Below are 57,671 nucleotides of genomic sequence, written 5' to 3'. Positions count from 1 at the left end.
AATAACTGGGCTGTCGGCGGCTATACGACACAGCAAATTCTGGATTCGATCACGGCTACGTCCGAGACTGTCCTGCCGCCCAACAGCCCGATATTCCCCGGTGCGGTTCTACGTGACAAACCCGGTTACCTGGCCAATGGCCTGCGCGCCGATCCCAACGCCCTCTACTACCTCACCGGGGGTGGCAACGACTTCCTCCAGGGCCTGGTCAACAGCCCGGCCGACGCCGCAGCCGCAGGTGCCCGCCTCGCCGCCAGCGCCCAGGCCCTGCAGCAAGGCGGTGCGCGCTACATCATGGTCTGGCTGCTGCCGGACCTGGGGCAGACACCGAACTTTACCGGTACGCCACAGCAAAATGCGCTTTCGCAACTCTCCAGCGTGTTCAACCAGTCGCTGGTCAGCCAGCTCGGGCAGATCGACGCTGAAATCATCCCATTGAACATCCCGGTATTGCTAGGCGAGGCCCTGGCCAGCCCGACCCAGTTCGGCCTGGCCGCCGGGCAGAACCTGGTCGGCACCTGCTACAGCGGCGACAGCTGCGTGGAAAACCCGGTTTACGGTATCAACGGCACCAGCCCCGACCCGAGCAAACTGCTGTTCAACGACTCGGTGCACCCCACCATCGCCGGGCAGCAGCTGATCGCCGACTACGCCTACTCGATCATTGCCGCCCCCTGGGAACTGACCTTGTTGCCGGAAATGGCCCACGCCAGCCTGCGCGCGCATCAGGACGAACTGCGCAACCAGTGGCAGACGCCCTGGCAGGCAGTCGGCCAATGGCAGGCCTTCGTCAGCACGGGTGCCCAGGATCTGGATTTCGATGACCAGCACAGCGCTACCAGTGCGGATGGCCATGGCTACAACCTGACCCTGGGTGGCAGTTACCGGCTTGACGATGCCTGGCGCCTCGGCCTGGCCGGCGGTGTGTACCGGCAGAAACTGGAAGCCGGTGAACAGGACTCGGACTACAAGCTGGACAGCTACCTCGCCAGTGCCTTCGCCCAGTTCCGCCAGGACCGCTGGTGGGCCGATGCCGCGCTAAGCGCCGGCCATCTGGACTACCACGACCTCAAGCGCACCTTTGCGCTTGGCGTCAACGATCGCAGCGAAAAGGGCGATACCGATGGCGAGGCCTGGGCAGTGACTGCCCGGCTGGGCTACAACCTGGCGGCAGAGCGCAGCCGCTGGCAACTGGCGCCGTTCATCAGCGCCGATTATGCGCGGGTGAAGGTCGATGGTTATGACGAGAAGAGCGGGCGCTCGACGGCACTGGGCTTCGATGACCAGGAACGGACCTCGCGGCGCCTGGGTGTCGGGCTGTTAGGTAGCGTGCAGGTACTGCAGGGCACACGGCTGTTCGCCGAGGTGGCGCAGGAGCATGAGTTCGAGGATGACCAGCAGGATGTGACCCTGCACCTGACGACTTTGCCAGCGAATGACTTCACGTTGACCGGGTACACGCCACATAGCGATTTGACCCGCGCGAGTCTGGGGGTGAGCCATGAGCTGGTGGCGGGGGTGCATCTGCGCGGGAACTACAACTGGCGCAAGAGTGATGAGTTGACTCAGCAAGGTGTAAGCCTTGGGGTCAGCGTGGACTTCTAAATTGCCGGGGCCGCTATGCGGCCCTTTCGCGACACAAGGCCGCGCCTACAGGAGATCGCGATTCCCTGTAGGAGCGGCCTTGTGTCGCGAAAGGGCTGCAAAGCAGCCCCAATCGATTTACTGGGTAATAGTCTGTTCGGCCAAAGCCACGGCACGGAACATCGCCCGGCGCTTGTTGATGGTCTCTTCCCACTCCAGCGCCGGCACCGAGTCGGCAACGATGCCGCCACCGGCCTGCACATGCAGTTCGCCGTCCTTGATCACCGCAGTGCGGATGGCAATAGCGGTATCCATGTTGCCGTTCCAGGCAAAGTAACCGACCGCACCACCGTAGACGCCACGCTTGACCGGCTCGAGTTCGTCGATGATCTCCATCGCACGGATCTTCGGCGCACCTGACAAGGTGCCCGCCGGCAGGATCGCCCGCAGCGCATCCATCGCCGTCAGGCCTTCGCGCAGCTGGCCGGTGACGTTGGACACGATGTGCATCACGTTCGAGTAGCGCTCGATCACCATCTTCTCGGTCAGGCGCACGCTGCCGGTCGACGAGACCCGGCCCACGTCGTTGCGGCCCAGGTCGATCAGCATCAGGTGCTCGGCGATCTCTTTTTCGTCCGACAACAGGTCGTCTTCCAGCGCCCGGTCAGCTTCCTCGGTAGCCCCGCGCGGGCGGGTACCGGCAATCGGCCGCACGGTGACCAGGTTGTCTTCCACCCGCACCAGCACTTCCGGCGAGCTGCCGACCACATGGAAGTCGCCAAAATTGAAGAAGTACATGTACGGCGTCGGATTGAAGCAGCGCAGCGCGCGGTACAGGTCGATCGGTGCAGCTTTGAAGTCGATCGACATGCGCTGCGACGGCACCACCTGCATGCAGTCGCCGGCCAGGATGTATTCCTTGATACGGCCCACCGCGTTCTCGTAATCGTCACGGGTGTAGCTGGAACGGAATTCCGGCTCGGCAGCCATCGGCCCGCTCAGGTCCAGGCCACGGCGCGGAGTGATCGGCTGGCGCAGCTTCTCCAGCAAACCTTGCAGGCGCGCCTGGCCTTGCTCGAAAGCCTGCTCGTCAGCCGGGTCGACCAGCACGATGGCGTGCATCTTGCCCGCCAGGTTGTCGAACACCACTACCGCGTCGGAGACCATCAGCAAGATGTCCGGCACACCCAGCGGATCCGGATTCGGGCTCGCCCCCAGACGCTTTTCCACGTACCGCACGCAGTCGTAGCCGAAGTAACCGACCAGGCCACCGTTGAAACGGGGCAGGCCAGGGATGTCGGCGACCTTGTAGCGGTCCTTGAAGTTTTCGACGAACGCCAGCGGGTCCTCGACGTCATGGCTTTCCACCTCGACGCCATCCTGCAGGATGCTCACGTGGTAGCCATGCACGCGCATCACGGTGCGCGACGGCAGGCCGATCATCGAGTAACGGCCCCACTTTTCACCACCCTGCACGGACTCGAGCAGGTAGGAGTTGGGCTGGTCAGCCAGTTTCAGGTAGATCGACAAAGGCGTGTCGAAGTCGGCCAGGGTTTCACAGGCCAAAGGGATGCGGTTGTAGCCGGTAGCGGCCAGGCGCAGGAATTCTTCGCGGGTCATGGGTAGCCTCGTGGCAAGCAGCAATGGGGTCGGGCAAGCGGACGGGCCGGCAGGCGCCGGCGGGCAGGAGTCAGGCGCGCCAGCGCCAACGGGCCAGGGCCTTGATGACTTTCATCCAGAATTTGCCAGTGACCGCCACGGTGGAATCTCTGTCTTGGGAGGCTTTAAGGTCCGCCAACGTTATCCCAGTGGCCGGGTCTGCGCAACCGGGCAGCAGTGCGCGCAGGTCGTCGATCACCAGGCTGGGGGATTCTTCGGTGATCGGCCGGCCATGGTTGTAGCCGTAGGTCAGGCCTACGCATTGCACACCGGCTGCTTTGGCCGCCAGTACATCGCTGCGCGAGTCGCCAACGAACAGCGACTGCTGCGCGCTTACACCAGCCATCTGCATGACGAACAACAGCGCCGCCGGGTCGGGCTTTTTCTGCGGCAGGGTATCGCCGCCGATGATCCAGCGGAAGTAGCGGCCGATCTTCATCTGGTCCAGCAACGGCGCGACGAAGCGCTCCGGCTTGTTGGTGATCAGCGCCATTTCCACCCCCTGCTTCTGCAGCCAGCGCAGGGTGTCTTTCACACCGGGGTAGAGCACCGTGAGCGCATGGCTTTCGGCATAGGCCTCCATGAACAGCGCCAGGCCTTGCTCGGCCAGCGCATCGTCCACGGCATCATGCTCGATGCCACCCGCCAGGGCGCGGCGCACCAGTACCTGGGCGCCGTTGCCGACCCAGTGGCGTACCGCCGCCAGGCCAGCAGGTGGGCGCCCCAGTTCGAGCAGCATGCGGTCCACGGCAGCGGCCAGGTCGGGTACCGAGTCGATCAGGGTACCGTCCAGATCGAACATCACCAGCCTGGGCAGCGTCCCCGGGAACAGCTGCTCGAAGCCGCTCATGGACGGGCCTGAGCCAGTTCGGCGCGCATCCTGGCGATGACTTCCTGGTAGTCCGGGGCGTTGAAGATCGCCGAGCCGGCCACGAAGGTGTCGGCGCCAGCGGCAGCGATCTCGCGGATGTTGTTGACGTTGACGCCACCGTCGATCTCCAGGCGGATATCACGGCCGCTGGCGTCGATCAGGGCGCGAGCTTCGCGCAACTTGTCGAGGGTGCCAGGGATGAACTTCTGCCCGCCGAAGCCTGGGTTGACGCTCATCAGCAGGACCATGTCGACCTTGTCCATCACGTACTTCAATGCATCCAGGCTGGTGGCCGGGTTGAACACCAGGCCAGCCTTGCAGCCACCGTCCTTGATCAATTGCAGCGAACGGTCGATGTGCTGCGAGGCTTCCGGGTGGAAGGTGATGTAGGTGGCGCCGGCTTCGATGAAGTCGCCGATGATGCGGTCGACCGGGCTGACCATCAGGTGCACATCGATTGGCGCGGTCACGCCATACTTGCGCAGCGCGGTGCAGACCATCGGGCCGATGGTCAGGTTGGGTACGTAGTGGTTGTCCATGACATCGAAGTGGACGATGTCGGCACCCGCAGCCAGAACCTTGTCGACGTCCTCGCCCAGGCGGGCAAAATCGGCAGAGAGAATGGAGGGGGCAATAGCGTAGGGCTGCATGGCGCACCTGTTGGCAGAATCACGGTGGCGCGCATTGTAACCCTTTTAACCTGTGCTGGCCTCTTCGCGGCTAAAGCCGCACACACTGGGTCTGCAGTTCCAGCCAAACCCTGTGGGAGCGGCTTTAGCCGCGAAGAGGCCGGTACACACAACACATCATCAGGCAGGTTGTTGAGTCCTCAGCTTCTCGCTACGCCCACGCAGCCATTCCAGGGTCAGCAACAGCACCACCGAGAAGGCAATCAACAGGGTCGCCGCTGCCGCGATGGTCGGGCTGAGGTTCTCGCGAATGCCGCTGAACATCTGCCGCGGCAGGGTCGCCTGCTCGGGCCCGGCAAGGAACAGCGTCACTACCACTTCGTCGAACGACGTGGCGAAGGCGAACAGCGCCCCCGAGATTACCCCTGGGGCAATCAGCGGCAAGGTCACCCGACGGAAGGTCAGTAACGGCGAGGCGCCCAGGCTGGCCGCCGCACGCACCAGGTTGTAGTTGAAACCCTGCAGGGTCGCCGACACGGTGATGATGACGAACGGCACGCCCAGCACCGCGTGCACCAGGATCAGCGAAATGAAGCTGTTGCCCATACCCAGCGGGGCGAAGAACAGATAACTGGCCACGCCGATGATCACCACCGGCACGACCATTGGCGATATCACCAGCGCCATCACCAGCGACTTGCCGGGGAAATCCCCACGGGTCAGGCCGATCGAAGCCAAGGTGCCAAACACCATCGCCAGCAAGGTGGCCGCTGGCGCGACGATGATGCTGTTCTTCAACGCCCGCATCCACTCGGCGGAGGCGAAGAAGTCGTGGTACCACTGCATCGAGAAGCCTTGCAGCGGGTACACCAGGAAGCTGCCGCTGTTGAACGACAGGGGCACGATCACCAGCACCGGCAGCACCAGGAACAGCAGGATCAGGCCGCAAAGGATGCGCAGGGTGTAGAACCAGACCCGTTCGACGGGGGACATGTAGGGGCTCAGCATCTCAAGGCTCCTCAGCTCAGGCGCAGGCGGCTGGCGCCGACCAGCCAGCTATAGATCAGGTACAGCAGCACGGTCGCCAGCAGCAACAGCCCGCCCAGGGCGGTGGCCATGCCCCAGTTGATGCTGGTGTTGGTGTAGAAGGCGACGAAGTAGCTGACCATCTGGTCGTTCGGGCTGCCGAGCAGCGCCGGCGTGATGTAGTAGCCGATGGCCAGGATGAACACCAGCAGGCAGCCGGCGCCGACGCCGGCGTAGGTCTGCGGGAAGTACACCCGCCAGAAGCTGGCGAACGGGTGGCAGCCCAGCGAGATCGCCGCACGCATGTAGCTCGGGGAGATGCCCTTCATCACGCTGTACAGCGGCAGGATCATGAACGGCAGCAGGATGTGCACCATCGAGATGTACACGCCGGTGCGGTTGAACACTAGTTCCAGCGGCTGGTCGATGATGCCCATCGCCATCAGGGCGCTGTTGATCAGGCCACCGGACTGCAACAGCACGATCCACGCGGCCACCCGCACCAGGATCGAGGTCCAGAACGGCAGCAGCACCAGGATCATCAGCAGGTTGCTCTGCCGGGTCGGCAGGTTGGCCAGCAGATAGGCCAGCGGGTAGGCCAGCACCAGGCAGATGGCGGTGATCACCACACCCATCCACAGGGTGCGGGCGAAGATATCCAGGTAGATGGCCTGGTCCGGGGTGGCCTTGGCCAGTTCGCCGAGGTCATCGATACGGTGGTCGACCGAAGCCAACAGGTAGAACGAAGTCACCGAACTGGTATTGCGGCGGATCGCCTGCCAGTAGGCCGGGTCGCCCCAACGCTCGTCGAGTGCCTGCAGGGCATCTTTATAAGATTCAGGCTCGGCCTTGAACGGCAACGCCCGTGCAGTCTTCGCCAACAGGCTGCGGTAGCCGGCCAGCTCCATGTTCAGGCGTTTGGAGAGGTCGCCCAGGGTCTGGTTCTTGCGCGATTCGGCCAGGTCCTGGCTCAGTGCCTTGTAGACGTCTTCGCCGGGCAGGCTCTTGCCGTCCCACTGGCTGATCACCTCGACCGTGCGCGGCAGGCCGCTGACCACTTCCGGGTTGCCGACGCTCTTGTACAGCAGCGCCGCGATTGGCACCAGGAACACCAGCAGGAGGAACAGCGCCAGCGGCGCGATCAACGCCTGCGCCTTCCAGCGGTTGACCCGCTCGGCGTGCTTGAGGCGCTGCTTGAGACTTGGACCTGCGCCTTCGTTGAGGGGCACTGCAATGGCCATGGCGAACTCCGCGATACGGGCTGAAATGGGGGCCGCAAGGCGGCCCCGCTTTCCGGATAGTTACTTCTTCGCCGCCCAGGCGTTGAAGCGTTGCTCCAGCTGTTCGCTGTTGTCGGCCCAGAAGGCCACGTCGATCTGCACCTGGTTGGCAATGTTCTCAGGTGTGGTCGGCATGTCTTTCTTCACCGCATCGGCCAGCAGCGGCACGGCCTTGGAGTTGGCCGGGCCGTAGGCGATGTTTTCGGAGTAGATCTTCTGCTGCTCCGGCTGCACGGTGTAGGCGATGAACTTCTTCGCCTCTTCCACATCCTTGGCGCCTTTCGGGATCGCCCAGGCGTCGAAGTCGTAGATGCCGCCGTTCCACACCACCTTGAGGTTGCTTTCTTTCTGCACGGCGGCGATGCGGCCGTTGTAGGCCGAGCTCATGACCACGTCACCCGAGGCCAGGTATTGCGGCGGCTGGGCGCCCGCTTCCCACCACTGGATGCTCGGCTTGAGCTCGTCGAGCTTCTTGAAGGCGCGATCCACGCCTTCCTTGGTGCCCAGCACCTGATACACGTCCTTCGGCGCAACACCATCGGCCATCAGGGCGAATTCGAGGGTGTACTTGGCACCCTTGCGCAGGCCACGCTTGCCCGGGAATTTCTTCGTGTCCCAGAAGTCGGCCCAGCTGGTGGGGGCGGTCTTGAGCTTGTCGGCGTTGTAGGCCAGCACCGTGGACCAGACGAAGAAGCCCACGCCGCACGGCTGGATGGCGCCTTTCACATAATCTGATTCACTGCCGAACAGCGCCGGGTCGAGCTCTTCGAACATGCCTTCGTCGCAACCACGGGCCAGTTCTGGCGACTCCACTTCCACCAGGTTCCACGACACGCTGTTGGTGTCGACCATGGCTTTGACCTTGGCCATCTCACCGTTGTATTCGCCCGCGACGATCTTGCCCTTGCCGGCCTTTTCCCATGGCTCGTAGAACGCCTTGACCTGGGCCGCCTTGTTGGCACCGCCGAAGGAGACCACGGTCAGGTCCGCCGCCATGCTCTGGCCGGCGGCGCACAGGCCGAGAGCCAGGGCGGTCAGTTTCAACTGCTTGCGCATTATTATTCTCTCCACAGTACAGGGTTGGTGAAGCAATCCATCAGTGGGCTTCGGCAATCGGATCGAGCGCGCGGGCGTGCTCCACCTCCCAGCCCAGCGGTACCACATCGCCCACGGCCAGCGCCGGGTCCAGCTCGGCAATCGGCTGCTTCACGAAGAAGTCGGCCTTGCCGCAGACTTCCAGGCGCACCCGTACGTGGTCGCCCAGGTAGATGAACTCGGCCACACGGCCGGAGAAGCGGTTGACGCAGCTTTCGCTGTGGCCGTTGAGGCGCACGCGCTCGGGGCGTACCGACAGGGTCACCGGGTCGCCGGCCTGGCCGACGTTCACCGCCAGCGCCTCGACCCGCTCGCCGCGGGCCAGTTGCACCTGGCAACGCTTGCCATCGCTGGCCAGCAGGGTGCCGTTGATGCGGTTGTTCTCGCCGATGAAGTTGGCGACGAAGGTGTTGCAGGGTTCTTCATAGAGGGTGCGCGGGTCGGCGATCTGCTGGATCTCGCCCTGGTGGAACACCGCCACGCGGTCGGACATGGTCAGCGCCTCGCCCTGGTCGTGGGTCACGTAGACCACGGTCACGCCCAGGCGCTGGTGGATGTGCTTGATCTCCATCTGCATGTGTTCACGCAGTTGCTTGTCCAGGGCGCCCAGCGGTTCGTCCATCAGCACCAGCTGAGGCTCGAACACCAGTGCCCGGGCCAGGGCCACACGCTGCTGCTGGCCACCGGACAGCTGTCCGGGGTAGCGCTTGGCAAAGGCATCGAGCTGGACCATGTTCAGCACACGCTTGACCCGCTCGCTGATGTCGGTCTTGCTCAGGCCGCGCACACTCAGCGGGAAGGCCAGGTTCTCGGCCACGGTCATGTGCGGGAACAGTGCGTAGTTCTGGAACACCATGCCGATGTCGCGCTTGTGCGGCGGCACGTTGTTGATCGAGCGCCCGTCCAGCTGGATCTCACCGGCGGTGGGGGTTTCGAAACCGGCCAGCATCATCAGGCTGGTGGTCTTGCCCGAGCCGGAGGGGCCCAGCAGGGTAAGGAATTCACCCTTGCGAATGTCCAGGTTGAGGTTTTTGACGATCAGCGACTCGCCGTCGTAGCTCTTCTGCACACCACGGAAGCTGACCAGCGTCTCGCTGGTGGCAGCGTTCGAATTCGCCTCGCTCATGCCTGCACCTTCTTGTTGGAATGACTGCGTAGGCAAAAGAGTAGAAGAGCCGCAAGCGCCCGGGAATCGGCGGTGCTGAGAGAATGCCCTCATCCGGCTGGAAGGTTGGCTGTAGGGATTGCCCTACAAGAGCGGCGCTTTTAGCACAGACATGAATCGCTGTGGGAGCGGGTTCACCCGCGAAGAGGCCAGCCCAGGCACCGCGCAGAAGGCAGGCCAGGCCCTTTCGCGGGTAAACCCGCTCCCACAGGGATCAGCGCCATCTCGGATATGCCAGCTGTCGCAATCAGAACAGTCAGACCAGCTTGTGCTCCATGGCGTACTTCACCAGCTCCGCCAGCGAATTGACCTTGAGCTTCTGCATCAGCCTGGCCTTGTGGGTGCTGATGGTCTTGCTCGACAGCGCCAGTTGCTGGGCGATGTCGTTGACGTTGGCGCCTTGGGCCAGGCGCTCGAACACCGAAAATTCGCGCTCGGAGAGCAGCGTGTGCAGCGGCCGGGTTTCGGTCAGACCTACCTCGAAGACCATGCGGTCTGCCAGCGCCGGGTCGATGTAGCGCCCGCCACTTGCCACCCGCCGGATCGCCGTCAGCAGCAGCGCCGGGTCGCTGTCCTTGGTCGCATAACCGGCAGCGCCGGCCTTCAGCGCGCGGGCGGCCATCTGCGCTTCATCATGCATCGACAGCATCAGGATCGCCGGGGCATCGCGCAGCGCGCGGATACGCGGAATCGCCTCCAGGCCGTTTACCCCGGGCATGGAGATATCCAGCAACACCACCTCGCACGGCGTGTGGCGCAAGGTCTCGAGCAATTGCTCACCATTACCGGCCTCCCCTGCCACCTGCATGTCCTTGGCCAGGCCGATCAATTGCTTGATGCCTTCCCGGACGATGGTGTGGTCTTCGGCCACCAGCACTCGAATCACGCTCGCTCTCCTACTCCAAGGGTATGGCCACGCTCAGGCTGGTGCCCTCGCCTGGTTCACTGTCCAGCGTCATGCTGCCGCCAAGCATCAGTACCCGCTCACGCACGCCGACAAGGCCGAACGATGTGGGCCTGGACTGGTCCCGGCAGAACCCGGTGCCATCGTCGCTGACGGTCATGCGCAGCTGCTCGTCCTCACGTACCAGCTCGATCTCTACACTGTGCGCCTGCGCGTGGCGCATCACATTGGTCAGCGCCTCCTGCAGGATGCGGAACAGGCCGGTGGCTTTGGCATCGCTCAATGCTGGCAGATTATCCGGTACCTGCACCAGGCAGGGTATCTGCGTGCGCGCTTCGAAGCGCCGCGCCTGCCATTCGATGGCCGAGGCGATGCCAGCGTCGAGGATTGGTGGCCGCAGCGCAGTGGCGACGTCGCGCACCAACTGGAACAGCTGGGCGATCAGGCGTTTCATGCTGCCCAGGCGCTCGTGCAGGCCGGGGTCGAGCTCGGCGAAGGCCAGCTCGCACATCGACACTTCCAGCTTGAGCACGGTCAGCATCTGCCCCAGTTCGTCATGCACTTCACGGGCGATACGGGCCTTTTCTTCTTCGCGCACACTCTCCAGATGCGCCGACAGCTCGCGCAACTGTTCCTGGGACTGAGCCAGCGCCAGCTCGGCGCGCTTACCTTGGGTGATGTCCCAGACGATACCATCCCAGGCCACCCGGCCATTGGGCAGGCGCCTGGCACTGGCCTTGATGTCGGCCCAGCGCTGCTCGCCCTGACGGGTGAGGATGCGCCCTTGCCACGACCAATCCTGATCACTGGCGATGGCCAGATCCTGCACCTGGTGGTAGTCGGTCCGGTCGTCTGGATGAACCAGATTGCGCAACCCCATCTGCGGGTGCTGGATCTGCGCAGGCGTGTAGCCGACCAGGGCCTCGCTGCCCTCGCTGATGTAGGGAAACTCAGGCTCGCCTTCGGCGGGCGCGGGCTCAAGACGAAACACCAGGCCCGGTACGTTGCCTGCGATGCCCTTGAGCCGCGCCTCGCTTTCACGCAATGCCGCCAGGGCGCGATGGCGCTCGGTGACATCGGCGAGGTACACCACCAGGTATTCGGCATCGCGAAATCGCAGGAAACTGAGCGACAACTCCACCGGTAGCAGGCTGCCATCGGCGCGCCGACAGTGGGTTTCGAATTGCCGGGCACCACCATCGCCAGCGCGCGCGCCCTTCCACAGTTCGAGCCAGCGGTCCATGGTCAGGTTCGGTTCGAAATCGATCAGCGGGCGCTCCAGCAACGCGGCTTCGGCATAGCCGAGCATGCCCTCTACCGCATGGTTGGCGTAACGCACATGGCTGTCCCAGTTGACCCAGAGAATGCCCACCGTGCTCTGGTCGATAGCGAACTGGCTCAGGCGCAGGGCCTCTTCGCGCCCCTGCCGCTCGGTCAGGCTTTCCCGCGCGGCCAGCAGGTTGCGTTCCAGCTGGCGCTGCTGCCGACGCTGCCACGCCAGCGTGGCCAGGGCGCACAACAGCAACAGGCCGAACAACAAGGCCAGGTTTTGCCAGAAGCCGGAGGACTCGCTCAGGCGCGGGTATTTAGGCTGCAGCCAACGCTGGTGAAGCTGCTCCAGTTCCTTGGCCGGCATGGCCTGCAAGCCGCGTTCGAGTACATCGGCAAGCACCGGCCAGTCGCGCCGCGAGCCCACCCGCAGTAGCTGCGGCAAGCCGATATCTCCCACCACCACCAGTTCGGCGAACTCGCTTTCGCGTGACAACCGGCTCAGTTGTGCTTCATCGAGCACGGCATAACCGGCCTGGCCACCCACCACCAGCTGCAAGGCCTCGCGCTCGCTGGGCACGCCTTGCAGGTTGAGGCCGCTGTAATTGCCACGCAGGTAGTCGGCCAGGACGCTGGGCATGCGCACCGTGACGCGGGTCTGGGCATCGAGCTTTTCCAGCTCCACAGCCATTGCCCCGGTGCGTGGCCCCACCACCAGCTGCGGTATGCGCATGTAAGGGTCACTGAACAGCCACAGGCGCAGGCTGGCCGGTGTTTGCGTCAGGCCGGGAGCAAAATCGATCTCGCCTGCCTGCAAGGCGTGTTCTAGGCTGGCCTGGTCGGCGAAGTTGCGCCAGGTCAGGTCAAGGCCAAGCGCCTGCCCCAGCCTGTTCACCAACTCGACGTTGGCGCCGTAAAACTGTTGCAGACGGTGGTCGAACTGCGCGTAGGGCGGCTGCAGCACCAGGCCGACACGCAGGCTGCGGTGGCTGTCGAGCCATTGCTGCTGGGCAGGCTCCAGCACCACCTCCGGCGGCGCGCCCGGCCGTGCCAATGCAATCAAGGGTAGGCACAACCCGCCGATAACCAACAGGCGACGCAATCGCTTCATCTAAACGCTCGTCTTGGCAAGGGCGGCCATGCAGCATGGCCGTCGCGGGCAAATACTATTAGGCTGCCGGTATCATTCTGGCCTTGGGTTGATTCATGTTCACACTTTATCGCACGACGCTGGCAATGTGCTGCCTGGCCTCACTCCTGCCACTTGGCGCCTTGGCCACTGATGCGGCGAAACCGGAGGCTGCAACCGAAGCATCCGCCGCCCCGGCGCCACGCCCGCCCCTGCTGGAGCGCAGCCAGGAGGATGCACAGGCCCTGGAGCGCTTGGCACCTAAAGCCGAACAACAGAACCTGCAGGCTGGAGCAGACAGTTTCCTGGCCCTGTGGAAGCCGGCCAACGACAGTGATCCGCAGGGTGCCGTCATCATCGTCCCCGGCGCTGGCGAGAATGCCGACTGGCCCAATGTGGTCGGCCCGCTGCGGCGCAAGTTCCCGGATATCGGCTGGCACAGCCTGAGCGTGAGCCTGCCCGACCTGCTCGTCGACGCCCCGCAGGCACGGGTCGAGGCCAAGCCAGCGGTAGCGCCTGAGGACAAGACAGGCCAGAGCGCCCCGGCCAAGGATACGCCCGCCGACGCCAACGCCAACGTCGCCCAGGCCACCGCCGCGGATGCCGATACCGCCGAAAGCACCGACGCCGAGCAAGCCGGCGAGCAGAATGACGAGGCCGACGCCGAACGCATCTTCGCCCGCCTGGATGCCGCCGTGGCCTATGCCCAGCAGCACAACTCACGCAGCATCGTGTTGATCGGGCATGGCAGCGGCGCCTATTGGGCCGCCCGCTACCTGAGCGAGAAGCAGCCGCCGCAGGTGCAGAAGCTGGTGATGGTGGCCGCCCAGACACCGGCCCGGGTCGAGCATGACCTGGAGAGCCTGACGCCAACCCTCAAGGTACCGACGGCCGACCTCTACTACGCCACGCGTACCGGCGACCGCAATGCTGCGGCCCAACGCCTGCAGGCCAGCAAGCGGCAGAAGGACAGCCACTACAAGCAGCTGTCACTGATTGCCATGCCGGCCAACCAGAGCGCAGAGCAGGAGCAGCTGTTCCGCAGGGTTCGCGGCTGGATGAGCCCACAGCAGTAATTTCAGCTTGCCAGGGGCGCCGGGCGCCCCTTCTAGAACCCACGCCGCTTGCGAACGATGGCGTAGGCCTGGTGCAGTTCACGGGTCCGCTCGGTCGCTTCGCGCACTTGCGCCTCGCTTGCCCCGCTGCCCGCCAGCTTGTCCGGATGATGCTTGCTGACCAGGCGCCGGTAGGCTTGCTTGACCTGGTCCGCTTCGGTCTCGGCCTCGATGCCCAGCAAGCGCAGCGCTGCCGCATAGTTCATCACACCACCCGAAACCGGCACCTTGCGCGGCTCGTACTCCAGCGACATCGCCTGCACCTGACGGCGGCTCAGGCCCAGCTTGTGCCCCCACTCCAGCAACAGTTCACGCTCGTGCCGCCCGGCTTTGCCGTCGGCCCAGGCCATGCGCCAGCAGGCGCGCAACGTGCCCTCGGCGGCATGTGGCTGCAGCCGGATGCGGCGCAGGTGGCCAGTCAGTCTGTCTTTACCGGCCTTGCCCCGGTTGAACGCCGCGATCGCCCGCAAACGCGCGGTCTCGGCCATGTCCAGGCGGACCATTTCCTGCCGCGCTTGCTGGATGTGCTGCTCGGCCACGCGGCCATCGCTCTTGGCCAACCGCCCGAGCAACACGAACAGCAACTCGTCGTCACGCAAGGCCGGGCGGCCGCCCAGGCGCTCGCGCATGTCTTCCCAGCCCTGAAGGCGGAGACGCCGGTCCATCGCCTGGCCGAGCAAGGCGCCAAGCAACGCGCCCGGGATGCTTGCGACCGCAAAGCCTGCGCCCAGTCCGATGAGCGTGCCTGGCCACCACATGTCAGGCGCGCTCGCCGATCAAGCGCTCGGCCTCAGCCAAGCGCTCCAGGGTACCGACGTCCACCCAGTGGCCATGGTAGTGCTCGCCACTCACCTGGCCCGACGCCATTGCCTGGCGCAATAATGGCGCCAGCTTGAATGCACCCGCCTGGCAGCCTTCAAACAGCGCCGGGTGCAGCACCGAGAGGCCACTGAAGGTGAGCGTGCCGGCGGCGTCGTCACCATCGATCACCCGATCCTCGCTCAGACGGAAGTCGCCTCGGCCGTGGTGACCAGGGTTGTCGACCAGCACCAGGTGCGCCAACCCCTGCAGTGGCGCGCGCAGGCGGGCAAGGTCATAGTCGGTCCAGACATCGCCATTGATCAGCGCGAATGGCTCACTGCCCAGCAATGGCAAGGCCTTGAAGATGCCGCCGCCGGTTTCCAGCGGCTCGCCTTCGGGCGAATAGCGGATGCGCAGGCCGAAACGGCTGCCATCGCCAAGATGGTCTTCGATCTGCTGGCCAAGCCAGGCGTGGTTGATCACCACCTCGGTAAACCCGGCCGCTGCCAGCGCGCGCAGGTGGTACTCGATCAGTGGCTGACCTGCGACTGGCACCAGTGGTTTGGGGGTATGCAGGGTCAGCGGGCGCATGCGCTCGCCTTTGCCTGCTGCAAGAATCATTGCCTTCATGCATGCGCTCCGGCTTGCAACTCGGCGATCAGCTGGCTCAGTTCGGCAAGTTCCGGACGACGGCTGACCACTTCATCTATATAGGCGAAGAATCGCGGGACGTCGGCCAGATAACGCGGTTTTCCATCACGGTGGCAGATTCGCGCGAAGATACCGATTACCTTGAGGTGGCGCTGCACGCCCATCAGGTCGCTGGCGCGCTGGAAATCGTCAAACACAGGTTGCACCGGGATACCCGCAGCACGCGCCTGTTCCCAGTAGTTGCGCAGCCAGCCTTCGACCTGCGCCTGCGGCCAGCTGAGGAACGCATCCTTGAACAGGCAGGTGATGTCGTAGGTGACCGGGCCGTAGACCGCGTCCTGAAAGTCCAGCACGCCCGGGTTTGGCGTGCTCTGCATCAGGTTGCGCGGCATGTAGTCACGGTGCACCAGCACCTTGGGCTGAGCCAGGGCACTGTCGATCAGCAGCTGGCTGATACGCTGCCAGCTGGCCTTCTGCACCTCAGTGAGGGTCAGGCCGAGTTCGCGGCCCACGTACCACTCCGGGAACAGTTCAACCTCACGGCGCAGCAGGGCATCGTCATAGCTGGGCAACGGCGCATCCATTGGCAGGCGCTGGAAGGCCAGCAAGGCGTCGATGGCATCGGCGAACAGGCTGTCGGCGTTGTCGGCCTGAATGATGTCCAGGTACGTCTGGTGACCCAGATCACCCAGCAACAGGAAACCGCGCTCCAGGTCCTGCGCATGAATCTGCGGCACGTGCACGCCTGCACCGGCCAGCAAATGGTCGATGGCGACGAATGGTCGGCAGTTTTCCTGGGGCGGCGGCGCATCCATGATCACGAAACTGTGGCCTGCACCCTGCCAGCGGAAGTAACGGCGGAAGCTGGCATCGCTGCTGGCGGCGGTCAGGCTGCCTTCAGGCACCTCACCCCAGGCGTTGTCGCGGAAAAGTCGATCGAGCTGCTCACGCAGCCAGACCGTCAGTTGTTGCAGGCGTACATCGTGTTCAGGCATTACAAGGGTCTCCGACGGCCCTAGCCGTCAAGCGGGTCATGCTTTATTATCCAGCATCTTTTTCAGACCATCGAGAGGCGTGCGGCCCCACACGCGGGCAGATGGCACGCAGGAAGCCCGGACTAATAAGATGGCATTGAAATCCCCCGCGTTTCGTAGAAAGTTTCCGTTGCTGGTAACCGGCGGTCTGCTGGCCATGCAACCTCTGGCCACCCCTTATGTGGTGGCTGCCGAGCAGTTCGACTGCCAAGTGTCCGCCTCCGGTGGTTGGGACTGCAAGCCCAAGACCCCAGCCAACAACCTGCCACCGCGCCCGGTGCACGAAGGCGCCGCGCTCACGTCCGGCACCGAAGCCGAGCCGGCCGAGGCCGATAGCGCCGACAAGCCCATGCTGGTCACCGAGGCCGAGGGCCGCGGCCTGAAGTCGCGTAGCGAAGACTACAGCCACCTCGACTGGGTTCCACGCGACAAGCTCACCGCAGCCCAGCTGGCCGAAACCGGCCCGTACTGCGGTGGCGCATACATCGAACCCACGCGCCCAGGCATGGCCGACTCCACGCCCAAGGACGAGTCGCCGACCTACATCAACGCCAAGGTGTCCAAGTACCAGCAGGAGCAGCAGATCGCTACCCTTGCCGGTGACGTGGTCATGCGCCAGGGCAGCATGCAGGCCGAAGCCGACGAGGCTAACCTGTACCAGGCCGAGAACCGTGGCGAGCTCAAGGGCAACGTCAAGATTCGCGACAATGGCTCGCTGGTCGTCGGCGACCAGGCGCAGATCCAGCTCGACACCGGCGAAGCGCAGGTCGACAACGCCGAGTACGTGATGCACAAGTCGCACATCCGCGGCAACGCGCTGTACGCAAAGCGTGGCGAAAACGCCATCATTCGCCTGAAGGACGGTACGTACACCACCTGCGAACCGGGCAGCAACGCCTGGCAGCTGAAGGGCAACAACATCACCCTGAACCCGGCAACCGGCTTCGGTACCGCGACCAACGTCACCCTGCGGGTCAAGGATTTCCCGGTGTTCTATACACCGTACATCTACTTCCCGATCGACGACCGCCGCCAGTCCGGCTTCCTGCCGCCGTCGTTCAGCAGCACCAGCGACACCGGCTTCATGCTGGTCACGCCGTACTACTTCAACCTGGCGCCGAACTATGACGCCACGTTGTACCCGCGCTACATGACCAAGCGTGGCTTGCTGATGGAAGGCGAATTCCGCTACCTGACCAAGTCCAGCGAAGGCCAGTTCGGCGGCGCGTACCTGAACGACAAGAATGATGACCGCAAGGACCAGACTGATTACAAGGATCAGCGCTGGATGGTCAACTGGCAGCACAAGGGCGGCCTGGACTCCCGCCTGATGACCGAAGTCGATTACACCGACATCAGCGATCCGTTCTACTTCCAGGACCTGGAAACAGACCAGATCGGCGTGAAGAGTCAGGATGTGGTCAACCAGCAAGGTGCCCTGACCTGGCGCGGCGACAGCTACACCGCCCGCTTGAACGCGCAAGCGTACGAGATGGCGACCCTGTCCCAGATCACCCCGTACAACAAGCTGCCGCAGCTTACCCTCAACGGTGTACTGCCCTACCAACCTGGCGGCGTCAATTTCAGCTACGAGACCGAGGCAGTTCGCTTCGACCGCGACCTGAAGGACGACACGGTATTCAACGAAGACGGCGAGCTCGACACCACCGCTGGCGCGGATGGACGCAGGCTCGACCAGAACATCTTCGGTGTTGCACGTGCCAACGGTACCCGCCTGAACGTTGCGCCGGCCATCAGCCTGCCGATGACCGCCAGCTACGGGTATGTCACGCCGAAGCTGAAGTACATGTACACCCATTACGACCTGGACCTGGATGGCAAGGGCAAGACCGACGTCGCCAACAGCAGTGACGCTACTCGCGATCTGTTCGGCGACTTCAAGAGCAATCAGGACCGCGACATCCCGATTCTCAGCGTGGACAGCGGCCTGTACTTCGACCGCAATACCTCGCTGTTCGGCAACAATTATCGCCAGACTCTCGAACCGCGCATGTACTATCTCTATGTTCCTTACAAGGATCAGATGGACATCCCGCTGTTCGACACGGGTGAAACGCTGTTCAACTACGACTCGCTGTTCCGTGACAACCGCTTCTCCGGTACCGACCGCATAGGCGACGAGAACAAGCTGTCGCTGGGCGCAACCACCCGCTGGATCGAAGACAATGGCTTCGAGCGTCAGAACTTCAGCATCGGCCAGGCCTATTACTTCAAGGACCGCAAGGTTCAACTGCCAGGTATCGACTACCGCACCCGCAAGGACGCACAGTCCGACGTATCGCCATATGCGCTGATGTACAACTACTACTTCAACCGCGACTGGCGCTTCAATTCGGACTTCAACTGGGACCCGGACAGCCGCAGCACCCGCTCGGGCAGCGCGATGTTCCACTACCAGCCTGAAGACAACCCGAACAAGGTGGTCAACTTCGGTTATCGCTACCGCAACGACACCATCGCCTACGACTCCACCACCGGTACCTGGAAAGTGGGCGGCGGCGACTACGGCACGCCGGGCGATCCGAACTACATCAAGGACTACTACAAGATCCAGCAGCACGACTTCTCGGTCATCTGGCCGATCGTGCCGCAATGGAGCGTGATCGCCCGCTGGCAGCATGACTACAACCGCAACCGTACCCTGGAAGCCATGGGCGGTTTCGAGTACGACAACTGCTGCTGGAAGCTGCGCCTGATCAACCGTTACTGGATCGACTCCGACGACTTCAGCCAGGCCACGCCGCAGAACGAAAAAGGCGACCACGGCATCTTCCTGCAGATCGTGCTGAAAGGCCTCGGTGGTGTAGTGGGCAATAAAGTCGAATCGTTCCTCGACCAAGGCATTCAAGGTTATCGTACACGTGAAGACCAAGCTTATTGATCGACTGCGCCCGGTGTTGCTGGGCGCTGCATTGCTGAGTGGCGCGGTGCATGCCGCGGTACAACCCCTGGACCGTGTGGTGGCCATCGTCGACAACGACGTGGTCATGCAGAGTCAACTGGACCAGCGCGTCCACGAGGTGCAGCAGACCATCGCCAAGCGCGGCGGCGGCGTGCCGCCGACCGGCGCACTGGAGCAGCAAGTACTGGAACGCCTGATCGTCGAGAACCTGCAATTGCAGATTGGCGAACGCTCGGGTATTCGCATCACCGACGAGGAACTGAACCAGGCCATCGGCACCATTGCCCAGCGCAATGGCATGTCCCTGGAGCAGTTCCGCGCCGCCCTCGCCCATGACGGCCTGTCGTTCGACGACGCCCGCGAGCAGGTCAAGCGCGAGATGATCATCAGCCGCGTGCGCCAGCGCCGCGTTGCCGAGCGCATCCAGGTGTCCGAGCAGGAAGTGAAGAACTTCCTCAACTCGGACATGGGCAAGATGCAGATGTCGGAAGAGTACCGCCTGGCCAACATCCTCATCCCGACCCCTGAAGCCGCCAACTCGGACGACATCCAGAAAGCTGCACGCAAGGTCGGTGACCTCTACCAGCAACTGCGCCAGGGTGCCGACTTCGGCCAGGTGGCGATCGCCAACTCGGCCAGCGAAAACGCCCTTGAAGGTGGCGAAATGGGCTGGCGCAAAGCGGCTCAGCTGCCTCCGGACTTCGCCAAGATGCTCAGCAGCATGGCAGTTGGCGACATCACCCAGCCAATCCGCATCCCCAACGGCTTCATTCTTCTCAAGCTCGAAGAGAAGCGTGGGGGCGGCGAGAACGTGCTGCGTGACGAAGTGCATGTACGCCACATCCTGATCAAGCCAAGCGAAATCCGCAGCGAAGCGGCCACCAAGCAGCTGGCCGAGCGCCTGTACGACCGCATCCAGAACGGCGAGGACTTCGGCGAGCTGGCGAAGAGCTTCTCGGAAGACCCGGGCTCCGCACTCAACGGCGGCGACCTCAACTGGGTCGACCCGAACAGCCTGGTACCGGAGTTCCGCGAGCAGATGGCCGACGCCCAGCAAGGCGTGGTGACCAAGCCGTTCAAGACCCAGTACGGCTGGCACGTCCTGGAAGTACTGGGCCGCCGCGCCACCGACAGCACCGAGCAGGCGCGTGAGCAACAGGCCATGAACGTGCTGCGCAACCGCAAGTACGACGAAGAGCTGCAGACCTGGCTGCGCCAGATCCGCGACGAAGCCTACGTTGAAATCAAGCTGCCTGGCGCTGACCAGGCCGCACAGTGAAGCCCCTGCGCTTCGCCGTCACCCCCGGCGAACCAGCCGGCATAGGCCCCGACCTGTGCCTGCTGCTCGCCGCCGACACCCAGCCTCACCCCCTGATTGCCATCACCAGCCGTGACCTGCTCGCCGAGCGGGCCACGCAGTTGGGGCTGGCTGTCAACCTGCTGCCGGTAATGCCAGGCCAATGGCCCGACCAGCCTGCACCTGCCGGGAGCCTGTACGTGTGGGACACGCCCCTGGCCGCGCCGGTGGTACCCGGCCAGCTGGACAAAGCCAACGCGGCGTTCGTACTGGAGACGCTGACCCGTGCCGGCCAAGGGTGCCTTGACGGGCAATTCGCCGGGATGATCACCGCGCCGGTGCACAAGGGTGTGATCAACGAAAGCGGTATCGCCTTCTCCGGCCATACCGAATTCCTTGCCGACCTGACCCACACCGCCCAGGTGGTGATGATGCTGGCGACCCGCGGCTTGCGCGTGGCCCTGGTGACCACGCACTTGCCACTGCGGGACATCGCCGACGCCATCACAGCCGAGCGCGTGGAGCGGGTCACCCGCATCCTGCACGCCGACATGCGCGACAAGTTCGGCATTGCCAATCCGCGCATCCTGGTCTGCGGCCTCAACCCGCATGCCGGGGAAGGCGGCCATCTTGGCCGCGAAGAAATCGACATCATCGAACCCACACTGGCCCGCCTGCGTAGCGAAGGCATGGACCTGCGCGGGCCGCTGCCGGCCGATACCCTGTTTACCCCAAAATATCTGGAGCACTGCGACGCGGTGCTGGCGATGTACCATGACCAGGGCCTGCCCGTACTCAAGTACAAGGGCTTTGGCGCTGCCGTCAATGTGACCCTGGGCCTGCCGATCATCCGCACATCGGTAGACCACGGCACCGCCCTGGACCTGGCCGGCAGCGGCAAGGTCGACACCGGCAGCCTGCGCGTTGCGCTGGAAACCGCCTACCAGATGGCCGAGAACCGACCATGAACGAGCAATACCAACACCGGGCCCGCAAGCGCTTCGGCCAGAACTTCCTGCACGATGCGGGCATCATCGACCGCATCCTGCGCGCCATCAATGCCAAGGCCGGCGAACACCTGCTGGAAATCGGCCCGGGCCAGGGCGCCCTGACCGAGGGCCTGCTGGGCAGTGGCGCCCAGCTGGACGTGGTGGAACTGGACAAAGACCTGGTGCCGATCCTGCAGCACAAGTTTGCCGGCCGCGGCAACTTCCGCCTGCACCAGGGCGACGCCCTGAAGTTCGACTTCAATCAGCTGGGCGTACCGCCGCGCAGCCTCAAGGTAGTCGGCAACCTGCCCTACAACATCTCTACCCCGCTGATCTTCCACTTGCTCAGCCACGCCGGGCTGATCCGTGACATGCACTTCATGCTGCAGAAGGAAGTGGTCGAGCGCATGGCTGCCGGGCCTGGCGGTGGCGACTGGGGCCGCCTGTCGATCATGGTGCAGTACCACTGCCGTGTAGAGCACCTGTTCAATGTGGGCCCAGGCGCATTCAACCCCCCACCGAAGGTCGACTCGGCGATCGTGCGCCTGGTGCCGCACGAAGTGCTGCCGCATCCGGCCAAGGATGCTCGGTTACTGGAGCAGGTGGTGCGCGAAGCATTCAACCAGCGTCGCAAAACCTTGCGCAACACGCTGAAAGGCCTGCTCGATAGCGCATCCATCGAGGCCGCTGGCGTGGACGGCAGCCTGCGCCCTGAACAGCTCGACCTGGCCGCTTTCGTGCGCCTGGCCGACCAGCTGGCCAACCAGCAAGCCTGATTCAGCGTTCGCGGGATGTTGCCCCTTGTAGGAGCGGCCTTGTGTCGCGAAAGGGCTGCAGAGCAGCCCCAACCTTTTCTGCGTCAACGCTGAAACTCTGGGGCTGCTCTGCAGCCCTTTCGCGACACAAGGCCGCTCCTACAACTGACCGCACCAGCCGGTCAGGATGACGCTGGCCCTCCCCCCCGCCAATGGCCTAGACTGCATTATTGCGTCAGTTCGCCCAAGGCCCTTGCATGTCCGACCCTCGCTATCAGATCGACGTCAGCGTCGTGACCCGTTACCTGAAAGAGCAATCCGACCCCGAAAGCAGTCGCTTCGCCTTCGCCTACACCATCACCGTGCAGAACAATGGCTCGATCAAAGCCAAGCTGCTGTCACGCCACTGGCTGATCACCAACGGTGACGGCGAAGTCGAGGAAGTACGCGGAGCCGGCGTAGTCGGCCAGCAGCCGACCATCGAGCCCGGGCAGAGCCATACCTACAGCAGCGGCGCGGTCATCAGCACGCGCGTCGGGACCATGCAGGGCAGCTACGAAATGTTCGCCGAAGACGGCAAGCGCTTCGACGCCGACATCGCACCGTTTCGTCTCGCGGTCCCCGGGGCGCTGCACTGATGGCCACCTACGCCGTCGGAGACCTGCAAGGCTGCCTGGAACCGCTCAAATGCCTGCTCGCACGGGTCAATTTCAACCCGGTAGTCGACCGCCTGTGGCTGGTCGGCGACCTCGTCAACCGCGGCCCCGAGTCGCTGGAAACCCTGCGCTATCTCTATTCGATCCGCCAGTCGCTGGTGTGCGTGCTGGGCAACCATGACCTGCACCTGCTGGCCGCCTGGCACAACGTCGAGCGCCTGAAGAAAAGCGACACCCTGCGTGAGATCATCGAGGCGCCGGATGCCGACCGGCTGTTCGACTGGTTGCGTCAGCAAAAACTGCTGCATTACGACGAGCCACGCGGCATCGCACTGGTCCATGCTGGTATCCCGCCGCAGTGGACGCTCGGCCAGGCGCTGCAATTTGCAGCAGAAGTCGAGCAAGTACTGCGCGACGACAACCGCCTGCAGTTGTATCTGGACGGCATGTACGGCAATGAGCCGAACAAGTGGAGCAAAAGCCTCACGGGTGTCGAGCGCCTAAGGGTGATCACCAACTACTTCACACGCATGCGCTTCTGCACGGCGGCAGGCAAGCTCGACCTCAAGAGCAAGGAGGGCCTGGACAGCGCGCCCAAGGGCTACAAGCCCTGGTATGCGCACAAGGACCGCCGCTCACGCCACGTGAAGATCATCTTCGGCCACTGGGCCGCGCTTCAGGGCCAGGTCGACGTGCCCGGCATCATCGCCCTCGACACCGGCTGCGTGTGGGGCGGCGCCATGACCCTGTACAACGTCGACAGTGGCGAATACCACCGCTGCGACTGCACCGACGACGGCCATGTCCGTGCGCCGCTACAACCCACTACACTGAACGATCAACCCTGAAGAGAACCGTACCCATGAGCGAATTCAAGCGCATCCCTCCCGAGCAGGCTCTGGCCCTGCGCGCGCAAGGTGCGGTAGTCGTCGACATTCGCGACCCGCAAGCCTTTTCCGCCGGCCACATCACCGGCGCCAGGCATCTGGATAACCACTCGGTCGCCGAGTTCATCCGCAATGCCGACCTCGATGCCCCTACCCTGGTGGTCTGCTATCACGGCAATTCCAGCCAGAGCGCAGCTGCCTACCTGGTTGGCCAGGGCTTCTCCGAGGTCTACAGCGTCGATGGCGGCTTCGAACTGTGGCGCACCACCTACCCGGCGGAGACCGCCCAGGGCGCTGCCGAATAATTTTTTCATTTTTACTGCAGCCCGCGCCCTACGCGGGCTCGCAGCCAACCTGACGAACGGTCGTTCGCAACTTCTCCGCTGCCCGCCCTTGACCTTGCGGATAACCAACTATTCTTAAGCGCAGGCCATCCAGAAAAAGGGGAGAGCCGGTACACCGGCGTGCGGGTCATCGGTAGCGTTACAGGGTGTTCTGGGGGGTATACAGCAATCGGCAAAACCGGTTGCATGCCAGCATCAGCTGACTGATCCGGCGTCGTCTCCACGTATCGAGCGAGGTGACGTCATGAGTATTTTTAGCCACTTCCAACAACGCTTCGAGTCCACGCGTCAGGAAGAACTTTCGCTGCAGGAGTACCTCGAGCTGTGCAAAGAGGATCGCAGTGCTTACGCATCCGCGGCTGAACGGCTGTTGCTGGCCATCGGTGAGCCGGAACTGATCGACACCTCCAGCAACTCCAGGCTGTCGCGAATTTTCTCCAACAAGGTCATTCGCCGGTATCCGGCCTTTGCCGACTTCCATGGCATGGAAGAGTGCATCGACCAGATCGTCTCGTACTTCCGCCACGCCGCTCAAGGTCTGGAAGAGAAGAAACAGATCCTCTATCTGCTGGGCCCGGTGGGCGGCGGTAAATCGTCGCTGGCCGAGAAACTCAAGCAGCTGATGGAAAAGGTGCCCTTCTACGCCATCAAGGGCTCGCCCGTATTCGAGTCACCCCTGGGCTTGTTCAATGCCACCGAAGACGGGGCCATTCTCGAGGAAGAGTACGGCATCTCGCGGCGTTACCTGAACACCATCATGTCGCCCTGGGCCACCAAACGCCTGCAGGAATTTGGCGGCGATATCAGCAAGTTCAGGGTGGTCAAGCTATACCCGTCGATCCTCAACCAGATCGCCATCGCCAAGACCGAACCGGGTGACGAGAACAACCAGGACATCTCGGCCCTGGTCGGTAAAGTGGATATCCGCAAGCTTGAGGAATTCCCGCAGAACGACGCTGATGCCTACAGCTACTCGGGCGCACTGTGCCGGGCCAACCAGGGCCTGATGGAGTTCGTCGAGATGTTCAAGGCGCCGATCAAGGTCCTGCACCCCTTGCTCACTGCCACACAGGAAGGCAACTACAACAGTACCGAAGGTCTCGGGGCCATTCCCTACACCGGTATCCTGCTGGCCCACTCCAACGAATCGGAGTGGCACACCTTCCGCAACAACAAGAACAACGAAGCGTTCATCGACCGGATCTACATCGTCAAGGTGCCGTACTGCCTGCGTGTCAGCGACGAGATCAAGATTTACGACAAACTGCTGATCAACAGCTCGCTGGCCAAAGCCCACTGCGCGCCGGACACCCTCAAGATGCTCGCCCAGTTCACCGTGCTCTCGCGCCTCAAGGAGCCGGAAAACTCCAACATCTACTCGAAGATGCGGGTCTACGACGGCGAAAACCTCAAGGACACCGACCCGAAAGCCAAATCGATCCAGGAGTACCGCGATGCTGCCGGCGTTGACGAAGGCATGAACGGCCTGTCGACCCGCTTCGCCTTCAAGATCCTGTCCAAGGTGTTCAACTTCGACCCCCATGAGGTGGCGGCCAACCCGGTGCACCTGCTGTATGTGCTGGAGCAGCAGATCGAGCAGGAACAGTTCCCGGCCGAAGTACGCGAGCGTTATCTGCGCTACCTGAAGGAGTACCTGGCACCGCGCTACATCGAGTTCATTGGCAAGGAGATCCAGACCGCTTACCTCGAGTCCTACAGCGAATACGGGCAGAACATCTTCGACCGCTACGTGCTCTATGCCGACTTCTGGATCCAGGACCAGGAATACCGCGACCCGGAAACCGGCGAAATCCTCAACCGTATCGCCCTCAACGAAGAGCTGGAAAAGATCGAGAAACCGGCAGGCATCAGCAATCCGAAGGACTTCCGCAACGAGATCGTCAACTTCGTGCTGCGTGCCCGCGCCAACAACAATGGCAAGAACCCGAGCTGGCTCAGCTACGAGAAGCTGCGCGTGGTGATCGAGAAGAAAATGTTCTCCAACACCGAAGACCTGCTGCCGGTCATCAGCTTCAACGCCAAGGCCAGCAAGGAGGATCAGCAGAAGCACAACGACTTCGTCACGCGGATGGTGGAACGTGGCTACACCGACAAACAGGTGCGCCTGCTGTCGGAATGGTACCTGCGGGTCAGGAAATCGCAATAAAGCGGCAAGCTACAAGCCGCAAGCTGCAAGCTGCCTGGCGTTGGCATTGCCGCCCGCGCCAAGGCTTGCGGCAGCGGTGGCTGCTCTTTCTTGCAGCTTGAAGCTTGTGGCTTGCAGCTGCTCCAGCTACCGGAGGGACCATGAGCTACGTTATCGACCGACGCCTGAACGGCAAGAACAAGAGCACGGTCAACCGCCAGCGATTCTTGCGGCGGTACCGTGAGCACATCAAGAAGGCCGTGGAAGAGGCCGTGAGCCGTCGTTCCATCATGGATATGGAGCACGGCGAGCAGATCAGCATTCCGGGACGGGATATCGATGAACCGGTGCTGCACCATGGTCGAGGCGGCAAGCAGACCATCGTGCACCCTGGCAACAAGGAATTCACCGCAGGCGAGCACATCCCCCGGCCCCAGGGCGGCGGGGGTGGCAGCGGCCGTGGCAAGGCCGGCAACTCCGGCGAGGGCATGGACGACTTCGTCTTCCAGATTACCCAGGAAGAGTTCCTCGAATTCATGTTCGAAGACCTCGAGCTGCCCAATCTGGTCAAACGCCACCTCACCGGGACCGACACCTTCAAGACCGTGCGTGCCGGTGTCGCCAACGAGGGCAACCCGTCACGCATCAATATCGTTCGCACCCTGCGCTCGGCCCATGCCCGGCGCATTGCCCTGACCGGCAGCAGCCGTGCACTGCTGCGCGAAGCACAGAAAGAGCTGGACCGGCTGAAAGTCGAAGAACCCGACAACTTCACCGACATCCAGGAAGTCGAACAGGAAATCGACCGGCTCAAGGCGCGCATCAACCGCCTGCCCTTCCTCGACACCTTCGACCTCAAGTACAACCTGCTGGTCAAGCAGCCCAACCCCAGCTCCAAGGCAGTGATGTTCTGCCTGATGGACGTGTCCGGCTCGATGACCCAGGCCACCAAGGACATCGCCAAGCGCTTCTTCATCCTGCTTTACCTGTTCCTCAAGCGAAACTACGACCGCATCGAGGTGGTGTTCATCCGCCACCACACCAGCGCCCGCGAAGTGGACGAGGAAGAGTTCTTCTACTCCCGGGAAACCGGTGGCACCATCGTTTCCAGCGCGCTGAAGATGATGCAGGAGATCATGGCCGAACGTTACCCGGCCGCTGACTGGAACATCTATGCCGCCCAGGCCTCCGACGGCGACAACTGGAACGACGACTCGCCGATCTGCCGCGAGATCCTGTCCAAGCAGATCATGCCCCATGTGCAGTACTACACTTACGTCGAGATCACCCCGCGTGAGCACCAGGCGTTGTGGTACGAGTACGAGCGAATCGGCGAAGCCTTTCCCGACACATTCGCCCAGCAGCAGTTGGTATCGGCCGGTGATATCTACCCGGTCTTCCGTGAACTCTTCCAGCGCAGGTTAGCCACATGACCGCCAGAGCACAGAGACGCCAACCCATTTCCACCGGGTCCGAGTGGACGTTCGAGCTGATCCAGACCTACGATCGGGAAATCAGCCGGCTGGCCGAACGCTACGCTCTTGACACCTACCCCAACCAGATCGAGGTGATCACCGCCGAGCAGATGATGGATGCCTATGCTTCCGTCGGTATGCCGCTGGGTTATCACCATTGGTCCTACGGCAAGCAGTTCCTCAGTACCGAGAAGTCGTACAGCCGGGGACAGATGGGCCTGGCCTACGAGATCGTGATCAACTCCGACCCCTGCATCGCCTACCTGATGGAAGAAAACACCATGTGCATGCAGGCACTGGTGATCGCCCACGCCTGCTACGGCCATAACAGCTTCTTCAAGGGTAACTACCTGTTCCGCACCTGGACCGACGCCACGTCGATCATCGACTACCTGGTGTTTGCCAAGCAGTACATTGCCCAATGCGAGGAGCGCCATGGCATAGACGCCGTGGAAGACCTGATCGACTCCTGTCATGCGCTGATGAACTATGGCGTCGATCGCTACAAGCGCCCCTATCCGATTTCTGCCGAAGAAGAACGCCGACGTCAGAAAGACCGTGAAGAGCACCTTCAGCGTCAGATCAACGACCTGTGGCGCACGATTCCCAAGAACGCGGAAAAAGCCGGTGAGCGCGACGATACGCGCTTCCCTTCCGAGCCGCAGGAAAACATCCTCTACTTCATCGAAAAGAACGCCCCGCTGCTCGAACCCTGGCAGCGTGAAGTGGTGCGCATCGTGCGCAAGATCGCCCAGTACTTCTACCCACAGCGCCAGACCCAGGTGATGAATGAAGGTTGGGCGACTTTCTGGCATTACACCCTGATGAACGATCTGTACGACGAAGGCCTGATCACCGAAGGCTTCATGATGGAGTTCCTGCAGTCGCACACCAGCGTGGTGTTCCAGCCCGGCTTCGACAGCCCGTACTACAGCGGCATCAACCCCTACGCGCTGGGCTTTGCCATGTACACCGACATCCGCCGCATGTGCGAAAACCCTACTGAAGAAGATCGCCACTGGTTCCCCGACATTGCCGGCAGCGACTGGCTATCTACCATCAAGTTCGCCATGAGCAGCTTCAAGGACGAGAGCTTCATTCTGCAGTACCTGTCGCCCAAGGTGATGCGCGACCTGAAGCTGTTCAGCATCCTCGATGACGACCAACGCGACGACCTGCTGGTACCGGCCATCCACGACGAAGCCGGTTACCGGATCATTCGCGAGCAACTGGCAGCGCAATACAACCTCGGTAACCGCGAACCCAATGTGCAGATCTGGAGCATCGACCGCCGTGGCGACCGCTCACTCACCCTGCGCCACCAGCAACACAACCGTAAGCCGCTGGGTGACTCCACCGAGGAAGTACTCAAGCATCTGCACCGACTGTGGGGCTTCGATATCCACCTGGAAACCGTACAGGGCGACCAGGTGGTCAAGACCCATCACATGCCACCGCGTGGGGAGCATGCCGAGAGCGGCGACTACGGGCGCATGGACCTCGCCGTCATCCACCACCTCTGATGCACAGCCATTGCTGCCGACAGGGTATCCTGTGGGCAGTAATGGAGGCTGCATATGCACATCTACAAAGTCGGCGGCGCGGTTCGCGATCGCCTGCTCGGGCGCCCGGTCAGCGATATCGACTGGCTGGTGGTCGGCGCCACGGTCGAAGAAATGCACACCCGGGGCTTTCGCCCGGTCGGCGCTGATTTCCCGGTTTTCCTGCATCCGAAGACAGGCGAGGAATATGCCCTGGCCCGCACCGAACGCAAGAGCGGGCGTGGTTATGGCGGGTTCACTTTTCACGCCAGCCCGGATGTGACCCTGGAACAGGACCTGATTCGTCGCGACCTCACCATCAATGCGATGGCCGAAGATGAGCAGGGCACGGTCCACGACCCCTACCATGGCCAGGCTGATCTTGAACAACGCATACTGCGCCATGTTTCCCCAGCGTTCGCCGAAGATCCCTTGCGGGTACTGCGCGTTGCCCGCTTTGCCGCGCGCTATGCCCCCTTGGGTTTTCAGGTCGCCGATGAAACATTGGCACTGATGCGCCAGATCGCCGAATCAGGCGAACTGCAGGCGCTTACGGCCGAACGTAGCTGGAAGGAGATCGAGCGGGCGCTGATGGAAAGCCAGCCTCAGGTGTTCATTCAGGTGCTGCGCGCCTGTGGTGCCCTGCAGGAGTTGATGCCAGAGCTGGTACACGCCGTGGATACGCTGGCGGCGCTGCAGCGGGCGGCGGAGCACCAGCAGCCACTGGCTGTGCGCTGGGCATGCTTGCTGCGAGGGCTGGAGCCAGCGGCCATCAAAGCGCTCAACCAGCGCTTCAAGGCGCCGCGTGAGTGCCAGGAACTGGCCGTGCTGGTGAGTGAGTTTGCCGGACAGGCAGACGATGCGGTACAGCTAACGCCTGCAAAATTGCTGGAAATTCTGCAGAAATTCGACGTCTATCGACGACCGCAGCGCTTCGAGGATTTCATTGCCTCGTGTGAAATGGCTGCGCCTGGTGAATACCCACAGGCCGATTATCTACGCGCAGCGGCGGCGGCTGCCCGCGCGGTAGACGTGAAGCCGCTAGTGGAAGCCGGTTTGACCGGCCAGGACCTGGGCGAGGCGCTCAAAGCCGAGCGACTGAAAGTGCTCGCGGCTTACCATAACGGCTCACCAGCGCGATCCCTTGTGGGAGCGGCCTTGCGTCGCGAAAGGGGTGCGTAGCGTCCCCAGAATTTGCGCATTATGCTGAAATTGCCGGGGCCGCGTTGCGGCCCTTTCGCGACACAAGGCCGCTCCTACAGTGCCTGCAGATGGCCTCACGCCTGAGTCAGCTGCAACCCCCGCCACTCGAAGGCAACAGGCGCCAGCACCTGGTCGATCTGCGCCTCCTGCCACAACTGCGCCATGCTCTTCCCCGCCCCTGGATGCACCAGCTCCGGTGCCAGCAGCGACAACGGCCACAGCACGAAGGCATTCTTCAGGATTTCCGCCCGAGGCAGCACCAACCCATCGAACGTGCCATGCAGGTCGTCATACATGAGCACATCGATATCCAGCGGCAAGCCCTTGCGATCCGGCGCATAGCGGCCATTGTCCGCCTCGATGAACTTGAGCCGGCGGTCCAGCTCCATCAATGGCAGGTCAGTCTTGCCGGTGACCACGAAGTTGATGAACGGACCGCTCTTGATGCCCACCGCCTGGCTCTCGAACACCGGGGAACAGCGCATGTCGCTGAGAATGGCCGCCAACGCATCGAGCCCCGCACACAGGTGCTGGTGGCGATCGATGTTGCTGCCCAGGCCCAGATAAACCGTGCTCAGAGACATCCGCGCTCGATCTCCACGCCAACACCGCCACGCGCGGCAGGAACGGCGCCCGGCTTGGTCAGCTTCAGCCGCACCCAAGGGATGTGGAATTCTTCCATCAGCGTCGCCACCAGGCGCTCGGCAAAGGTTTCCACCAGCTCGAAGCGCGCCTGCTCGGCAAACGCCTGAACCCGCGCCGAAACGCTGGCGTAGTCCAGCGCCAGATTGAGATCATCGCCGGCCGCCGCCGGGCGGTTGTCCCAGGCGAAACTCAGGTCCAGGCGCAGGCACTGGCGAATATCCCGCTCCCAGTCATAGGCACCGATGACGGTATCGACTTCCAGGCCTTCGATGAACACTCTGTCCAAGCACTTCTCTCCACAACACGACAAGGGCGACGGGCGCCGTTAGAATCAGGGCGTCCTCGCCCGGAATAGTTAGCATGTTTTGGTTATTGGCGCTGCTCGCCTACCTGCTCGGCTCGCTGTCCTTCGCCATCGTCCTCAGCCGCCTTTCAGGCAGCCCGGACCCGCGTTCCAGCGGTTCGGGCAATGCTGGCGCTACCAACATGCTACGCCTGGCAGGCCGTAAACTGGCGATCCTGACCCTGCTGGGCGACCTGTGCAAGGGCCTGCTGCCGGTTTTGCTCGCCCGCACTGCCGGCCTTGGCCTGCAGGAGCAGGCATGGGTCGGCGTGTGCGCAGTGCTCGGCCACCTGTTTCCGCTGTACTTCCGCTTTCGCGGCGGCAAAGGTGTCGCCACCGCCGCCGGCATGCTCATGGGCCTGTACTTCCCGGCCGCTTTGCTGGCCATCGGCGCCTGGCTACTGACTTTCTACCTTACCCGCACCAGCTCGCTGGCGGCACTTGTCGCAACCCCGCTGACCTTGCCATTGCTGGCCTGGCGCGAGCCGGAAGCGCTGCTGCCGATCGCCGTGCTCACGGTGATGATCGTCTGGCGTCACCGCAATAACCTGCGCGACCTGTTTGCCGGGCGCGAAAGGCATTTCTGACGCGCCTGCAGGCATTCACAGCGGCGCAAGCTGCTCCATCGGCCAGCGCGCCTGCACGCTGATCGCCAGGTCCTGCTGCTGCCCTGCCAACAGACGCTGGCAACCCGCATAGGCGATCATCGCGCCGTTGTCGGTGCAAAACTGCGGACGCGCGTAGTACACGTTGCCCTTGATACCAGCCAGCATGTCTTCCAGCGAGGCGCGCAACGCCTTGTTGGCACTCACGCCGCCAGCGATGACCAGGCGTTTGAGGCCGGTCTGCTTGAGGGCGCGCTTGCACTTGATGGTCAGAGTCTCCACCACCGCCTGCTGGAATGCCAGGGACACGTCGCAACGGGTTTGTTCGTTGTCGTCGCCAGCATTCTTGCACTGCTGCCAGGTGTTCAAGGCGAAGGTCTTCAGACCGCTGAAGCTGAATTCAAGGCCCGGACGATCGGTCATCGGCCGTGGGAACACGAAGCGCCCCGGCACGCCCTGCTCTGCCAGGCGGGCGATTTCCGGCCCGCCAGGGTAGTTCAGGCCGATCAGCTTGGCCGTCTTGTCGAACGCCTCACCCGCCGCGTCGTCCAGGCTCTCGCCCAGCAACGCGTACTGGCCGATACCATCGACCTTTACCAGCTGGGTGTGGCCGCCGGAGACCAACAAAGCGACGAACGGAAACTCCGGCGGATTTTCCTCCAGCATCGGCGCCAGCAGGTGGCCTTCCATATGGTGCACGCCGATCGCCGGGATATCCCAGGCGAAGGCCAGGGCCTGGGCGCACGAGGCACCGACCAGCAACGCGCCAACCAGGCCAGGGCCTGCGGTGTAGGCGATGGCATCGATCTCGGTGGCAACGCAGCCGGCCTCGTCCAGCACCTGCCGGATGAGCGGCAGCATGCGCTTGACGTGGTCACGCGAGGCGAGCTCGGGCACCACGCCACCGAACACGCGGTGCAGGTCGATCTGACTGAACAGTGCGTCGGATAACAAACCGCGCTCGCTGTCGTATAATGCGACGCCGGTTTCGTCGCAGGATGTTTCCAATCCCAGTACTAGCATGGGCTCGTCCCTTGTGGGGGCTGAATTCGAAGCCGCGCATGATAGTCCCCGTGCCGGGTGCCGACCAGCGGTTTTCGATCAGAGGCTTTGCATTCCGGCTTGCTAAGGGTTAACATCCGCAACCCTTGAAAACCGACGTTCTCCAGCACACCTTTGTTTTGCCAGGAGCACGTCTACCCCGGTAATGAATTAAGGTAGCCCTGGATGCCAGCCGTCAAAGTTAAAGAGAACGAACCCTTCGACGTAGCTCTGCGTCGTTTCAAGCGCTCCTGCGAAAAAGCCGGTGTACTGGCTGAAGTTCGTAGCCGCGAGTTTTACGAGAAGCCGACCGCCGAGCGTAAGCGCAAAGCAGCTGCTGCTGTTAAGCGTCACGCCAAGAAAGTTCAGCGCGAACAGCGCCGCGCCGTTCGTCTGTACTAATACAGACGTTCGACGCTAGAGCTTCTGCCCTGCCCGGCTCACCGCCGGGCCGATGGCAGCGGTTTGCTTTACCTTGAGCAGCTAGTTCAAGGTACCTGTTGCAACTTGCAGCGGGCAAATGGTTAAAAGCGTCAGAACTGGCTTCGGCCAGGCGTGCACGTCCTGACTGACGAGCCCCCGGCCTACCTGGAGGCTGGCGACGAGCACACCCCCCTCGCACTTCCCCTGGCATCACTCGCCTCTTTAGCGTTTAGACTTGCAGTTGCCAGATGACGAGACTGCCATGGCCGGGCTGATTCCCCAAAGCTTCATTGACGACCTGATCAACCGCCTCGACATTGTCGACGTGGTGAGTTCGCGTGTTCAGCTGAAAAAAACCGGTAAGAACTACTCTGCCTGTTGCCCGTTCCACAAGGAAAAAACTCCCTCCTTCACGGTCAGCCCCGACAAGCAGTTCTATTACTGCTTCGGTTGCGGCGCCGGCGGCAATGCCCTCGGCTTCGTCATGGACCACGACAACCTGGACTTCCCCCAGGCCGTCGAGGAACTGGCCCGCGCGGCCGGCATGGAAGTGCCCAGGGAACAAGGCCGCCGCGACAACAAACCGCGCCAGCCCACCGACTCTCCGCTGTACCCATTGCTGGACGCAGCCTCGGAGTTCTACCGCCAGGCCCTGCGCAGCCATCCGACCCGCAAGGCGGCGGTCGATTACCTCAAAGGCCGCGGCCTGTCGGGCGAAATTGCCCGCGACTTCAGCCTGGGCTTCGCGCCGCCGGGCTGGGACAATCTGCTCAAACACCTGGGCGCCGATACCCTGCAACAGAAGGTGATGATCGACGCCGGCCTGCTGATCGAGAACGCCGAAAGCGGCAAACGCTACGACCGCTTCCGCGATCGGGTGATGTTCCCGATCCGCGACAGCCGTGGGCGCATCATCGCCTTTGGCGGCCGGGTACTGGGCGACGACAAGCCCAAGTATCTCAACTCCCCGGAAACGCCGGTGTTCCACAAAGGCCAGGAACTCTACGGGCTGTACGAGGCACGCAAGCACAACCGCAACCTTGACGAGATCATTGTCGTCGAGGGCTACATGGACGTGATCGCACTGGCCCAGCAGGGCTTGCGCAATGCCGTGGCCACCCTCGGCACCGCCACCAGCGAAGAACACCTCAAGCGCCTGTTCCGCGTGGTGCCCAGCGTGCTGTTCTGTTTCGATGGCGACCAGGCCGGGCGCAAGGCTGCCTGGCGCGCACTGGAGTCAACCCTCGCGGCACTGCAGGACGGCCGCCGGGCGCGCTTCCTGTTCCTGCCCGAAGGGGAAGACCCGGACAGCCTGGTACGCGCAGAAGGCACCGACGCCTTCAGAGCCCGGATCAACCAGCACGCACAACCGCTGGCCGACTATTTCTTCGAGCAACTGAGCAACGAAGCCGACCCGCGCTCGCTCGAAGGCAAGGCACACATGGCGACCTTGGCTGCACCATTGATCGAAAAGATCCCCGGCGCCAACCTGCGTCAGCTGATGCGCAACCGCCTGAAGGAAATCACCGGCCTCGACCCGCAGCAGGTCGAGCAACTGGCGCAGCAAACGCCAGCGGCCAGCAATGGGCCGGACTACGACCCTGGCTACGATTACGACGCCATGGCCAGCTACACCCCCGACTTCGGCGACATGCCACAGCACGACTACGCCCCCGTCCACCAGGAACAGGAATGGAAGCCGAACAAAGGCGGTGGCAAAAAGCAGTGGAGCGACAAGCCCTGGGACAAAAACCGCAAGGGCGGCAAGCCCTGGCAGCAACGCGATGAAGCGCCGCCGCGCGTGCCGGCACCGGTCGAACCACCGACCCTGGCCGCCTTGCGTACCCTGCTGCACCACCCACTGCTGGCCGGCAAGGTCGAGGATGCCAGCCACTTCGCCGATGAGGAACACCTGTACAGCCAGCTGCTGGTGGCACTGATCGAAGCTGCGCAGAAGAATCCTGGGCTAAGCTCAATGCAGCTGATCGCACGTTGGCATGGCACCGAACAAGGCCGCCTGCTGCGCGCCCTGGCAGAAAAGGAATGGTTGATCGTGGCCGACAACCTTGAACAACAGTTTTTCGACACTATAACTAGCTTGTCCGCCCGCCAACGCGAGCGCAGCCTGGAACAACTGCTCAGGAAATCTCGTCAAAGCGAATTGACCAGCGAGGAAAAATCACAACTCCTCGCCCTGCTGAGCCGGAATGTTCCCGCACAAACGCCGACCTCATCTGGCGCGTGAGGCCCATGCTCGGGTATAATCCTCGGCTTGTTTTTTGCCCGCCAAGACCTTCAGTGGATAGGGTGTTATGTCCGGAAAAGCGCAACAGCAGTCTCGTATCAAAGAGTTGATCACCCGCGGTCGTGAGCAGGGCTACCTGACTTACGCGGAGGTCAACGACCACCTGCCTGAGGATATTTCAGATCCTGAACAGGTGGAAGACATCATCCGCATGATCAACGACATGGGGATCAACGTATTCGAGAGTGCTCCGGATGCGGATGCCCTTCTGTTGGCGGAAGCCGACACCGACGAAGCCGCGGCCGAAGAAGCCGCTGCTGCGTTGGCGGCAGTTGAGACCGATATCGGCCGCACGACCGACCCGGTGCGCATGTACATGCGCGAAATGGGTACCGTCGAGCTGTTGACCCGTGAAGGCGAGATCGAAATCGCCAAGCGGATCGAGGAAGGCATCCGTGAAGTCATGGGCGCCATCGCCCACTTCCCGGGTACTGTCGACTACATCCTCGGCGAATACGACCGCGTCACCGCCGAAGGCGGCCGCCTGTCCGACGTCCTCAGCGGTTACATCGACCCTGACGACAACATCGCCGCACCGACCGAAGAAGTGCCGGTACCTGGCGCCAAGGCGCCTGCTGCCAAGGAAGAGTCGGACGACGACGAAGAAGAAAGTGACGGCGACGACGAGGAAGAGACCGAAAGCGGTCCTGATCCGGTCGTTGCAGCCCAGCGTTTCGGCGCCGTAGCCGATCAGCTCCAGGCCACCTCCAAGGTCCTGAAGAAGAACGGCCGTGAAACCAAGGAAAGCATTGCGGCCCTGCAAGCTCTGGCTGACCTGTTCATGCCGATCAAGCTGGTGCCGAAGCAGTTCGACGTCCTGGTCGAGCGCGTTCGCGATGCCCTGAGCCGCCTGCGTCAGCAAGAGCGTGCAATCATGCAGCTGTGTGTGCGTGATGCCCGCATGCCGCGTGCCGACTTCCTGCGCCTGTTCCCGAGCAACGAAACCGACCAGACCTGGTCCGGTGACCTGGCCAAGCGCAGCACCAAATGGGCTGCCGCCCTGGGTGAAAAGGACGCCGCCATCGTCGCCTGCCAGCAGAAGCTGATCGACCTCGAGACGGAGACCGGCCTGACCGTCGCCGAAATCAAGGAAATCAACCGTCGCATGTCCATCGGTGAGGCGAAAGCCCGCCGCGCCAAGAAAGAAATGGTCGAGGCGAACCTGCGTCTGGTGATCTCCATCGCCAAGAAGTACACCAACCGTGGCCTGCAGTTCCTCGACCTGATCCAGGAAGGCAACATCGGCCTGATGAAGGCGGTGGACAAGTTCGAATACCGTCGTGGCTACAAGTTCTCGACCTATGCCACCTGGTGGATCCGCCAGGCGATCACCCGCTCGATCGCCGACCAGGCACGCACCATCCGTATTCCGGTGCACATGATCGAGACGATCAACAAGCTCAACCGTATTTCCCGCCAGATGCTGCAGGAAATGGGCCGTGAACCGACCCCGGAAGAGCTCGGTGAACGCATGGAAATGCCTGAGGACAAGATCCGCAAGGTATTGAAGATCGCCAAAGAGCCGATCTCCATGGAAACCCCGATCGGTGATGACGAAGATTCGCACCTGGGCGACTTCATCGAGGACTCGACCATGCAGTCCCCGATCGACGTGGCCACGGTCGAAAGCCTCAAGGAAGCGACCCGTGACGTGCTCTCGGGCCTGACCGCACGCGAAGCCAAGGTGCTGCGCATGCGCTTCGGTATCGACATGAACACCGACCACACCCTCGAAGAGGTAGGCAAGCAGTTCGACGTGACCCGTGAGCGGATCCGTCAGATCGAAGCGAAGGCGTTGCGCAAGCTGCGTCACCCTACTCGCAGCGAGCATCTGCGCTCCTTCCTCGACGAGTGATGACAAACCCCGGCCCAGGCCGGGGTTTTTCTTATCCGACAAATAGTTGTGATCGGCTGCTCGGCTGGCTGAATGCCCGTCTACACTCGACTTCAGACCCACTGAAAGCGAGGCCGCTATGCAGCCGATGCCGGCCATTCTGTTGTGGATCCTGATGCTGTGGAACACGACGGCCGGCGCCCTGACCCTGACAGACGAAGAAAAAACCTGGCTCACTGCCCATCCGCAGCTGAGGCTAGGCGTCGACGCCTCCTGGCCACCATTCGAATTTCGTGACCAGGAGGGCCGGTACCAGGGATTGGCCGCCGATTACATCGCCTTGCTCCAGGATCGCCTGGGCGTGTCACTGAAACCGGTCGAGCCCAGCAGCTGGACCGAAGTGCTGCAGCAGGCGCGCGAAGGCCGCATCGATTTGCTGCCTGGCGTCATGTCGACACCGGAACGCCAAGGCTACCTGGCATTCACCCGCCCCTACCTCGATTTCCCCATCGTCATCCTGGCCCATGATGGCGGCCCGCAACCGCGCACGCTCAACGATCTGTACGGGCTGAAGGTCGCCGTGGTGGAAAACTACGCGCCCCATGAACTGCTGCGCACCCACCACCCTGACCTCAATCTTGTAGCGATGCCCAATGTCAGCTCGGCCCTGCAGGCCCTGGCCACCGATGCGGTGGACGCCGTGGTCGGCGACCTCGCATCAAGCATCTGGAGCCTGCGCCAGCTCAAGCTCGAAGGGCTGTATGTCAGCGGCGAAACGCCCTATCGCTATCAATTGGCAATGGCCGCGCCCCGCGGCCAGCAAGTTCTGGTCGGTATCCTCGACAAGGTGATGGCCGACATGTCCAGTGATGAAATCAGCCATATCCAGCAACGCTGGGTCGGCAATGTGGTCGACCAGCGCAGTTTCTGGCAAGACACGCTGCTCTACGGCCTGCCTGCCGTCCTGTTGCTGGTCGCCATTCTCGCCGTGGTCATCCGCATCAATCGCCGGCTCAGTTCGGAAATCTCCCGGCGCATCGCCCTGGAACAGGAACTGCGCAGCAGCGAGTATCATTACCGCGGCCTGATCGAAAGCCTGTCGGCAATCGCCTGGGAAGCCGACGCCAACGACTTCACCTACAGCTATGTCTCGCCGCATGCCGAAGACCTGCTGGGCTACCCACTGCACGACTGGCTCAAGCCCGGTTTCTGGCGCAGCATCCTGCACCCCGACGATGCGCTGTGGGCGCAGGCATTCTGCGAAAGCGAAACCGCCGCCGGACGTGACCACAGCCTGGACTACCGGGTGATGCGCGCCGATGGCCAGCCGCTGTGGGTGCGCAACCTCGTCAGCATGATCGAGCACGGCCACCGGCCCCTGATGCGCGGCCTGATGATCGACATCAGCGAGACCAAGCGCACCGAGGACGCCCTGCGCCTGTCGGAACAGAAGTTCGCCTCGGTGTTCGAGCAGTGCCCGGATATTCTGCTGATTGCACGGCACAGCGATGGCGTGCTGCTCGAAGTCAACGAGGCCTTCGAAGAGCAGATCGGCCTGACGCCGGGCGAGGTGATCGGCCGTACCGCCACAGAGCTCAACCTGTGGGGCATCGAGGGCATGGGCCCGAAGATGCTCGAGCGCCTGCACCAGGGTGGCATCCGCAACCTGGAAATGACCTTCCGCCGCAGCAACGGCCAGATGTTTACTGGCCTGACCTCGGCCGAAACCTTCGAGCTCGACGGCACCCTGGCGCTGGTGGTGGCAGTACGCGACATCAGCCAGCTCAAGCAAACCCAGCAACAGCTGCAGACTTCCGAAGAAAAGTTTGCCAAGGCCTTCCACGCCTCGCCTGATGGCCTGCTGCTGTCACGCCAGAGCGACGGCCTGCTGCTGGAGGTCAACGAGGGTTTCTGCCGCCTGACCGGCTACGAATTCAACCCGCCCATCGATCAGACCTCGTTCGACCTGGGGATCTGGGTCGATCTCAACGAGCGCAAGCGCCTGATCGATCAGCTAGGCCGCGATGGCTTCGTGCGAGACTTCAGCTGCCACCTGCGCCGCAGCGACGGGCAGATTCGCCTCTGCGAGCTGTCGGCACGGCCACTGCCGATCGGGGGTGTCGACTGCATGCTGACCATCGCCCGCGACATCACCGAACGCCACCTGATGCAGGAAAAACTGCAACTGGCTGCCACCGTGTTCGAAAACACCGCCGAAGGCGTATTGATCACCGACACCGACCAACGCATCAGCGCGGTCAATCGCGCCTTCAGCGAGATCACCGGCTACAGCGAGATCGAAGCCCTCGGCCAGACCCCGCGCCTGCTCGCATCCGGCCAGCATGACAGTGCCTTCTACGCCGCCATGTGGCACCAGCTCACCGCCGAAGGTCACTGGCAGGGCGAGATCTACAACAAGCGCAAGAATGGCGAACTGTACCCCGGCTGGCTGACCATCAGTGCCGTGCGCAACCATGAGCGCGACATCACCCACTTCGTCGCCGTGTTCGCCGACATTTCCAGCCTCAAGCACGCCCAGGCCAAACTCGACTACCAGGCTCACCACGACCCGCTGACCGGCCTGCCCAACCGCGCCCTGTTCGAAAACCGGCTGCAGGCCGCGCTGACCTGCGCGCAGGTATCAAACCGCCAGGGCGCCGTGCTGTTCCTCGACCTGGACCGTTTCAAGCACATCAATGACAGCCTCGGCCATCCGGTCGGCGATCTGCTGCTCAAAGGCATCGCCCAACGCCTCAAGGAGCAGGTGCGCGATGTCGACACCGTGGCCCGCCTGGGTGGTGACGAGTTCATCATCCTGCTGCCTGGTCTGCACAAGCCCAGCGATGCTCATGCCATCGCCAACAAGCTGCTGGCCTGCTTTGTCGCGCCGTTCCAGGCGGGTGAGCATGAGTTCTTCACCAGTGCCAGCATCGGTACCAGCCTCTACCCGCAGGATGGCACAGATGTCGCCACGCTGATCCGCAACGCCGACGCCGCCATGTACCGCTCCAAGGCCAAAGGCCGCAACCGGGTCGAAGCCTACACCCGTGACCTGACCGTGCAGGCCAGCGAACGCATTGCCATGGAGCACGAACTGCGTCGCGCCATCGAACGTAACGAGATGAGCCTGAGCTTCCAGCCCAAATTGAGCCTCAAGACCCAGGCCCTGGTCGGGGCCGAAGCGCTGATTCGCTGGAGCCACCCGACGTTTGGCGAAGTACCGCCCGAGCATTTCATTCATCTGGCCGAAGAAAACGGCACCATCCTCCAGCTGGGCGACTGGGTGCTGGAGCAAGCCTGTCAGCAGATGCATCGCTGGAAGAAGGCTTACCAGGCCTTTGGTCCACTTTCGATCAACCTGGCGGGCGCACAGCTACGCCACCCCAATCTCGCCAAGCGGATCGAACATCTGTTGAAGGTCTACCAGCTCAAAGCCGGTGACCTGCAGTTGGAGATCACCGAAAACTTCATCATGAGCCAGGCCGAAGAAGCCCTGGCCGTGTTGCATCAGCTCAAAAAACTGGGCGTGCAGTTGGCAATCGACGACTTCGGCACCGGCTACTCTTCGCTGAGCTACCTCAAGCGCCTGCCACTGGACATTCTCAAGATCGACAAGTCGTTCATCCGTGGCCTGCCAGACGATCCGCACGATGCCGCCATCGCCCGCGCCATCATCGCGCTGGGGCGCAGCATGCAGCTGACGATCATTGCCGAGGGTGTGGAGAATCAGGCGCAGCAGCGCTTCCTGGCGGCCGAAGGGTGCGAGCAGATCCAGGGCTACATTGTCAGCCTGCCGTTGCCACCCGACGAGTTCGCGTCGATGTTTCTTCGCATAGCACTATCTGATCTTTCGGATGGCACGCTTTCAAAACCCTCGTTATAATCCGGGCACTTACTGAGGGCCTATAGCTCAGTTGGTTAGAGCAGAGGACTCATAATCCTTTGGTCCACGGTTCGAGTCCGTGTGGGCCCACCAGACCTGAAAAAGCCGCGCGCACGCGCGGCTTTTTTGTGCCCGATTGGTAGCGCTGCCCTGGGGCTTGCCCTACCCGTCCATGGCTGGCTAGGCTAGCGGACCCACCGTAGAGACTTTCCATGTCAGACGCCCGCCCCATCACCCTCGACGCAATCGACCGCCAGCTGATCGCCCTGCTGCAGATCAACGCCCGCGAAAGCGTCGCCACCTTGGCCCGCCAGGTGGGCATCGCCCGCACCACGGTCAACTCGCGCCTGGAGCGGCTGGAAAAGAACAAGGTCATCACCGGCTATGGCGTGCGACTGGGCCAGCACTTGATTGGCGGTGGGCTGCAGGCTTATGTCGGCATCAAGGTGCAGCCACGCTCCGGCAAGGAAGTGGTGCGGCGCTTGAGTGCCATGGGGCAGGTACAGCAGCTGTGCGCGGTCAGTGGCGAGTTCGATTACGTGGCCTGGCTACGCAGCGATTCGCCGGAGCAACTGGACCAGCTGCTGGACCAGATTGGTAGTGTCGAGGGCGTGGAGAAGACCACCACATCGATCATCCTCAGCAGCAAGGTCGACCGCGGGCAGCCGGTCTGAAACGGCAAGCCGATGAAATCCTACGGAGTGTTTCCGACCTTCCTGCAAGCGTTACAAGCTGCAGTTCAATAGCACTCTCTCAGCGTGCCAGGGCGTATAGGCTGGAGAAAAGCCCATTGACGGGCCTCTCCAACCCACTCAAACTATACGCAGATCACGTACAAGACATGGACGCTATTTTTGTCGAGTTGCCACCGTTTGAGCGCTACCGTGCTGATCTTCTCAGCGAAGAGCAGTTTCGCTGCCTGCAGCAGATCCTGTTGAGTTGCCCAGATGCAGGCGATGTCATCAAAGGAACCGGAGGGCTGAGAAAGATCCGGTTTTCTGATCCCTTGCGCAACAAGGGCAAACGGGGTGGCATCCGCGTCATTTACTACTACTGGCATTCAGGTCTGGAGTTCTGGCTGTTCACTCTCTACGGGAAAGACATACAAGACGATCTGACTGATCAACAGCGTAAAGCGCTGAAACGGATGCTCGAACGCGAACACCTGATGAGGACACGACATGCCGCGCAATCTCTTCACTGAACTCACCGAAGGCTTTGACGCCCTGGCCGAGGAGCGAGCAGGAAAAATGACCCTGCGCTCGCACAAGGCCACCCTCGAGGAACTCGCACCGCTGGCGCCCAACGAGCTGCTTGAGCTGCGCCAGCAGCTGAACATGTCCAGGGCACTCTTCGCGAACTACCTGCGGACTAATGCCCGGACGCTGGAAAGCTGGGAGCAAGGCCGTTCCAAGCCCAACGCCCAGGCCGTCGCATTGATACGTCTAGTACAAAAGTTCCCGGAAACGATGGAGCACCTCGCCGCTGTAAGCTGAACGTCAAAAATGATGACGCTCCCGTCATAGTGACCACAAAAACTACATTACGACACCATTCTGCACCTTAATTACGAACGCCCCGCTTCATAAAATGACCCTCAGCCATCTCCTATACTCAGGCTCCGCCCCTCGCGCAGCCGCTCTGGCAAGGTCACTTCATGAACAAGAAAAACCGCCACCCCGCCGACGGCAAACCTCCCATCACCATCTTTGGCCCAGACTTCCCCTTCGCCTTCGATGACTGGCTGGAGCATCCGGCGGGCCTGGGCAGCATCCCTGCCGAGCGCCACGGTGAGGAAGTTGCCATCGTCGGCGCTGGCATCGCCGGCCTGGTCGCGGCCTACGAGTTGATGAAACTGGGCCTCAAACCCGTGGTGTACGAGGCCTCGAAACTCGGCGGGCGCTTGCGTTCGCAGGCCTTCAACGGCACCGACGGCATCATTGCCGAGCTCGGCGGCATGCGCTTCCCGGTGTCTTCCACCGCCTTCTACCATTACGTCGACAAGCTGGGCCTGGAAACCAGGCCATTCCCCAACCCGCTGACCAGCGCCTCGGGCAGCACGGTGATCGACCTCGAAGGCCAGACCTACTACGCCGAAAAGGCCAGTGACCTGCCCAAGCTGTTCCATGAAGTGGCAGACGCCTGGGCGGATGCGCTGGAGAGCGGTGCCAGATTCGCCGATATCCAGCAGGCGATCCGTGACCGTGACGTACCTCGGCTCAAGGAACTGTGGAACAAGCTGGTGCCGCTGTGGGACGACCGCACCTTCTACGACTTCGTCGCCACCTCGCGCTCGTTCGCCCAGTTGAGCTTCCAGCACCGTGAAGTCTTCGGCCAGGTCGGTTTCGGCACCGGCGGCTGGGACTCGGACTTCCCCAACTCGATGCTGGAAATCTTCCGCGTGGTGATGACCAACTGCGACGACCATCAGCACCTGATCGTCGGCGGCGTGGAGCAGGTACCCCAAGGCATCTGGCGCCATGTGCCGGAGCGCTGCGCCCATTGGCCGGAAGGCACCAGCCTCAGTACGCTGCATGGCGGAGCGCCGCGCACAGGGGTGAAGCGTATCGCCCGCGCTGCAGACGGGCGCCTGGCGGTGACCGACAACTGGGGCGACACCCGCCGCTACGGCGCGGTGCTCGCCACCTGCCAGAGCTGGCTGCTGACCACCCAGATCGACTGCGAAGAGTCGCTTTTCTCGCAAAAGATGTGGATGGCCCTGGACCGCACCCGCTACATGCAGTCGTCGAAGACCTTCGTCATGGTCGACCGGCCGTTCTGGAAGGACAAAGACCCACAGACCGGCCGCGACCTGATGAGCATGACGCTCACCGATCGCCTCACCCGCGGTACCTACCTGTTCGACAACGGTGACGACAAACCGGGAGTAATCTGCCTGTCCTACGCCTGGATGAGCGACGCTCTGAAGATGCTGCCGCACCCGGTGGAAAAGCGCGTGCAGCTTGCCCTCGATGCCCTGAAGAAGATCTACCCCAAGACCGACATCGCCGGGCACATCATTGGCGACCCGATCACCATATCCTGGGAGGCCGACCCGCATTTCCTCGGTGCCTTCAAGGGTGCGCTGCCGGGCCACTACCGCTACAACCAGCGCATGTATGCGCACTTCATGCAGCAGGACATGCCTGCCGAACAACGCGGCATGTTCATCGCCGGCGACGACGTGTCCTGGACCCCGGCCTGGGTCGAAGGCGCGGTGCAGACGTCGCTGAATGCGGTGTGGGGTATCATCAACCACTTCGGTGGTCACACCCACCCGGACAACCCGGGCCCGGGCGACGTGTTCGACGAGATCGGGCCGATTGCCCTGGCTGACTGAAACCAAGGAGGCAGCATGCGCATCGCTCTGTTCCAGGGCGCACCCAACCCATTGGACGTGCCTGGCAACCTGCAACGGCTGCGCCACCAGGCGCAACTGGCGGCCGAAAGCGGCGCGCAATTGCTGGTGTGCCCGGAGATGTTCCTGAGCGGCTACAACATTGGCCTGGCGCAGGCCCAACGGCTGGCCGAAGCCGACGATGGCCCCTCGGCCATGGCTGTTGTGGAGATCGCCCAGGCGCACCGCATCGCCATTGCTTACGGCTACCCCGAGCGCACTGATGACGGGGCGATCTACAACAGCGTGCAATTGATCGATGCCCATGGTCGCAGTCTGTGCAATTACCGCAAGACGCACCTGTTCGGCGAGCTGGACCGGGCGATGTTCAGCCCTGGCGCCGACCATTTTCCGGTGATCGAGCTGGAGGGCTGGAAGGTCGGCATGTTGATCTGCTACGACATCGAGTTCCCGGAGAACGCCCGGCGCCTCGCGCTGGCCGGTGCCGAGCTGATCCTGGTACCGACCGCGAACATGACGCCTTACGATTTCGTCTGCCAGGTGACCGTGCGTGCGCGGGCGCAGGAAAACCAGTGCTATCTGGTGTATGCCAACTATTGTGGGGCCGAGGACGAAATCCAGTATTGCGGGCAAAGCAGCATCATCGGGCCGGACGGCAGCCTGATGGCCATGGCCGGGCGCGATGAGTGCCAGTTGCTGGCTGAGCTTTCGCGTGAGCGGTTGGAGCGGGGGCGCGAGGCGTTTCCTTATCTGACCGACCTGCGTCACGATCTGCATCTGCGTCAGGGCTGACAGGGGCCGCATTGCGGCCCATTCGCGGGCACGCCCGCTCCCACAGGATTTGTGAGTCCACCCTGTGGGAGCGGGCGTGCCCGCGAAGAGGCCGGACCTGCAAATGGGTTAGCATGAACACCTGCCCCGGAGTTCCCATGCCTGACAGCACTCGTCATCTCACCCTCGCCAACGGCCTGCAGCTGAGCCTGCGCCACGCACCTCGCCTGAAGCGTTCTGCAGCCGCCTTGAGGGTACACGCGGGAAGCCATGACGCCCCGAGCGCATGGCCGGGGCTGGCCCACTTCCTCGAACACTTGTTCTTCCTCGGCACTGTACGCTTCCCTTTGGAAGACGGCCTGATGCGCTACGTCCAGGCCTTGGGCGGCCAGGTCAATGCCAGTACCCGCGAACGCACCACCGACTTCTTCTTCGAAGTGCCGCCCGCCGCACTGGCCGGTGGTCTGCAGCGCTTGTGCCAGATGCTTGCCGAACCCGACCTGGGCATCGAACGCCAACGCCGCGAGCGGGAAGTCATCCACGCCGAATTCATCGCCTGGTCGCGTAACGCCCAGGCGCAGCAGCAGTTCGCCCTACTGCAATCGGTGGCTGGGAATCATCCTGTGAAGGGCTTTCATGCGGGCAACCGTCATTCCCTCGTGTTAGGCAATGCTGCCTTCCAGCAAGCACTGGCGGGCTTCCACCAATGCTTCTACCAGGGCGGCCAGATCACCCTGAGCCTCTGCGGCCCGCAGCCACTGGATGAGCTGGAACGACTCGGCGGGCAATACGCCGGCAACTTCGCAACGGGCGCCCGGGTGCCACAAGCCTCGCCACCTGCCCTGGCCACCGACAAGCCGTTACTGTTCGCCCAAGAGGGCCTGCCCGCAGGTGCAGAACCGGCGCTGGAGCTGCTGATCGCCAACCTCGGCGACAACCGCCCCGGCAGTTGGCTGGATGCGTTGCAGCAACGAGGCTGGCTCAAAGGGTTCAAGGTCGAGAAGCTCTACGCCTTCGCCGGGCAACTGCTCTGGCACATCGACCTCAAGCTTGCTCCAGATGCCGACAGCGATGAAGCGCTGAAGCTGCTGCACGGCTGGTTCGATTTCATCCGCCAGGCAGCTCCCACCGTGCTCAACGAGGCATTCGGCCTGCTGCAACAACGTCGCGAACGCAGCGCCAGCGCACTGGAACTGGCCCGCAGTGACAGCGCCGGTCATCCCTATGCAGCGCTGGATAGCCAAACGCAACACGCCCTCGAAGCACTGCTTGAACAACTGCCGCAGCGCGCCTATGGGCAATGGCAAATACCTGCCGCCGACCCTTTGCTCCTCGACCAACTGCCCACGGCTCAAGCGACAGAGCGGCCACCCGCGCTAAGCATCAGCGACCTGCTTCCTCCAGCCAGGCAATTCGCCGCGCTGTATCTGCGCTGGCACGTGCCATGTGCATTGCGCCAGCGTCTGCATGGCGTACTTGAACGCGCCTTGCAAACCATGCAATTGCGTTGCGAGCAGGCCTGCGTGCAACTGCAGTTCACTGCTTCAGGCGAATATTGGCAGCTACGCTGCGCGGGCCATCCGGCAGCCGTGGTGCGCACCGTAAGCCATGCCCTGGCGCTGATGCAGGCGCCCGACAACTGGCAGCCGTCGCCAACCGATGCGCTTGCCCAGATACCGATCAGGGCGCTGATCAACCAACTGCCTGACGCCGTACTCGGCAATGCCTCCGCAGCAATACCTTCTGGCACCCCTGACCAGGCGCTGCTCGACAGCGCCTGGCAACATTGCCACTGGCACGGCCTGGCGGTGGGCTTCGATGCCAGTGCCGCGCAGGCGCTGAACACAGTGTTGCAGGGCTGCCCTGGGCAAGGCGCGATGCCCACGCCTGCCGCCCTATGGACAGGCCATCGCTGGCGGCATGCCAAGGTGCCGGGCAGCGAAAATGCCCTGCTGCTGTTCTGTCCAGTGGCGGCCGGGCAGCAAGCCTGCGGTCGCCTGCTTGCGCAACTGCTGCAAGGCCCGGTGTATCAACGCCTGCGGGTCGAACTGCAACTCGGCTACGCCGTTTTTAGTACCTTCCGTCAGGTGGAAGGCATCGGTGGCCTGCTGTTCGGCGTGCAGTCGCCGCATGCCACTCAGGCGCAAATCCTCGACCACCTGCGCGAGCTTCTGGGCCGGGGCGCCACACTCGACACCAATGCCCGCCAGGCCTTGTCCGAGCAATTCGACGAGCCTGCCATGGCAAATGCCGACGTCGCCGAATGGGCTTGGCAGACGCACCTGGCCGCTCAACCCGACGGGCTGCTGGCGCTTAAGCGGTCTATTCTGATGACGCAACAAGCGGATCTGGACCGCCTGCTGCGCGACCTGCTAAGCACCGATTACGCTTGGCTATGCCTGGCCAATAGCGCAGCGCCAGCTGCCTCCTGGCGGTGACTTCGAGTGGATTGTTACATTTGATGCAATGGCGCTTATCAAAGAATTAACCTTTCAGTACAAAAATTTCTTGTAAGATAACGCTATCTCAGTCAAGGGAACCTCCTGCTTCAGGCGGAACCCAATCAATAGCTGAAGCCACCAACCCATCCGGAAGGAGAACGCCCATGTGGACCAAACCTGCATACACTGACCTGCGTATCGGCTTCGAAGTAACCATGTACTTCGCCAACCGCTAAGCCCTGCTTTGCGGCATGACGCCTCGGTCCGCCGGGGCGTCGTCGTTTTTCGCATACGGCTTTTCGCAGAAGGAGTGGCCATGCACATTCAGATTCTCGGTTCCGCCGCCGGCGGTGGTTTCCCGCAGTGGAACTGCAACTGCGTCAACTGCAAGGGCTTTCGCGACGGCAGCCTGCGCGCCACGGCACGCACCCAGTCGTCCATCGCCCTGTCCGACGACGGTGAGCACTGGGTCCTGTGCAATGCCTCGCCCGACATCCGCGCCCAGCTCCAGGCATTCGCGCCGATGCAGCCGGCGCGTGCCCTGCGCGACACCGGGATCAACGCCATCGTCCTGCTCGACAGCCAGATCGACCACACCACCGGCCTGCTCAGCCTGCGCGAAGGCTGCCCGCACCAGGTCTGGTGCACCGACATGGTCCACCAGGACCTGACCACCGGCTTCCCGCTGTTCAACATGCTCAGTCACTGGAACGGTGGCCTGCAGTGGAACCGCATCGAGCTCGAAGGCAGCTTCGTCATCCCGGCCTGCCCCAACCTCAAGTTCAGCCCTTTCCCCCTGCGCAGCGCCGCGCCGCCCTACTCGCCACACCGATTCGACCCGCATCCGGGCGACAACCTCGGCCTGCTGGTCGAGGACACCCGCACCGGTGGCAAGCTGTTCTACGCCCCCGGCCTCGGACAGGTCGATGCCAAGCTGCTGCAGATGATGCACGACGCCGACTGCCTGCTGGTCGACGGCACGCTGTGGGAGGATGATGAAATGCAGCGCCGCGGTGTCGGCACCCGCACCGGCCGCGAGATGGGCCACCTGGCGCAGAACGGCCCGGGCGGCATGCTCGAAGTGCTCGACGGCTTCCCGCGCCAGCGCAAGGTGCTTGTTCACATCAACAACACCAACCCGATCCTCGACGAAGACTCCCCTGAGCGCGCCGAAGTCCAGCGCCGCGGCGTCGAAGTGGCCTTCGACGGCATGAGCATCGAGTTGTAAGGAGGCCCCATGAGCGACGCACTGCCAATGTCGCCTGCCGAGTTCGAGCAGGCCCTGCGCGCCAAGGGCGCCTACTACCACATTCACCACCCCTACCACGTGGCGATGTACCAGGGCCGCGCCAGCCGCGAGCAGATCCAGGGCTGGGTGGCCAACCGCTTCTACTACCAGGTCAACATCCCGATGAAGGATGCCGCGATCCTGGCCAACTGCCCCGACCGCGAGGTGCGCCGCGAGTGGATCCAGCGCCTGCTCGACCACGATGGCGCGCCCGGCGAAGACGGCGGTATCGAAGCCTGGCTGCGCCTGGGCCAGGCGGTCGGCCTCGACCCCGACCAGTTGCGTTCCCAGGAGCTGGTACTGCCCGGCGTACGCTTCGCCGTCGATGCCTACGTCAACTTCGCCCGCCGCGCCAGCTGGCAGGAAGCGGCCAGCAGCTCGCTGACCGAGCTGTTCGCCCCGCAGATCCACCAGTCGCGCCTGGACAGCTGGCCGCAGCACTACCCCTGGATCGACCCCGCTGGCTACGAATATTTCCGCACCCGCCTGGGCCAGGCCCGGCGTGACGTGGAACACGGCCTGGCGATCACCCTGCAGCACTACACCACCCGCGCGGGCCAGGAGCGTATGCTGGAAATCCTGCAGTTCAAGCTGGATATCCTCTGGAGCATGCTCGACGCCATGAGCATGGCCTACGAGCTGAACCGCCCGCCTTATCACTCCGTTACCCAGCAACGGGTATGGCACAAGGGGATCGCCCTATGAGTTTCGACCGCACGCAAACGCCGAACTGGCGCCCCGGCTACCGCTTCCAGTACGAGCCGGCGCAAAAGGGGCATGTGTTGCTGTACCCCGAGGGCATGATCAAGCTCAACGACAGCGCCGGCCTGATCGGCGGGCTGATCGACGGCAAGCGCGATGTGGCGGCGATCATTACCGCGCTGGAAGCACAATTCCCTGGCGTGCCCGAAGTCGCCGACGACATCGAGCAATTCATGGAGGTGGCCCGTGCCGAACACTGGATCGTCCTCGCCTGAGGTGCCGGTCGGCCTGCCGCTGTGGCTGCTGGCCGAGCTGACCTACCGCTGCCCGCTGCAGTGCCCGTACTGCTCCAACCCGCTGGACTTCGCCGCCCAGGGCCAGGAGCTGAGTACCGAGCAGTGGTTCAAGGTAATGGCCGAAGCCCGGGAGATGGGCGCTGCGCAAATCGGCTTCTCCGGTGGTGAACCGCTGGTGCGCCAGGACCTCGCCGAGCTGATCGGCGAAGCCCGCCGGCTGGGCTACTACACCAACCTGATCACCTCCGGCATCGGCCTGACCGAAGCGCGCATCGCCGCCTTCAAGGAGGCCGGGCTGGACCATATCCAGATCAGCTTCCAGGCCAGTGACGAGCAGGTCAACAACCTGCTGGCCGGCTCGAAGAAGGCCTTCGCGCAGAAGCTGGCAATGGCCCGCGCGGTCAAGGCCCACGGCTACCCGATGGTGCTCAACTTCGTCACCCATCGGCACAACATCGACAAGATCGACCGTATCATCGAGCTGTGTATCGCACTCGAGGCGGACTTCGTCGAGCTTGCCACCTGCCAGTTCTACGGCTGGGCGCACCTCAACCGCCTGGGCCTGCTGCCGACTCGCGCGCAGCTTGAACGTGCCGAGCGCATCACCAACGAGTACCGGGAAAAACTCAAGAGCGAAGGTCGCGCGTGCAAGCTGATCTTCGTCACCCCGGACTACTACGAGGAACGCCCCAAGGCCTGCATGAACGGCTGGGGCAGCCTGTTCCTGACCATCACCCCGGACGGCACTGCCCTGCCCTGCCATGGCGCCCGGCAATTGCCGGTGCAGTTCCCCAACGTGCGCGACCATGACCTGCACCACATCTGGTACGACTCGTTCGGCTTCAACCGCTTTCGCGGTTATGACTGGATGCCCGAACCGTGCCGCTCGTGCGACGAAAAGGAGAAGGACTTCGGCGGCTGCCGTTGCCAGGCCTTCATGCTGACCGGCGATGCCAGCAATGCCGACCCGGTGTGCGCCAAGTCGGCCGACCACGGCATCATCCTCAAGGCCCGCGAGGAGGCGGAAACCGCCCAACTCGCCATCGACGAGATGACTTTCCGAAATGAGCGCAACTCCCGTGTCATCGTCCGCGGCTGACTTCAGCGCCGCCCAGGCCGTCGCCGCCGGCACCGACTTCGCCGAACTCAAGGTCGGCGCCCAGGGGCTGTTCTGGATCGAGTTTCGCCCGGCCGACGGCGTTTGCCGCATCTGGCATTGGCGGGACCATCAGGCGCGCTGCCTGACCCCCGATGGTTTCAGCGTGCGCAGCCGGGTCTACGAATACGGCGGCGGCAGCTTCTGCCTCGGCGGCGACGGGCTGCTGTTCGTCAACGAAAAGGATCAGCAGGTCTATACCCAGCGCCTCGCCGGCACAGCACCGCGGGCCCTGACTGCCGCAGCCGACTGCCGCTACGGCGATGTGCAGTGGCATGACGGCAAGGTCCTGGCCGTCGAAGAGCGCCATGCCGAGGGCGTAGAGCATCGCCTGGTGGCACTGGACGAAACCACCCGCGAGGTATTTGCCGAGGGTGCCGACTTCTATGCCTCGCCAACGGTCAGCGCTGATGGCCAACGCCTGGCCTGGGTCGAATGGGACCGCCCTGCACAACCCTGGACCCTCACCCGGCTGATGTGCCGCGAGCGCGGCGCCAACGGCGAATGGGGCCCCGCGCACTGCATCGCCGCCGAGGACGAATCACTGCAACAGCCGCGGTTCGACGACAAAGGCCGCTTGTACTGCCTGTCAGACCGTAATGGCTTCTGGCAGCCGTGGGGCGAGGTCGATGGCCACTGGCAAGCGCTGCCCGCCGAGCTGGCCGACCATGCCGCCGCCCCTTGGCAACTGGGCGCCTGCACCTGGCTGCCGGCAAGCCCGCAACGCTATCTGGCCACCTGGTTCGAAGGCGGTATCGGTCAACTGGGCCTGCACGGTGAAGATGGCCGCATGGAACGCTTTGCCAGTGCCTACACCCGCTTCCGTAATCTGGCCATGGACGCCGAACACCTCTATGCCGTCGCAGCCTCGCCGATCAGCCCGCCAGCGGTGATCGCCATCTCCCGCAGCAACCATCAGGTTTGCGTGCTGGCCGGTGGCGCTGAAGTGCTGCCTGCAGCGCAGATCAGCTTGCCGCAATCGATCCAGTACGCCAGCGGCGACGCGTTCGCCCATGGCTTTTTCTATCCGGCAACCCGCATCAAGGGCCCTGCGCCTTTAGTGGTATTCATCCACGGTGGCCCGACCTCGGCCTGCTACCCGGTGCTCGACCCACGCATCCAGTATTGGACGCAACGTGGCTTCGCCGTGGCCGATCTGAACTACCGGGGCAGCACCGGCTATGGCCGGGCCTACCGCCAGGCCTTGCACTTGCGCTGGGGCGAAAGCGATGTGCAGGATGCCTGCGCCGCCGTCGAGCACTTGGCCGGCCAAGGGTTGATCGACCCCGACAAGGCATTCATCCGCGGTGGTAGCGCCGGTGGCTACACCACGCTGTGCGCCCTGGCTTTCCATAACGTATTCCGTGCTGGCGCGAGTCTTTATGGGGTCAGCGACCCGCTGGCCCTGGGGCGGGCCACACACAAGTTCGAAGGCGACTACCTGGACTGGCTGATCGGCGACCCGCAACACGATGCCGAACGCTACCGCCAGCGCACGCCGCTGCTGCACGCCTCACGGATCAAGGTGCCGGTGATCTTCTTCCAGGGCGAACTGGATGCCGTGGTGGTGCCGGAGCAGACGCGCTCGATGCTTGAGGCGTTGCAGGCCAATGGCGTCGACGCCGAGGGGCACTTCTATGCGGGGGAACGCCACGGGTTCCGCAAGGCCGAGAACCTGGCGCATGCGCTGGAGGAAGAGTGGAAATTCTATTGCCGGGTATTGCAGGAGTGACACCCTGGGGCCGCTTTGCGGCCCCAGCATCCTCAGCGCTTGGCGATGATGTAGACCGCATGCACGATCCCTGGGATGTAGCCCAGCAGTGTCAGCAGAATGTTCAGCCAGAATGCCCCGCCAAACCCCACCTGCAGAAATACGCCCAGCGGCGGCAGGATGATGGCGATGATGATGCGAATGAAGTCCATGCGGGTCTCTCCTGTAAGGGTTACTTCAAAGACTCGCCACGCATCGCAGAGGTTCCGCAGGCAAAAAAACGCCCCGGGCCAAATGAAACAGGCACGGGGCGATGCGCAGAAACGCCAGACGGTTCGTTGAATTTCCTGATCAGGCCGGCATCTCGCGGCGGGCCTGTTGTTGCGCGTGCAGGCGGGAGAAGGCCCGGGCAAGGCGCAGGAGCATTTCATCGATGTTGCCCCTGCTCACGGTCAACGCCGGTGAGAAGCGCACCACATCGGGCTGCGGGGCACTCAGCAACAGGCCCTCATGCAGGGCGGCCTCAACCAGCCCTTTTGCCAGGTTTTCCTGCAACTGCAAGGCCCACAACAGGCCTTGGCCACGCACTTCGCCCTGGCCGTAGCGGCCAGCCAGACGGCTGAGGCCATCACGCAGGTGACGACCACTCTCCTGCACCTGCTCGAAGAAGCCCGGCTCCAGCACGGTCTCCAGCACGGCCAGGCCGGCGGCGCTCATCAGCGCATTGCCGTGATGGCTGCCTTCCAGTTCGCCCGGTTCGGCGCAGCAGGCCGTCCCGCGAGCCAGCAAGGCGGCCAGTGGCACGCCACTCCCCAGGCCCTTGCCAAGGGGGATGATGTCGGCGCGCACGCCGTAGGTTTGCTCTGCCAGCAATGCCCCGCACCGGCCGATGCCCGTCTGCACCTCATCGAGAATCAGCAGGATGCCCAGTTCCCGGCAGAGCTTTTCCACACCTTGCAGGTACTCGCGCGTCGCCGGTATCACCCCTGCCTCGCCCTGGATCGGTTCGAGCATGATCGCCACGGTGCGCGAATCGACCTCGGCATGCAGCGCCGCGAGGTCGTTGAATGGCACCTTGCTGAACCCCGGCAGGCCCGGCTCGCAACGGTTGCACGCCAACGGGTCGGAAGCCGACAGTGCACCCAGGCTGCGGCCATGGCAGGCCTGGCTGGCGGTGATGATGTGGTAGGCGCCGTTGCGGTGCAGCTGGCCCCACTTGCGCGCCAGCTTGATCGCCCCTTCACAGGCCTCGGCACCGCTGTTGAGCAGGTAGGCCTGGTCGCTTCCGGTGCTCTGACACAGGCGGTTGACCAGCGCCAGCAAGCCACGGCTGTGATAGCCCGCCCCCGGGTTGATCAGCGCCTGGGCCTGGTTGCCCAGCGCCTTGACCAGGGCGGTCGGGCTGTGCCCGAGGCTGTTGACCGCGCCGCCCTGGGTGAAGTCCAGATACGCATGCCCTTCGTTGTCCCACAACCATGAGCCCTGGCCACGCACGAACACTTGCGCCGCACGTTCGGTGCCTGGCATCAGGCGCTCGCGAGACAACTGCGGCTCATCCGCCACGATCAGCGAAGCACGCTTGGGCTCGGCAATCGCGGCAGGGGCAGAACGGCGCAGGTTGAACAGGTTCATCGGGGCTCCAACCAATCACGGTAAAGGGTCGCCAGGTGTCCGGTCTTGTCGCCGGCGCTGGATAATTTTGTCTTGCCTATCAAAAGTGTTTTTCAAACGCGGTAACAATCAGCTGATCGATCGCTGTAACCCGTTGGAATACGGCGATAGACTAGGCGCCGGCAGCTTTGGCGGCCATTTCGTTTTCTCAGCTTTTTCGATAAGTGCTACTTATGGATTTTCGCCAACTGCGTTATTTCGTCGCGGTGTATGAAGAGGGCCATGTCGGCCGCGCCGCCGAGCGCCTGTCTCTGTCGCAACCAGCGTTGTCGCAGCAGATTCGTCAGCTTGAACACAGCCTCGACCTCAGCCTGTTCGAGCGCAGCAACAAGCGCCTGCTACCCACCCTGGCTGCGCACACCTTGTACAACCATGCACTGCCACTGCTCGATGGCCTGCAACGTGCCCATGAGGCCATGCGCAACTTCAAGGGCCAGTCCCTGCGCACCCTGGCCATCGGCGTGCTGCAGACCGTGCGGCCAAGCCTGGTGCCACAGTTGCTGGAGCGCGTGCGCAAGGCCCAGCCGCACCTCGTGGTGCAGATCTACGAACTGTCGGGGCTGGAGATCGAACGGCGGCTGCTCAATGGCAACCTCGACATCGGTATCAGTTACCTGCCGCCGCGCCAGCCCGGGCTGCATGGCTCGCTGCTGTACGAAGATGAGTTGCAGGTTGTCATCCCGGATACCCACGCTCTGAAGGACTTCAAAAAAGTCTCCATCAAGCAGGCCGCCGAATTGCCCATGCTGATGCTCGGTGAGGAATTCCAGATTCGCCAGATCTGGAAAGAACAACTGGCTGCCCAGGGCCGCAGGCCGCATGTGCAGGCCGAGATGAACAACATGGCGGGGATTCTCGACAGCTTGGCACACACTGCACTGGCGACCATTCTGCCGGGGCGGGCCAAGGAGGCTGCCGAGGATGACCAAGGGTTACTGTGGAAACCGCTGAGTGAGCCGCGTGTGCCGCTCAAGGTTGGCCTGGTGTTCCGTGATGCCCAGCGCCAGCAGGCGTCGGTAGAGCTGTTGCGCACGTTGCTGGAGGAAGAGACCGACACCCGGCAACTGGGCGCCACGCCGCTGGATGTGCTTGGCTGAAAAATACGCACACAAAGAAAACCCCGCCGAAGCGGGGTTCTCTAGACTGTTTCCCTGTGACATCCCTATCGCCCCACCGTCCTGGCAGGAAATCCTTCGTTGTCCCTGTTCTGTCCTTTGCGCTTCCTGCGCAACGTCCATGTAGAAAGATTAACCGTGGATCCAATCTGACACCAGTGGCGAAAAGTCACCACGTCATGTAGGAAAAGGCTTACAAGCAGTAATCATTCGCAACACTTCAAAACTGGTCGGCATCCAGCAGGTACAGCGACTCGCTGCCCGCCTTCACCGAAGCCACCAGCGAATTCACCCGCGGCAGCAAGCGTGCAAAGTAGAAGCGTGCCGTGCCCAGCTTGGCCGAGTAGAACGCCTCGTCGCCCTCACCCGCCTTGGCGGCACGTGCCATCAGTGCCCACATGTAGCCATAGGCTACGTAGCCAAAGGCATGAAGGTACTCGACCGACGCAGCGCCGATTTCATTCGGGTTGCTCCTTGCCTGCTCCAGCACCCACTCGGTGAGCCCGTCGAGCTGATCCAGGTAGGCGCCCAGCGGTTTGGCAAACTCGTCCAGCTCGCCGCCGGTGCTGGCAATGAACTGGCGAACCTCGTCAGAGAACAGCTTGTAGTACGCACCACCGCTGGCCACCACCTTGCGGCCCATGAGGTCCAGCGCCTGGATACCGTTGGTGCCTTCGTAGATCTGGGTGATGCGCACATCGCGCACCAGCTGCTCCTGGCCCCACTCGCGAATGTAGCCATGGCCGCCAAATACCTGCTGGCCGTGTACCGTGCACTCCAGACCAAGGTCGGTGAGGAACGCCTTGGCCACCGGGGTCAGCAGCGCCACCAACTCTTCGCTGCGTTTGCGGGTAGCCGGGTCTTCGCTGTACTTGGCGCTGTCGAGTTGCATTGCCACATAGGTGGAGAAGGCACGACCGCCCTCGATCAGCCCCTTCATGGTCAGCAGCATGCGCCGTACATCAGGGTGGACGATGATCGGATCAGCCGCCTTGTCCTTGGCCTGCGGGCCTGTAGGGGCGCGGCTTTGCAGGCGGTCACGGGCGTACTCCACGGCGTTCTGGTAGGAGCGCTCGGCCGATGCCAGGCCCTGGATACCCACGCCCAGGCGTTCGTAGTTCATCATGGTGAACATGGCCGCCAAGCCTTTGTTCGGCTCGTCGACGATGTAGCCGACAGCCTCGTCGAAGTTCATCACGCAGGTGGCCGACGCCTGGATACCCATCTTGTGTTCGATCGAGCCACAGGTCGCCGGGTTTCGTGCGCCAAGGCTGCCGTCTGCATTGACCAGGAACTTCGGCACCAGGAACAGCGAGATGCCTTTGGGCCCCGCCGGCGCGTCCGGCAGCTTGGCCAGTACCAGGTGGATGATGTTCTCGGTCAGGTCATGCTCGCCGCCGGTAATGAAGATCTTGGTGCCGCTGACCTTGTAGCTGCCGTCGGCCTGGGGTTCGGCCTTGGTGCGAATGATGCCCAGATCGGTACCGGCATGGGGTTCGGTCAGGCACATGGAACCCGCCCAGACACCTGCGTACATGTTCGGCAGATACTGTTCCTTCAGAGCCTCGCTGGCATGGGCGTTGATCGACAGGCAGGCACCGGCGGTCAGCATCGGATACAGGCCGAAGGCCAGGCTCGAGGCGTTGACCATTTCC

The 57,671-nt window shown here is 62.9% G+C and carries 49 protein-coding genes and 1 tRNA gene (2 of these 50 cut by a window edge); 32 read left to right on the top strand and 18 right to left on the bottom strand.

From position 1 onward, the window contains the following. On the top strand, window positions 1-1,605 hold the 3' portion of the coding sequence (gene estP, locus ACIPW4_RS02870) for an esterase EstP (protein ID WP_400654567.1). It extends 300 nt beyond the left edge of the window; only the last 1,605 of its 1,905 coding nucleotides appear in the window; the start codon falls outside the window, past its left edge; it ends in the stop codon at window positions 1,603-1,605. Between the two features lie 117 nt (window positions 1,606-1,722). On the opposite strand, the gene trpE is transcribed toward estP, so the two are convergent. The 9 genes from trpE to ACIPW4_RS02825 all read right to left on the bottom strand — a co-directional run bounded on the left by trpE (window position 1,723) and on the right by ACIPW4_RS02825 (window position 12,593). Beyond that, window positions 1,723-3,204, bottom strand: coding sequence for an anthranilate synthase component I (trpE, locus tag ACIPW4_RS02865; RefSeq protein WP_400654565.1), 1,482 nt, complete (start codon window positions 3,202-3,204; stop codon window positions 1,723-1,725). A gap of 70 nt (window positions 3,205-3,274) precedes the next feature. Next, the gene (locus ACIPW4_RS02860) at window positions 3,275-4,093 is read right to left on the bottom strand and encodes a phosphoglycolate phosphatase (RefSeq protein ID WP_400654563.1); all 819 of its coding nucleotides are present in this window, start codon (window positions 4,091-4,093) and stop codon (window positions 3,275-3,277) included. Beyond that, complete coding sequence (gene rpe / locus ACIPW4_RS02855) at window positions 4,090-4,764, bottom strand: ribulose-phosphate 3-epimerase (protein ID WP_038408593.1); 675 nt, start codon at window positions 4,762-4,764, stop codon at window positions 4,090-4,092. Before rpe ends, ACIPW4_RS02860 begins: the two co-directional genes overlap by 4 nt. A 159-nt stretch (window positions 4,765-4,923) precedes the next feature. After that, on the bottom strand, window positions 4,924-5,751 hold the full coding sequence (locus ACIPW4_RS02850) for an ABC transporter permease (RefSeq protein ID WP_400654562.1): 828 nt from the start codon (window positions 5,749-5,751) through the stop codon (window positions 4,924-4,926). A gap of 11 nt (window positions 5,752-5,762) precedes the next feature. After that, window positions 5,763-7,010, bottom strand: coding sequence for an ABC transporter permease (locus ACIPW4_RS02845; RefSeq protein WP_400654561.1), 1,248 nt, complete (start codon window positions 7,008-7,010; stop codon window positions 5,763-5,765). A gap of 60 nt (window positions 7,011-7,070) precedes the next feature. Continuing rightward, window positions 7,071-8,105, bottom strand: coding sequence for an ABC transporter substrate-binding protein (locus tag ACIPW4_RS02840; RefSeq protein WP_400654560.1), 1,035 nt, complete (start codon window positions 8,103-8,105; stop codon window positions 7,071-7,073). A gap of 40 nt (window positions 8,106-8,145) precedes the next feature. Then, window positions 8,146-9,270 (bottom strand): ABC transporter ATP-binding protein, encoded by a 1,125-nt coding sequence (locus ACIPW4_RS02835; protein WP_400654559.1) that lies wholly within the window; start codon window positions 9,268-9,270, stop codon window positions 8,146-8,148. A 295-nt stretch (window positions 9,271-9,565) separates the two neighbouring features. After that, window positions 9,566-10,195, bottom strand: a complete 630-nt coding sequence (locus ACIPW4_RS02830) for a response regulator (RefSeq protein WP_400654558.1) — start codon at window positions 10,193-10,195, stop codon at window positions 9,566-9,568. Window positions 10,196-10,205: 10 nt separating this feature from the next. Further along, the gene (locus ACIPW4_RS02825) at window positions 10,206-12,593 is read right to left on the bottom strand and encodes a PAS domain S-box protein (protein ID WP_400654556.1); all 2,388 of its coding nucleotides are present in this window, start codon (window positions 12,591-12,593) and stop codon (window positions 10,206-10,208) included. Window positions 12,594-12,688: 95 nt separating this feature from the next. Between ACIPW4_RS02825 and ACIPW4_RS02820 the strand changes: the two genes are divergently transcribed. Further along, the gene (locus ACIPW4_RS02820) at window positions 12,689-13,687 is read left to right on the top strand and encodes an alpha/beta hydrolase family protein (protein WP_400654554.1); all 999 of its coding nucleotides are present in this window, start codon (window positions 12,689-12,691) and stop codon (window positions 13,685-13,687) included. A gap of 32 nt (window positions 13,688-13,719) precedes the next feature. On the opposite strand, the gene ACIPW4_RS02815 is transcribed toward ACIPW4_RS02820, so the two are convergent. Genes ACIPW4_RS02815 through ACIPW4_RS02805 form a run of 3 tightly spaced genes read right to left on the bottom strand, consistent with a single transcriptional unit; the run spans window position 13,720 to window position 16,173 of the window. Then, window positions 13,720-14,484 carry a TerB family tellurite resistance protein gene (locus ACIPW4_RS02815; RefSeq protein ID WP_400654553.1) on the bottom strand — a complete coding sequence of 255 codons (765 nt, stop codon included), beginning with the start codon at window positions 14,482-14,484 and terminating at the stop codon, window positions 13,720-13,722. 1 nt (window position 14,485) lies between these two features. After that, on the bottom strand, window positions 14,486-15,157 hold the full coding sequence (murU, locus tag ACIPW4_RS02810) for an N-acetylmuramate alpha-1-phosphate uridylyltransferase MurU (protein WP_400654552.1): 672 nt from the start codon (window positions 15,155-15,157) through the stop codon (window positions 14,486-14,488). Further along, on the bottom strand, window positions 15,154-16,173 hold the full coding sequence (locus tag ACIPW4_RS02805) for an aminoglycoside phosphotransferase family protein (RefSeq protein WP_400654550.1): 1,020 nt from the start codon (window positions 16,171-16,173) through the stop codon (window positions 15,154-15,156). Before ACIPW4_RS02805 ends, murU begins: the two co-directional genes overlap by 4 nt. A 130-nt stretch (window positions 16,174-16,303) precedes the next feature. Between ACIPW4_RS02805 and ACIPW4_RS02800 the strand changes: the two genes are divergently transcribed. The 11 genes from ACIPW4_RS02800 to ACIPW4_RS02750 all read left to right on the top strand — a co-directional run bounded on the left by ACIPW4_RS02800 (window position 16,304) and on the right by ACIPW4_RS02750 (window position 30,407). Beyond that, window positions 16,304-19,114 (top strand): LPS-assembly protein LptD, encoded by a 2,811-nt coding sequence (locus ACIPW4_RS02800; RefSeq protein ID WP_400654549.1) that lies wholly within the window; start codon window positions 16,304-16,306, stop codon window positions 19,112-19,114. Then, window positions 19,095-20,414: a peptidylprolyl isomerase gene (locus tag ACIPW4_RS02795; RefSeq protein WP_400654547.1), complete on the top strand. Its 1,320-nt coding sequence runs from the start codon at window positions 19,095-19,097 to the stop codon at window positions 20,412-20,414. Before ACIPW4_RS02800 ends, ACIPW4_RS02795 begins: the two co-directional genes overlap by 20 nt. Further along, window positions 20,411-21,400: a 4-hydroxythreonine-4-phosphate dehydrogenase PdxA gene (pdxA, locus tag ACIPW4_RS02790; RefSeq protein WP_400654545.1), complete on the top strand. Its 990-nt coding sequence runs from the start codon at window positions 20,411-20,413 to the stop codon at window positions 21,398-21,400. Before ACIPW4_RS02795 ends, pdxA begins: the two co-directional genes overlap by 4 nt. After that, entirely contained in the window at window positions 21,397-22,197 is an 801-nt protein-coding gene (gene rsmA, locus ACIPW4_RS02785; protein WP_400654543.1) for a 16S rRNA (adenine(1518)-N(6)/adenine(1519)-N(6))-dimethyltransferase RsmA, read from the top strand. Before pdxA ends, rsmA begins: the two co-directional genes overlap by 4 nt. A 236-nt stretch (window positions 22,198-22,433) precedes the next feature. Beyond that, a complete protein-coding gene (apaG, locus tag ACIPW4_RS02780; protein ID WP_400654541.1) occupies window positions 22,434-22,814 on the top strand; it encodes a Co2+/Mg2+ efflux protein ApaG in 381 nt (126 codons plus the stop codon). After that, window positions 22,814-23,680: a symmetrical bis(5'-nucleosyl)-tetraphosphatase gene (locus ACIPW4_RS02775; RefSeq protein WP_400654539.1), complete on the top strand. Its 867-nt coding sequence runs from the start codon at window positions 22,814-22,816 to the stop codon at window positions 23,678-23,680. The genes apaG and ACIPW4_RS02775 overlap by 1 nt, the downstream gene beginning before the upstream one ends. 14 nt (window positions 23,681-23,694) lie before the next feature. Continuing rightward, window positions 23,695-24,024, top strand: a complete 330-nt coding sequence (gene glpE / locus ACIPW4_RS02770) for a thiosulfate sulfurtransferase GlpE (protein ID WP_400654538.1) — start codon at window positions 23,695-23,697, stop codon at window positions 24,022-24,024. A gap of 283 nt (window positions 24,025-24,307) precedes the next feature. Further along, on the top strand, window positions 24,308-26,230 hold the full coding sequence (locus ACIPW4_RS02765; RefSeq protein ID WP_400654536.1) for a PrkA family serine protein kinase: 1,923 nt from the start codon (window positions 24,308-24,310) through the stop codon (window positions 26,228-26,230). Window positions 26,231-26,370: 140 nt separating this feature from the next. Beyond that, complete coding sequence (locus tag ACIPW4_RS02760; protein ID WP_400654534.1) at window positions 26,371-27,642, top strand: YeaH/YhbH family protein; 1,272 nt, start codon at window positions 26,371-26,373, stop codon at window positions 27,640-27,642. Beyond that, entirely contained in the window at window positions 27,639-29,207 is a 1,569-nt protein-coding gene (locus ACIPW4_RS02755) for a SpoVR family protein (RefSeq protein WP_400654532.1), read from the top strand. The genes ACIPW4_RS02760 and ACIPW4_RS02755 overlap by 4 nt, the downstream gene beginning before the upstream one ends. 54 nt (window positions 29,208-29,261) lie before the next feature. After that, window positions 29,262-30,407: a multifunctional CCA tRNA nucleotidyl transferase/2'3'-cyclic phosphodiesterase/2'nucleotidase/phosphatase gene (locus ACIPW4_RS02750; protein WP_400654530.1), complete on the top strand. Its 1,146-nt coding sequence runs from the start codon at window positions 29,262-29,264 to the stop codon at window positions 30,405-30,407. Between the two features lie 95 nt (window positions 30,408-30,502). Here ACIPW4_RS02750 and folK read toward each other — a convergent pair whose 3' ends face one another. Beyond that, on the bottom strand, window positions 30,503-31,012 hold the full coding sequence (folK, locus tag ACIPW4_RS02745; RefSeq protein WP_400654528.1) for a 2-amino-4-hydroxy-6-hydroxymethyldihydropteridine diphosphokinase: 510 nt from the start codon (window positions 31,010-31,012) through the stop codon (window positions 30,503-30,505). Further along, window positions 31,003-31,359, bottom strand: a complete 357-nt coding sequence (gene folB / locus ACIPW4_RS02740) for a dihydroneopterin aldolase (RefSeq protein ID WP_027917471.1) — start codon at window positions 31,357-31,359, stop codon at window positions 31,003-31,005. The genes folK and folB overlap by 10 nt, the downstream gene beginning before the upstream one ends. Before the next feature lie 74 nt (window positions 31,360-31,433). Between folB and plsY the strand changes: the two genes are divergently transcribed. Then, the gene (plsY, locus tag ACIPW4_RS02735) at window positions 31,434-32,003 is read left to right on the top strand and encodes a glycerol-3-phosphate 1-O-acyltransferase PlsY (protein ID WP_400654526.1); all 570 of its coding nucleotides are present in this window, start codon (window positions 31,434-31,436) and stop codon (window positions 32,001-32,003) included. Window positions 32,004-32,018: 15 nt separating this feature from the next. Here plsY and tsaD read toward each other — a convergent pair whose 3' ends face one another. Beyond that, window positions 32,019-33,044: a tRNA (adenosine(37)-N6)-threonylcarbamoyltransferase complex transferase subunit TsaD gene (gene tsaD / locus ACIPW4_RS02730; protein WP_400654524.1), complete on the bottom strand. Its 1,026-nt coding sequence runs from the start codon at window positions 33,042-33,044 to the stop codon at window positions 32,019-32,021. A 204-nt stretch (window positions 33,045-33,248) separates the two neighbouring features. Between tsaD and rpsU the strand changes: the two genes are divergently transcribed. The 17 genes from rpsU (at window position 33,249) to ACIPW4_RS02645 (ending at window position 53,251) form a co-directional block, all read left to right on the top strand. Further along, window positions 33,249-33,464 (top strand): 30S ribosomal protein S21, encoded by a 216-nt coding sequence (gene rpsU, locus ACIPW4_RS02725; RefSeq protein WP_003255575.1) that lies wholly within the window; start codon window positions 33,249-33,251, stop codon window positions 33,462-33,464. A gap of 283 nt (window positions 33,465-33,747) precedes the next feature. Beyond that, window positions 33,748-35,730 carry a DNA primase gene (gene dnaG, locus ACIPW4_RS02720; RefSeq protein WP_400654522.1) on the top strand — a complete coding sequence of 661 codons (1,983 nt, stop codon included), beginning with the start codon at window positions 33,748-33,750 and terminating at the stop codon, window positions 35,728-35,730. A 67-nt stretch (window positions 35,731-35,797) separates the two neighbouring features. Continuing rightward, window positions 35,798-37,645: an RNA polymerase sigma factor RpoD gene (rpoD, locus tag ACIPW4_RS02715; protein ID WP_400654520.1), complete on the top strand. Its 1,848-nt coding sequence runs from the start codon at window positions 35,798-35,800 to the stop codon at window positions 37,643-37,645. A 118-nt stretch (window positions 37,646-37,763) separates the two neighbouring features. Next, the gene (locus tag ACIPW4_RS02710; RefSeq protein ID WP_400654519.1) at window positions 37,764-41,507 is read left to right on the top strand and encodes an EAL domain-containing protein; all 3,744 of its coding nucleotides are present in this window, start codon (window positions 37,764-37,766) and stop codon (window positions 41,505-41,507) included. A 16-nt stretch (window positions 41,508-41,523) separates the two neighbouring features. Then, a tRNA-Ile gene (locus tag ACIPW4_RS02705) sits at window positions 41,524-41,600 on the top strand. A 119-nt stretch (window positions 41,601-41,719) separates the two neighbouring features. Then, window positions 41,720-42,181 carry an Lrp/AsnC family transcriptional regulator gene (locus ACIPW4_RS02700; protein ID WP_400654518.1) on the top strand — a complete coding sequence of 154 codons (462 nt, stop codon included), beginning with the start codon at window positions 41,720-41,722 and terminating at the stop codon, window positions 42,179-42,181. 167 nt (window positions 42,182-42,348) lie between these two features. Beyond that, window positions 42,349-42,711, top strand: coding sequence for a toxin (locus ACIPW4_RS02695; protein WP_400654516.1), 363 nt, complete (start codon window positions 42,349-42,351; stop codon window positions 42,709-42,711). Then, window positions 42,689-43,003, top strand: coding sequence for a helix-turn-helix domain-containing protein (locus tag ACIPW4_RS02690; RefSeq protein WP_400654514.1), 315 nt, complete (start codon window positions 42,689-42,691; stop codon window positions 43,001-43,003). Before ACIPW4_RS02695 ends, ACIPW4_RS02690 begins: the two co-directional genes overlap by 23 nt. A gap of 161 nt (window positions 43,004-43,164) precedes the next feature. Beyond that, window positions 43,165-44,847, top strand: coding sequence for a flavin monoamine oxidase family protein (locus tag ACIPW4_RS02685; protein ID WP_400654513.1), 1,683 nt, complete (start codon window positions 43,165-43,167; stop codon window positions 44,845-44,847). A gap of 15 nt (window positions 44,848-44,862) precedes the next feature. Continuing rightward, window positions 44,863-45,657, top strand: coding sequence for a carbon-nitrogen hydrolase family protein (locus ACIPW4_RS02680; RefSeq protein WP_400654512.1), 795 nt, complete (start codon window positions 44,863-44,865; stop codon window positions 45,655-45,657). A 137-nt stretch (window positions 45,658-45,794) separates the two neighbouring features. Further along, on the top strand, window positions 45,795-48,074 hold the full coding sequence (gene pqqF, locus ACIPW4_RS02675; RefSeq protein WP_400654510.1) for a pyrroloquinoline quinone biosynthesis protein PqqF: 2,280 nt from the start codon (window positions 45,795-45,797) through the stop codon (window positions 48,072-48,074). A 167-nt stretch (window positions 48,075-48,241) separates the two neighbouring features. Next, the gene (gene pqqA, locus ACIPW4_RS02670) at window positions 48,242-48,313 is read left to right on the top strand and encodes a pyrroloquinoline quinone precursor peptide PqqA (protein ID WP_003243383.1); all 72 of its coding nucleotides are present in this window, start codon (window positions 48,242-48,244) and stop codon (window positions 48,311-48,313) included. Window positions 48,314-48,393: 80 nt separating this feature from the next. After that, the gene (gene pqqB, locus ACIPW4_RS02665) at window positions 48,394-49,305 is read left to right on the top strand and encodes a pyrroloquinoline quinone biosynthesis protein PqqB (RefSeq protein ID WP_400654508.1); all 912 of its coding nucleotides are present in this window, start codon (window positions 48,394-48,396) and stop codon (window positions 49,303-49,305) included. Window positions 49,306-49,314: 9 nt separating this feature from the next. Further along, window positions 49,315-50,070 (top strand): pyrroloquinoline-quinone synthase PqqC, encoded by a 756-nt coding sequence (pqqC, locus tag ACIPW4_RS02660; protein WP_176514892.1) that lies wholly within the window; start codon window positions 49,315-49,317, stop codon window positions 50,068-50,070. Beyond that, entirely contained in the window at window positions 50,067-50,342 is a 276-nt protein-coding gene (pqqD, locus tag ACIPW4_RS02655; RefSeq protein ID WP_400654507.1) for a pyrroloquinoline quinone biosynthesis peptide chaperone PqqD, read from the top strand. The genes pqqC and pqqD overlap by 4 nt, the downstream gene beginning before the upstream one ends. Next, a complete protein-coding gene (gene pqqE, locus ACIPW4_RS02650; RefSeq protein ID WP_400654505.1) occupies window positions 50,314-51,462 on the top strand; it encodes a pyrroloquinoline quinone biosynthesis protein PqqE in 1,149 nt (382 codons plus the stop codon). The genes pqqD and pqqE overlap by 29 nt, the downstream gene beginning before the upstream one ends. After that, window positions 51,428-53,251, top strand: coding sequence for a S9 family peptidase (locus tag ACIPW4_RS02645; protein WP_400654503.1), 1,824 nt, complete (start codon window positions 51,428-51,430; stop codon window positions 53,249-53,251). Before pqqE ends, ACIPW4_RS02645 begins: the two co-directional genes overlap by 35 nt. A 32-nt stretch (window positions 53,252-53,283) precedes the next feature. On the opposite strand, the gene ACIPW4_RS02640 is transcribed toward ACIPW4_RS02645, so the two are convergent. Both ACIPW4_RS02640 and ACIPW4_RS02635 read right to left on the bottom strand, forming a co-directional pair. Then, on the bottom strand, window positions 53,284-53,442 hold the full coding sequence (locus tag ACIPW4_RS02640; RefSeq protein WP_009681539.1) for a YqaE/Pmp3 family membrane protein: 159 nt from the start codon (window positions 53,440-53,442) through the stop codon (window positions 53,284-53,286). A gap of 139 nt (window positions 53,443-53,581) precedes the next feature. After that, window positions 53,582-54,862 carry an aspartate aminotransferase family protein gene (locus ACIPW4_RS02635; RefSeq protein ID WP_400654501.1) on the bottom strand — a complete coding sequence of 427 codons (1,281 nt, stop codon included), beginning with the start codon at window positions 54,860-54,862 and terminating at the stop codon, window positions 53,582-53,584. A gap of 212 nt (window positions 54,863-55,074) precedes the next feature. On the opposite strand from ACIPW4_RS02635, the gene ACIPW4_RS02630 reads away from it, so the two are divergent. Next, on the top strand, window positions 55,075-55,998 hold the full coding sequence (locus tag ACIPW4_RS02630) for a LysR family transcriptional regulator (RefSeq protein WP_400654500.1): 924 nt from the start codon (window positions 55,075-55,077) through the stop codon (window positions 55,996-55,998). A 238-nt stretch (window positions 55,999-56,236) separates the two neighbouring features. Here the strand turns inward: ACIPW4_RS02630 and ACIPW4_RS02625 are convergent, their stop codons facing one another. After that, window positions 56,237-57,671, bottom strand: partial view of an acyl-CoA dehydrogenase C-terminal domain-containing protein gene (locus ACIPW4_RS02625; protein ID WP_400654498.1) — the 3' portion only. 344 nt of this gene lie beyond the right edge of the window; 1,435 of the gene's 1,779 nt are visible here — the last part of the coding sequence; its start codon lies beyond the right edge, outside the window — the gene reads right to left on this strand; it ends in the stop codon at window positions 56,237-56,239.

This window comes from Pseudomonas sp. NPDC089996 (assembly GCF_044748405.1).
In the GTDB taxonomy this organism is placed as follows: Bacteria; Pseudomonadota; Gammaproteobacteria; order Pseudomonadales; family Pseudomonadaceae; genus Aquipseudomonas.
The sequence above is the reverse complement of the archived record's forward strand: the minus strand, read 5'-3'. Positions and strand labels throughout refer to the sequence as shown.

Excerpts from the sequence above, each read along its gene's own strand:
- trpE (WP_400654565.1), bottom strand. The coding sequence starts at position 3,204 with ATGACCCGCGAAGAATTCCTGCGCCTGGCCGCTACCGGCTACAACCGC.
- ACIPW4_RS02860 (WP_400654563.1), bottom strand. The coding sequence starts at position 4,093 with ATGAGCGGCTTCGAGCAGCTGTTCCCGGGGACGCTGCCCAGGCTGGTG.
- rpe (WP_038408593.1), bottom strand. The coding sequence starts at position 4,764 with ATGCAGCCCTACGCTATTGCCCCCTCCATTCTCTCTGCCGATTTTGCC.
- ACIPW4_RS02850 (WP_400654562.1), bottom strand. The coding sequence starts at position 5,751 with ATGCTGAGCCCCTACATGTCCCCCGTCGAACGGGTCTGGTTCTACACC.
- ACIPW4_RS02845 (WP_400654561.1), bottom strand. The coding sequence starts at position 7,010 with ATGGCCATTGCAGTGCCCCTCAACGAAGGCGCAGGTCCAAGTCTCAAG.
- ACIPW4_RS02840 (WP_400654560.1), bottom strand. The coding sequence starts at position 8,105 with ATGCGCAAGCAGTTGAAACTGACCGCCCTGGCTCTCGGCCTGTGCGCC.
- ACIPW4_RS02835 (WP_400654559.1), bottom strand. The coding sequence starts at position 9,270 with ATGAGCGAGGCGAATTCGAACGCTGCCACCAGCGAGACGCTGGTCAGC.
- ACIPW4_RS02825 (WP_400654556.1), bottom strand. The coding sequence starts at position 12,593 with ATGAAGCGATTGCGTCGCCTGTTGGTTATCGGCGGGTTGTGCCTACCC.
- ACIPW4_RS02820 (WP_400654554.1), top strand. The coding sequence starts at position 12,689 with ATGTTCACACTTTATCGCACGACGCTGGCAATGTGCTGCCTGGCCTCA.
- ACIPW4_RS02815 (WP_400654553.1), bottom strand. The coding sequence starts at position 14,484 with ATGTGGTGGCCAGGCACGCTCATCGGACTGGGCGCAGGCTTTGCGGTC.
- murU (WP_400654552.1), bottom strand. The coding sequence starts at position 15,157 with ATGAAGGCAATGATTCTTGCAGCAGGCAAAGGCGAGCGCATGCGCCCG.
- ACIPW4_RS02805 (WP_400654550.1), bottom strand. The coding sequence starts at position 16,173 with ATGCCTGAACACGATGTACGCCTGCAACAACTGACGGTCTGGCTGCGT.
- ACIPW4_RS02800 (WP_400654549.1), top strand. The coding sequence starts at position 16,304 with ATGGCATTGAAATCCCCCGCGTTTCGTAGAAAGTTTCCGTTGCTGGTA.
- rsmA (WP_400654543.1), top strand. The coding sequence starts at position 21,397 with ATGAACGAGCAATACCAACACCGGGCCCGCAAGCGCTTCGGCCAGAAC.
- apaG (WP_400654541.1), top strand. The coding sequence starts at position 22,434 with ATGTCCGACCCTCGCTATCAGATCGACGTCAGCGTCGTGACCCGTTAC.
- ACIPW4_RS02775 (WP_400654539.1), top strand. The coding sequence starts at position 22,814 with ATGGCCACCTACGCCGTCGGAGACCTGCAAGGCTGCCTGGAACCGCTC.
- glpE (WP_400654538.1), top strand. The coding sequence starts at position 23,695 with ATGAGCGAATTCAAGCGCATCCCTCCCGAGCAGGCTCTGGCCCTGCGC.
- ACIPW4_RS02765 (WP_400654536.1), top strand. The coding sequence starts at position 24,308 with ATGAGTATTTTTAGCCACTTCCAACAACGCTTCGAGTCCACGCGTCAG.
- ACIPW4_RS02760 (WP_400654534.1), top strand. The coding sequence starts at position 26,371 with ATGAGCTACGTTATCGACCGACGCCTGAACGGCAAGAACAAGAGCACG.
- ACIPW4_RS02755 (WP_400654532.1), top strand. The coding sequence starts at position 27,639 with ATGACCGCCAGAGCACAGAGACGCCAACCCATTTCCACCGGGTCCGAG.
- ACIPW4_RS02750 (WP_400654530.1), top strand. The coding sequence starts at position 29,262 with ATGCACATCTACAAAGTCGGCGGCGCGGTTCGCGATCGCCTGCTCGGG.
- folK (WP_400654528.1), bottom strand. The coding sequence starts at position 31,012 with ATGTCTCTGAGCACGGTTTATCTGGGCCTGGGCAGCAACATCGATCGC.
- plsY (WP_400654526.1), top strand. The coding sequence starts at position 31,434 with ATGTTTTGGTTATTGGCGCTGCTCGCCTACCTGCTCGGCTCGCTGTCC.
- tsaD (WP_400654524.1), bottom strand. The coding sequence starts at position 33,044 with ATGCTAGTACTGGGATTGGAAACATCCTGCGACGAAACCGGCGTCGCA.
- rpsU (WP_003255575.1), top strand. The coding sequence starts at position 33,249 with ATGCCAGCCGTCAAAGTTAAAGAGAACGAACCCTTCGACGTAGCTCTG.
- dnaG (WP_400654522.1), top strand. The coding sequence starts at position 33,748 with ATGGCCGGGCTGATTCCCCAAAGCTTCATTGACGACCTGATCAACCGC.
- rpoD (WP_400654520.1), top strand. The coding sequence starts at position 35,798 with ATGTCCGGAAAAGCGCAACAGCAGTCTCGTATCAAAGAGTTGATCACC.
- ACIPW4_RS02710 (WP_400654519.1), top strand. The coding sequence starts at position 37,764 with ATGCAGCCGATGCCGGCCATTCTGTTGTGGATCCTGATGCTGTGGAAC.
- ACIPW4_RS02700 (WP_400654518.1), top strand. The coding sequence starts at position 41,720 with ATGTCAGACGCCCGCCCCATCACCCTCGACGCAATCGACCGCCAGCTG.
- ACIPW4_RS02695 (WP_400654516.1), top strand. The coding sequence starts at position 42,349 with ATGGACGCTATTTTTGTCGAGTTGCCACCGTTTGAGCGCTACCGTGCT.
- ACIPW4_RS02690 (WP_400654514.1), top strand. The coding sequence starts at position 42,689 with ATGCCGCGCAATCTCTTCACTGAACTCACCGAAGGCTTTGACGCCCTG.
- ACIPW4_RS02685 (WP_400654513.1), top strand. The coding sequence starts at position 43,165 with ATGAACAAGAAAAACCGCCACCCCGCCGACGGCAAACCTCCCATCACC.
- ACIPW4_RS02680 (WP_400654512.1), top strand. The coding sequence starts at position 44,863 with ATGCGCATCGCTCTGTTCCAGGGCGCACCCAACCCATTGGACGTGCCT.
- pqqF (WP_400654510.1), top strand. The coding sequence starts at position 45,795 with ATGCCTGACAGCACTCGTCATCTCACCCTCGCCAACGGCCTGCAGCTG.
- pqqB (WP_400654508.1), top strand. The coding sequence starts at position 48,394 with ATGCACATTCAGATTCTCGGTTCCGCCGCCGGCGGTGGTTTCCCGCAG.
- pqqC (WP_176514892.1), top strand. The coding sequence starts at position 49,315 with ATGAGCGACGCACTGCCAATGTCGCCTGCCGAGTTCGAGCAGGCCCTG.
- pqqD (WP_400654507.1), top strand. The coding sequence starts at position 50,067 with ATGAGTTTCGACCGCACGCAAACGCCGAACTGGCGCCCCGGCTACCGC.
- ACIPW4_RS02645 (WP_400654503.1), top strand. The coding sequence starts at position 51,428 with ATGAGCGCAACTCCCGTGTCATCGTCCGCGGCTGACTTCAGCGCCGCC.
- ACIPW4_RS02640 (WP_009681539.1), bottom strand. The coding sequence starts at position 53,442 with ATGGACTTCATTCGCATCATCATCGCCATCATCCTGCCGCCGCTGGGC.
- ACIPW4_RS02635 (WP_400654501.1), bottom strand. The coding sequence starts at position 54,862 with ATGAACCTGTTCAACCTGCGCCGTTCTGCCCCTGCCGCGATTGCCGAG.
- ACIPW4_RS02630 (WP_400654500.1), top strand. The coding sequence starts at position 55,075 with ATGGATTTTCGCCAACTGCGTTATTTCGTCGCGGTGTATGAAGAGGGC.